The 57671-nt window shown below is 36.5% G+C and carries 47 protein-coding genes; 34 read left to right on the forward strand and 13 right to left on the reverse strand.

Going from position 1 to position 57671, the window contains the following annotated elements:
- From RTP52_RS00785 to RTP52_RS00815, 7 genes are all read left to right on the forward strand, one after another.
- Positions 1 to 499, forward strand: a 499-nt coding sequence (locus tag RTP52_RS00785; protein WP_312368584.1) for an RnfABCDGE type electron transport complex subunit D, incomplete at its 5' end; no start/stop codon positions are given.
- A complete protein-coding gene (locus RTP52_RS00790) occupies positions 489 to 1145 on the forward strand; it encodes an RnfABCDGE type electron transport complex subunit G (RefSeq protein WP_312368586.1) in 657 nt (218 codons plus the stop codon). The genes RTP52_RS00785 and RTP52_RS00790, both read left to right, overlap by 11 nt.
- The gene (locus RTP52_RS00795; RefSeq protein ID WP_312106444.1) at positions 1138 to 1920 is read left to right on the forward strand and encodes an electron transport complex subunit E; all 783 of its coding nucleotides are present in this window, start codon (positions 1138 to 1140) and stop codon (positions 1918 to 1920) included. The genes RTP52_RS00790 and RTP52_RS00795 overlap by 8 nt, the downstream gene beginning before the upstream one ends.
- A 14-nt stretch (positions 1921 to 1934) precedes the next feature.
- Entirely contained in the window at positions 1935 to 2510 is a 576-nt protein-coding gene (rsxA, locus tag RTP52_RS00800; protein ID WP_312106442.1) for an electron transport complex subunit RsxA, read from the forward strand.
- A 17-nt stretch (positions 2511 to 2527) separates the two neighbouring features.
- Entirely contained in the window at positions 2528 to 3376 is an 849-nt protein-coding gene (locus RTP52_RS00805) for an RnfABCDGE type electron transport complex subunit B (protein ID WP_312106440.1), read from the forward strand.
- Between the two features lie 305 nt (positions 3377 to 3681).
- Positions 3682 to 4254: a zinc ribbon domain-containing protein gene (locus RTP52_RS00810; protein ID WP_312106437.1), complete on the forward strand. Its 573-nt coding sequence runs from the start codon at positions 3682 to 3684 to the stop codon at positions 4252 to 4254.
- Positions 4255 to 4488: 234 nt separating this feature from the next.
- Positions 4489 to 4899, forward strand: a complete 411-nt coding sequence (locus tag RTP52_RS00815) for a helix-turn-helix transcriptional regulator (RefSeq protein ID WP_312106435.1) — start codon at positions 4489 to 4491, stop codon at positions 4897 to 4899.
- 225 nt (positions 4900 to 5124) lie between these two features.
- On the opposite strand, the gene RTP52_RS00820 is transcribed toward RTP52_RS00815, so the two are convergent.
- The 3 genes from RTP52_RS00820 to RTP52_RS00830 form a co-directional block, all read right to left on the reverse strand.
- The gene (locus tag RTP52_RS00820; RefSeq protein WP_312368589.1) at positions 5125 to 6345 is read right to left on the reverse strand and encodes a sensor histidine kinase; all 1221 of its coding nucleotides are present in this window, start codon (positions 6343 to 6345) and stop codon (positions 5125 to 5127) included.
- 12 nt (positions 6346 to 6357) lie between these two features.
- Positions 6358 to 7032: a response regulator transcription factor gene (locus tag RTP52_RS00825; protein ID WP_312368591.1), complete on the reverse strand. Its 675-nt coding sequence runs from the start codon at positions 7030 to 7032 to the stop codon at positions 6358 to 6360.
- Between the two features lie 80 nt (positions 7033 to 7112).
- A complete protein-coding gene (locus RTP52_RS00830) occupies positions 7113 to 7529 on the reverse strand; it encodes a hypothetical protein (protein WP_312368593.1) in 417 nt (138 codons plus the stop codon).
- Between the two features lie 760 nt (positions 7530 to 8289).
- On the opposite strand from RTP52_RS00830, the gene yicI reads away from it, so the two are divergent.
- The 4 genes from yicI to RTP52_RS00850 all read left to right on the forward strand — a co-directional run bounded on the left by yicI (position 8290) and on the right by RTP52_RS00850 (position 17456).
- A complete protein-coding gene (yicI, locus tag RTP52_RS00835) occupies positions 8290 to 10632 on the forward strand; it encodes an alpha-xylosidase (RefSeq protein WP_312368595.1) in 2343 nt (780 codons plus the stop codon).
- Between the two features lie 404 nt (positions 10633 to 11036).
- The gene (locus tag RTP52_RS00840) at positions 11037 to 13202 is read left to right on the forward strand and encodes a beta-glucosidase (RefSeq protein WP_331660605.1); all 2166 of its coding nucleotides are present in this window, start codon (positions 11037 to 11039) and stop codon (positions 13200 to 13202) included.
- Between the two features lie 292 nt (positions 13203 to 13494).
- Entirely contained in the window at positions 13495 to 14967 is a 1473-nt protein-coding gene (gltX, locus tag RTP52_RS00845) for a glutamate--tRNA ligase (protein WP_312368597.1), read from the forward strand.
- Positions 14968 to 15455: 488 nt separating this feature from the next.
- Positions 15456 to 17456 carry an ATP-dependent helicase gene (locus tag RTP52_RS00850; RefSeq protein ID WP_312368599.1) on the forward strand — a complete coding sequence of 667 codons (2001 nt, stop codon included), beginning with the start codon at positions 15456 to 15458 and terminating at the stop codon, positions 17454 to 17456.
- Positions 17457 to 17614: 158 nt separating this feature from the next.
- Here the strand turns inward: RTP52_RS00850 and RTP52_RS00855 are convergent, their stop codons facing one another.
- Positions 17615 to 17956, reverse strand: a complete 342-nt coding sequence (locus RTP52_RS00855; protein WP_312103602.1) for a DUF1292 domain-containing protein — start codon at positions 17954 to 17956, stop codon at positions 17615 to 17617.
- 313 nt (positions 17957 to 18269) lie between these two features.
- On the opposite strand from RTP52_RS00855, the gene RTP52_RS00860 reads away from it, so the two are divergent.
- A complete protein-coding gene (locus tag RTP52_RS00860) occupies positions 18270 to 20786 on the forward strand; it encodes an ATP-dependent DNA helicase (protein ID WP_312368601.1) in 2517 nt (838 codons plus the stop codon).
- 191 nt (positions 20787 to 20977) lie between these two features.
- Here the strand turns inward: RTP52_RS00860 and RTP52_RS00865 are convergent, their stop codons facing one another.
- Positions 20978 to 21895, reverse strand: a complete 918-nt coding sequence (locus RTP52_RS00865) for a diacylglycerol/lipid kinase family protein (protein WP_312103608.1) — start codon at positions 21893 to 21895, stop codon at positions 20978 to 20980.
- A 366-nt stretch (positions 21896 to 22261) separates the two neighbouring features.
- Here RTP52_RS00865 and RTP52_RS00870 point away from each other — a divergent pair, with 366 nt between their 5' ends.
- Positions 22262 to 24046 carry a DUF885 domain-containing protein gene (locus tag RTP52_RS00870; protein WP_312368602.1) on the forward strand — a complete coding sequence of 595 codons (1785 nt, stop codon included), beginning with the start codon at positions 22262 to 22264 and terminating at the stop codon, positions 24044 to 24046.
- 141 nt (positions 24047 to 24187) lie between these two features.
- Here the strand turns inward: RTP52_RS00870 and RTP52_RS00875 are convergent, their stop codons facing one another.
- The gene (locus RTP52_RS00875; RefSeq protein WP_312368604.1) at positions 24188 to 26116 is read right to left on the reverse strand and encodes a glycoside hydrolase family 127 protein; all 1929 of its coding nucleotides are present in this window, start codon (positions 26114 to 26116) and stop codon (positions 24188 to 24190) included.
- A 310-nt stretch (positions 26117 to 26426) separates the two neighbouring features.
- A complete protein-coding gene (locus RTP52_RS00880; RefSeq protein WP_312103617.1) occupies positions 26427 to 27461 on the reverse strand; it encodes a sugar kinase in 1035 nt (344 codons plus the stop codon).
- 508 nt (positions 27462 to 27969) lie between these two features.
- On the opposite strand from RTP52_RS00880, the gene RTP52_RS00885 reads away from it, so the two are divergent.
- The 5 genes from RTP52_RS00885 to RTP52_RS00905 all read left to right on the forward strand — a co-directional run bounded on the left by RTP52_RS00885 (position 27970) and on the right by RTP52_RS00905 (position 32804).
- On the forward strand, positions 27970 to 28626 hold the full coding sequence (locus RTP52_RS00885; RefSeq protein WP_312368607.1) for a DUF4358 domain-containing protein: 657 nt from the start codon (positions 27970 to 27972) through the stop codon (positions 28624 to 28626).
- A 245-nt stretch (positions 28627 to 28871) separates the two neighbouring features.
- Positions 28872 to 29504 carry an RNA polymerase sigma factor gene (locus RTP52_RS00890; RefSeq protein ID WP_312368609.1) on the forward strand — a complete coding sequence of 211 codons (633 nt, stop codon included), beginning with the start codon at positions 28872 to 28874 and terminating at the stop codon, positions 29502 to 29504.
- Positions 29491 to 30126, forward strand: coding sequence for a hypothetical protein (locus tag RTP52_RS00895; RefSeq protein WP_312107179.1), 636 nt, complete (start codon positions 29491 to 29493; stop codon positions 30124 to 30126). The genes RTP52_RS00890 and RTP52_RS00895 overlap by 14 nt, the downstream gene beginning before the upstream one ends.
- Before the next feature lie 48 nt (positions 30127 to 30174).
- Positions 30175 to 31593, forward strand: a complete 1419-nt coding sequence (locus RTP52_RS00900; RefSeq protein ID WP_312107177.1) for an MBOAT family O-acyltransferase — start codon at positions 30175 to 30177, stop codon at positions 31591 to 31593.
- 11 nt (positions 31594 to 31604) lie between these two features.
- The gene (locus RTP52_RS00905; RefSeq protein WP_312368612.1) at positions 31605 to 32804 is read left to right on the forward strand and encodes a DHHW family protein; all 1200 of its coding nucleotides are present in this window, start codon (positions 31605 to 31607) and stop codon (positions 32802 to 32804) included.
- Between the two features lie 199 nt (positions 32805 to 33003).
- On the opposite strand, the gene RTP52_RS00910 is transcribed toward RTP52_RS00905, so the two are convergent.
- On the reverse strand, positions 33004 to 33717 hold the full coding sequence (locus RTP52_RS00910) for a lysophospholipid acyltransferase family protein (RefSeq protein WP_312368614.1): 714 nt from the start codon (positions 33715 to 33717) through the stop codon (positions 33004 to 33006).
- A 28-nt stretch (positions 33718 to 33745) separates the two neighbouring features.
- Entirely contained in the window at positions 33746 to 34861 is a 1116-nt protein-coding gene (gene rpoD / locus RTP52_RS00915; protein ID WP_312107539.1) for an RNA polymerase sigma factor RpoD, read from the reverse strand.
- A 787-nt stretch (positions 34862 to 35648) separates the two neighbouring features.
- Here rpoD and rpsL point away from each other — a divergent pair.
- The 6 genes from rpsL (at position 35649) to RTP52_RS00945 (ending at position 43985) form a co-directional block, all read left to right on the forward strand.
- The gene (gene rpsL, locus RTP52_RS00920) at positions 35649 to 36071 is read left to right on the forward strand and encodes a 30S ribosomal protein S12 (RefSeq protein ID WP_312106160.1); all 423 of its coding nucleotides are present in this window, start codon (positions 35649 to 35651) and stop codon (positions 36069 to 36071) included.
- Between the two features lie 237 nt (positions 36072 to 36308).
- Entirely contained in the window at positions 36309 to 36779 is a 471-nt protein-coding gene (gene rpsG / locus RTP52_RS00925) for a 30S ribosomal protein S7 (protein WP_312106151.1), read from the forward strand.
- A gap of 265 nt (positions 36780 to 37044) precedes the next feature.
- Positions 37045 to 39162: an elongation factor G gene (fusA, locus tag RTP52_RS00930; RefSeq protein ID WP_312368617.1), complete on the forward strand. Its 2118-nt coding sequence runs from the start codon at positions 37045 to 37047 to the stop codon at positions 39160 to 39162.
- 236 nt (positions 39163 to 39398) lie between these two features.
- Positions 39399 to 40592, forward strand: a complete 1194-nt coding sequence (gene tuf / locus RTP52_RS00935) for an elongation factor Tu (RefSeq protein WP_312106153.1) — start codon at positions 39399 to 39401, stop codon at positions 40590 to 40592.
- A gap of 240 nt (positions 40593 to 40832) precedes the next feature.
- Positions 40833 to 41648 carry a hypothetical protein gene (locus RTP52_RS00940; RefSeq protein WP_312106155.1) on the forward strand — a complete coding sequence of 272 codons (816 nt, stop codon included), beginning with the start codon at positions 40833 to 40835 and terminating at the stop codon, positions 41646 to 41648.
- 366 nt (positions 41649 to 42014) lie between these two features.
- The gene (locus RTP52_RS00945) at positions 42015 to 43985 is read left to right on the forward strand and encodes a bifunctional diguanylate cyclase/phosphodiesterase (protein ID WP_312106157.1); all 1971 of its coding nucleotides are present in this window, start codon (positions 42015 to 42017) and stop codon (positions 43983 to 43985) included.
- On the opposite strand, the gene RTP52_RS00950 is transcribed toward RTP52_RS00945, so the two are convergent.
- The gene (locus RTP52_RS00950) at positions 43965 to 44561 is read right to left on the reverse strand and encodes a hypothetical protein (protein ID WP_312368620.1); all 597 of its coding nucleotides are present in this window, start codon (positions 44559 to 44561) and stop codon (positions 43965 to 43967) included. The two genes, RTP52_RS00945 and RTP52_RS00950, sit on opposite strands and share 21 nt — an antisense overlap.
- A 411-nt stretch (positions 44562 to 44972) precedes the next feature.
- Between RTP52_RS00950 and RTP52_RS00955 the strand changes: the two genes are divergently transcribed.
- From RTP52_RS00955 to RTP52_RS00990, 8 genes are all read left to right on the forward strand, one after another.
- Positions 44973 to 45965 carry a rod shape-determining protein gene (locus RTP52_RS00955; protein ID WP_312106678.1) on the forward strand — a complete coding sequence of 331 codons (993 nt, stop codon included), beginning with the start codon at positions 44973 to 44975 and terminating at the stop codon, positions 45963 to 45965.
- An 83-nt stretch (positions 45966 to 46048) separates the two neighbouring features.
- On the forward strand, positions 46049 to 46822 hold the full coding sequence (locus RTP52_RS00960) for a flagellar hook-basal body protein (protein ID WP_312368622.1): 774 nt from the start codon (positions 46049 to 46051) through the stop codon (positions 46820 to 46822).
- Between the two features lie 116 nt (positions 46823 to 46938).
- Entirely contained in the window at positions 46939 to 47754 is an 816-nt protein-coding gene (locus RTP52_RS00965) for a flagellar hook-basal body protein (protein WP_312106682.1), read from the forward strand.
- A gap of 112 nt (positions 47755 to 47866) precedes the next feature.
- Complete coding sequence (locus RTP52_RS00970; protein WP_312368624.1) at positions 47867 to 48211, forward strand: rod-binding protein; 345 nt, start codon at positions 47867 to 47869, stop codon at positions 48209 to 48211.
- 215 nt (positions 48212 to 48426) lie between these two features.
- A complete protein-coding gene (gene recD2, locus RTP52_RS00975) occupies positions 48427 to 50655 on the forward strand; it encodes an SF1B family DNA helicase RecD2 (protein WP_312368626.1) in 2229 nt (742 codons plus the stop codon).
- Positions 50656 to 50748: 93 nt separating this feature from the next.
- On the forward strand, positions 50749 to 51666 hold the full coding sequence (locus tag RTP52_RS00980) for a sugar phosphate nucleotidyltransferase (RefSeq protein ID WP_312368628.1): 918 nt from the start codon (positions 50749 to 50751) through the stop codon (positions 51664 to 51666).
- A 35-nt stretch (positions 51667 to 51701) separates the two neighbouring features.
- A complete protein-coding gene (locus RTP52_RS00985; protein WP_312368787.1) occupies positions 51702 to 52430 on the forward strand; it encodes a ComF family protein in 729 nt (242 codons plus the stop codon).
- A 93-nt stretch (positions 52431 to 52523) separates the two neighbouring features.
- Positions 52524 to 52922, forward strand: coding sequence for a flagellar protein (locus RTP52_RS00990; RefSeq protein ID WP_312102825.1), 399 nt, complete (start codon positions 52524 to 52526; stop codon positions 52920 to 52922).
- 82 nt (positions 52923 to 53004) lie between these two features.
- Here RTP52_RS00990 and RTP52_RS00995 read toward each other — a convergent pair whose 3' ends face one another.
- A complete protein-coding gene (locus tag RTP52_RS00995) occupies positions 53005 to 53847 on the reverse strand; it encodes a CvfB family protein (RefSeq protein WP_312368631.1) in 843 nt (280 codons plus the stop codon).
- Between the two features lie 12 nt (positions 53848 to 53859).
- Entirely contained in the window at positions 53860 to 54573 is a 714-nt protein-coding gene (locus RTP52_RS01000; protein ID WP_312368632.1) for an acyl-[acyl-carrier-protein] thioesterase, read from the reverse strand.
- A gap of 286 nt (positions 54574 to 54859) precedes the next feature.
- On the opposite strand from RTP52_RS01000, the gene RTP52_RS01005 reads away from it, so the two are divergent.
- On the forward strand, positions 54860 to 56020 hold the full coding sequence (locus RTP52_RS01005) for a CPBP family intramembrane glutamic endopeptidase (RefSeq protein WP_312368634.1): 1161 nt from the start codon (positions 54860 to 54862) through the stop codon (positions 56018 to 56020).
- Here the strand turns inward: RTP52_RS01005 and RTP52_RS01010 are convergent.
- Positions 56010 to 56186: a YjfB family protein gene (locus RTP52_RS01010; protein WP_312102817.1), complete on the reverse strand. Its 177-nt coding sequence runs from the start codon at positions 56184 to 56186 to the stop codon at positions 56010 to 56012. The genes RTP52_RS01005 and RTP52_RS01010 overlap by 11 nt on opposite strands.
- A gap of 103 nt (positions 56187 to 56289) precedes the next feature.
- Here RTP52_RS01010 and trxB point away from each other — a divergent pair, with 103 nt between their 5' ends.
- Complete coding sequence (gene trxB / locus RTP52_RS01015) at positions 56290 to 57216, forward strand: thioredoxin-disulfide reductase (protein ID WP_312368636.1); 927 nt, start codon at positions 56290 to 56292, stop codon at positions 57214 to 57216.
- Positions 57217 to 57671 lie beyond the last annotated feature (455 nt).

Raw genomic sequence — 57671 nt, forward strand, 5'->3', positions numbered from 1 at the left:
CGGTGCAACACCACTTGCAGCAATGAAGGAAGCTGGGGCTGCTCCAAGTTTACTTGATATGTTCTTTGGCTTCCATGGTGGTGTGATTGGTGAAACAAGTGCTATGATGCTTTTAATCGGTGCATGTTATTTATTATACCGTAAAGTTATTTCCTTAAGAATTCCTTTGACATATATTGCAACATTTGCGGTATTTATCATTTTGTTTGGCGGCAAAGGATTTGATGTAGAGTACGTATTAGCTCAGATTCTTGGTGGTGGATTAATATTAGGTGCTTTCTTTATGGCAACGGATTATGTAACCTGCCCAATTACGAAGTATGGTCAAATCATCTTTGGTGTCTGTCTTGGTGCGTTAACCGGATTATTCCGTGTATTTGGTGGCTCTGCAGAGGGTGTATCTTACGCTATTATCTTCTGTAACTTATTGGTACCGTTGATTGAGAAAATCACGATGCCAAGGGGCTTCGGAATGGGAGGTAAGAAACTTGCAAAATAAGAAAAAGTCAACAATAATAAAAGATGCGATTGCATTATTTGCGATTACCTTAGTAGCGGCTGTTGCACTTGGTTTTGTATATGAAATTACGAAGGGACCAATAGCGGAGGCAGAAGCAAAAGCAAAAGCAGAAGCATATAAGATGGTTTTTGCAGAGGCAAAATTAGTAGATGATAAGAATGAAGATGTGAATGCCAAAGTAGATTCTTCCAAAGAATTTTTATCTTCTCATGGATTTACTTCAAGTACAATTAACGAAGTATGTATTGCAAAGGATGAAGCTGGAAATGCACTTGGTTTTGTTATGACTTTAACTTCTTCAGCAGGATATGGCGGAGATATTAAGTTTACCATGGGTATAAAAGCTGACGGAACTTTAACTTCAATTGAAATTATTGGTATGAATGAAACAAAAGGTCTTGGTGAAAAAGCAAACGATGAGAGTTTTAAAGGCCAATATTCTGATAAAAATGTATACTCCTTTACAGTTATTAAGGCAACTGAGAGCAAGACTGGTGATGATCAAATTAATGCCATCAGTGGTGCAACAATCACAAGTTCTGCAGTAACAGGTACAGTGAATGCGGGTCTTGCCTTTGTAAATGACTTATTAGAAAACGGTGTAGGAGGTATGACTCATGAGTAAAGCGTTAGAACGTATTTATAACGGTGTAATTAAAGAGAATCCTACATTTGTCTTAATGCTTGGTATGTGTCCGACTCTTGCGGTTACAACTTCGGCAATCAATGGTGTAGGTATGGGACTTACGACAACGGCAGTTCTTATCATGTCGAACATGCTAATTTCTATGCTTCGTAAGGTTATTCCTGATAAGGTAAGAATGCCAGCGTTTATCGTAGTGGTAGCTTCCTTCGTTACTATAGTACAATTATTATTACAGGCATATATTCCAGTATTAAACGATTCTCTCGGTATTTATATTCCATTGATCGTTGTTAACTGTATTATCCTTGGTAGAGCAGAAGCTTATGCGTCAAAAAATCCTGTATTTCCATCCATCTTTGATGGTGTAGGTATGGGACTTGGATTTACCGTTGGTTTAACTTTAATAGGTTTATTCCGTGAAATACTTGGTGCAGGTACTGCGTTTGGTTTTTCTATAATGCCAGATAGCTATGAACCATTCTCTATCTTTGTATTAGCACCGGGTGCATTCTTTGTACTTGCGATGTTAACAGCTCTTCAAAATAAGTTAAAATTAAAATCTGCAACAAACGTTCCTATGGCTGAAAAGCTTGCATGTGGCGGTAACTGCAGCAGTTGTAGCGGTAGTGCATGCCATAGCAATCATGAGTTACTTGATTCCGTAAAGGAAGAAGCAGCGAAGAAGGCAGCAGCGTCAAAAAAAGCAGCAGCTGAGAAAGCAAAAGAAGTAGCTAATCAGACAGAGAAGGAATAGGAGGAGAGATTTAGATGAAGGAATTATTACTAGTGCTTATTGCAGCAGCGCTCGTGAATAACGTAGTTTTAAGTCGTTTCCTCGGCTTATGTCCGTTTCTCGGCGTTTCTAAAAAAATCAGTACAGCAGCAGGTATGGGCGGAGCAGTTATCTTCGTTATTACCATAGCCTCTGCATTATGTAGCGTAATCTATGATATGGTTTTGGTTCCACTTGATTTAAAATATATGAATACGATTGTATTTATTATTTTAATTGCAGCCTTAGTTCAATTTATTGAAATGTTCTTAAAAAAGTTCTCACCAGGTCTATACAATGCACTTGGCGTGTACCTTCCATTAATCACAACAAACTGTGCAGTTCTCGGTGTTGCTATCGATAACGTTCAGAAGGGTAATGACCTTGTAACTAGTATTGTTTATGGCGCTGGTACTGCGATTGGTTTCTTAATTGCTATTGTTATTATGGCAGGTGTAAGAGAGCGAATTGAAAATAACAATGTCACAAAATCCTTTCAAGGTTCACCGATTGTGTTGATTACAGCAGGATTGATGTCGATTGCCTTTATGGGATTTGCAGGCTTGTTATAAGATAGGGGGAAAAGAGCATGACGAATTTAGCATTATTTGACCTCTTATCTAATACCGGTGTACTTGCTATCAATGTGCAAGGACTTATTACAGCATCAGCTATTGTTGGTGGTATTGGTTTAATCATCGGTATTCTTCTTGGAATTGCAGCCAAGGTATTTGAGGTTGAAGTAGATGAACGTGAGTTAATAGTAAGAGATTTATTGCCTGGTAATAACTGTGGCGGTTGTGGATATGCAGGTTGTGATGCGTTAGCAAAAGCAATTGCGAGTGGTCAAGCACCAGTGAGTGGATGCCCTGTTGCAAGTGCCGAAATTCATGCTAAAATTGGTGGGGTAATGGGGACAGAAGCAACAGCTTCAGAACGTAAAGTTGCATTCGTAAAATGTAATGGTACTTGCGATAAAACAAATGTGAAGTATCACTATACCGGAATTGCAGATTGTAAGAAGCTTGCTATGGTACCTGGAAATGGTGAGAAGACTTGTAGCTATGGTTGTATGGGCTATGGCAGCTGTGTACGTGCTTGTGCTTTTGATGCAATTCATGTTGTGAATGGCATCGCTGTAGTAGATAAAGAAAAATGTGTCGCATGTGGAAAATGTATTACAGAGTGTCCAAACAACTTAATTGAATTTATTCCAGTAAGTTCTACTTGCAAGGTACAATGTAACTCCAAGGATAAGGGTAAAGATGTGAACGCTGCATGTAGCGTTGGATGTATTGGATGTATGATGTGTGTGAAGGTATGCGAAAGCGATGCAGTCACCGTAACCAATAATCTTGCTCACATTGATTACTCAAAGTGTACTCACTGTGGTAAGTGCGCGGAGAAGTGCCCAAAAAAGATCATTACCATTGCGTAATTATGAAATAAACAATTATTTAATAAAAATTCAGCAGAAGTTTATTTATCTTTTTTCAAAAAGATGTTATGATACATGAAAGACTTCTAGCAGAATAGGAACAACCAAAAGGATAAGAAGTACTTTTTACTTCTTATCCTTTTTTGATATTAAGAGATGTGAACTCACTTTGTGGATAGTTGCTACAAAGGGTCTTCATCCTCAAAATAAAGACATGAGAAAAGTGGTATAGTCACGTAGTTCTAAAGGCAGAAAGATTAAAAGAAAGAATCAATTTGCTAATAATTAATAAAGGCAGGTTTATTATGGTTTGTAAAAATTGTGGAAGAACGATACAAAATGAAGAAGCCAATTTTTGTGAGTATTGTGGTGCATCTTTTCGTCCAGGAATGGATAATCGGGTGTTAGAGGGTGAGCATAATTCGAGCCCTAGCGCCAATGGACAAGATATTACAATACAGCAAAATTTAGGCCAGGGGAGTGCTAGTCAGAATGGTCCTTGGCAAACAACTTATGAACAAAACACTTATGGAAGTAATCCTATGAAGGATCAAGTGCTGGGAAGATATTTTACTCAAAATACGAATACTTATGGTCAGGGGAATACGACAGTTCAAGAAAAGCCAATGACAGTTAGAAATTGGCTTACAGTAATGTTATTAGGTTTTGTACCTCTTATTGGACCTTATGCATTCCTGGCATTACTATTCTTTTGGTCTTTTAGTAAATCAGTAACCCCAACAAAGAAAAACTGGGCACGCGCTACACTTATTGTAGCTCTTATTCTTGTCGTAATTATCGCTATGTTGATAGGTGCGACTGGTGGTGAAATACTATCTGATCCAACCGCAATAATTAATAGTCTTTATGGTAAATAATGAGGTAGAGCTGGTAGCATAAGCGGATTGCGAATATCCGCTTTGACTGGGACTAGCTTCGCCATAACCTTCTTACCAGTTGTGAGATTCTAGTAGGGTACTATGTGCCATCAATGAAAAGATACAAAAGGAACAACTAAACTCCAGACAAAAAGATGTGGATTCAAAGTAAATGGATGGAAGGTACAACTGTAATCATTTAATTGCCAAGGCCATAAGGAGGTAAGAGTTGCCATGTATCAACTAATGATCATTGATGATGAACCAATTGTACGTAAGGGAATTAAAGATGATTATGCGGTTTCTACTTCGGATAATATAGCAAAGTGTGTCTATGCTTATATGGAAAAGAATTTTGATAAGGATTTGAAACTTGAAAATATAGCAAAAACCTTTAACTATAACAGTGCTTATCTAGGAAAATTATTTAAGAAAGAGATGGGAGAAGGCTTTAACAACATACTAGATTCCATACGAATTGAAAATGCGAAGAAGCTTCTAATGGAACAGGACTTAAAGGTGTATCAAGTATCAGAGAAAGTTGGATTTACTAACATTGATTACTTCTATAACAAATTTAAGAAACATGTTGGCTTAAGTCCAAAGGAATTTCAAAAGAAAAAACCTATGGGGAATGAGGGATAACGATGTCGAAAGGAGATTCTCCTTTTGTCAGATTATTAAGCTATGAATTAGTTAAGAAAAGGGATCAATGAGATGTTAGTCATTGTTGAAAACGAATTCTTGTAGCTAATTCGTAGCTTATTTATTTTTTGGGAAATAGTGCTGCAATAATTAGTTGTGTGATTACATTAACTAATAAATCTGCATGCAGATGTCATTTTTTAAGAAGGATCCTATATTCTTATATTAACGTATAATCGGAATAAGGATATCAAACTTTGTACCTTGTCCAAGCTTACTGGTGACATTGATTTCACCTGCGTGAATGGCTATGGCTGACTTTGTAAGCGCAAGCCCAAGCCCATATCCGTCTGTCATTTCTTTTTTTATGCGATATAACGGTTCAAATATATGTTGCAATTCTTCTGTAGCAATGCCGTTGCCTGTATCGTTTATATTAAGTTCGATTTGATGTTCGTGCTCACGTAAGGAAATAGATACGCTTCCGCCCTGCTGGTTGTATTTAATGGCGTTCTCTACAATATTATATATAGCCCGGTATAAAAGCACTTCATTGCCTTTGAATATTGGAACAGGTTTTATGTTACAAATAATTTCAACTTCTTTTTTCTTAGCGATCGGCTGTAAATCCTCAGCTACATCCGATACTACTTCTTTTAAATCCACGTCATCATCAAGGGATGCGTTTTCCTGCCGTGCGGTATCTAGTAAGGCTTCAATCATTGCATTCATTTTCATAGCGGTTTGTTCAACAATTGCTAGAGTATCATTGTAATCATTCGGAGTTTTTTCTTGCATTTCATTTAATACGTCTATATTAAGCTTCAGTACAGCCAATGGGGTTTTAAGTTCATGAGCAACATTTACATTAAAACGTTGTTGAGATGAAAAAGCGTTTTCAAGCTTTGATAGCATTGAATTAAAAGATAAGGTCAACTCTTTTATTTCATCATTAGGTCCTGCCATAGGCAAAGCCTCTGTAAGGTTATGGGAATTAACATCTTTTATTTTTCTGCTAAGCAAACGAACCGGGCGCAGTGCTCTTCCAACAATGAAATATGCAACGATGCCGCCAACTGAAATAGCAGCAAATAATATGATAAGCGACCACAAATACATATCATTTTTAGCTTTATGCATTGTATCGGTTATAATATTTGCTTGCGCACTTGCACTTTCGCCAGTAATATTATTAGGATTATATCCTGATAGGGGGTTAGAATCTAATGTCGCCGAGCCGCTACTGTAGAATGGTTCCGACTTGTTCTGGCTTGGACTCAGATTTGTTGAACCGCTTGTAACGACAATCAGAGTGTTTGTCACCTCCGGCATAATTCTGCTTATATTAATATTGATAAATATAACAATGGCAACACTTGAAATTAACATAACAAGTATTGTTATCAGTGTTACACGCCACCGTAATGTGAGTTTTAGTTTTTTCATATTCAGCCTCATTTAATCTAGATTAAGGGAATATCCCAATCCCTTTACATTGGTTATAATATCATCTCTGCCTGTTACGTTACTTAACTTTTTCCTAAGAGAATATATATGAACCCTCATCACGCTGGTGAAAGGGTTGGAATCCTCATTCCAGATATGATTGTATAGTTCTTCCGCACTGATGCTTTTTCCTTTGTTTTCAGCAAGGTATACCAGAATGCTGTATTCTTTCATTGTTAAAATTAATTCGCGGTTTTGATAGGAAACACGATGGGATGTGAGATCAATCTCCATCTCTTCGATTTTAATAATATTGGGCTTTACTACAAAATTCCTTCGTAGAAGTGCGCGGATTCGTGCTCGAAGCTCTTGAACATCAAAGGGTTTAACAATATAGTCGTTAGCACCTAAGTCGAGGCCTTTTATGCGGTCGTCGATTTCCCGGTTAGCGGATACAATTATTACTCTTACCGTTTCGGACACTTCACGCAACTTTGACAAAATTGTAAAGCCGTCGGTGTCTGGCAGGCGGATATCAAGTAAAATCAAATCATACTCATTTATTACCATTAAATCTTCTGCTTCACGACCAGTCAGCGCAACATCGACCGCATACCCGTCCTTTTTTAGTATTTTTTCCATTGCTGTGGCTATATTTAATTCATCTTCAACAACCAATAATCGCATCGTAAAATTTCCCTTTCTCCGTGAAAAGCATCAAAGCCATGGTAAATGGCTTTGATGTACAATTACATAATGAACTAATTTTAATTTGCGATGTCGGCAGATGCAGAAATATAACCGCTGGCATTCGCTGGATCGTTCAACTCATCCTTGGTTATAACGATATTGCCCTTGTCATCGATAACATTGCCGTTTTCATCGGTGTTTAATTGTGCGGAAGCTTCCGAACTGGTATTGTTACTGTCATCGACTTTTCCAATTAGGCTGGTAGAACCAGATGCAGATATATGACCGCTGGCATTCGCTGGATCGTTCAACTTATCCTTGGTTATAACGATATTACCTTTTTCGTCGATAGCATTTCCGCTTTTATCGGTATTGATTTTTGATGACGCGGTTGCCTGTGCCTGTTGATTTCCCGAAGCCGCAAAAGCTGTTGTTCCGCCAACTGTGAGAACTCCGACTAATGTAGCAATTGCAAAAATCTTTTTACTTTTCATTAGAATTACTCCTTTTCCAGTTTATTTTACCGGCTGCTAGCTTGCTGGTACAATCACACTATAACAAATCCAATGTTAAATGAACGTTAATTTTTAATATAAATTTCTCTTATTTTTCAACCTCATTAGGGAAGTCCTCCGCTTCTTGACTTCTTTCAATACCTTGGATTAAAGGGGTATGGACAAAAACCTGGTCCTGATTAATAATCAGGGGGTATTTCATGTACCCACTCGAATAACAATTGAAAGCTGTGGAACTTTACATCAAATATGCTACTTTTCCAAGATGAGTCTGCATTTCTTTAAATAAAAGCTTTTCTTCTTTTCCGTGATGATGTTTATCTATAAAACTAAGGACAAAATCAATCATCATACTAAATTCATTATAGTCAATTTTCTTACCTTTTAATATATTATTTTTTTATTGATTTTTTCTTAGTTATTTTTTTGTTGGAACGAAATTTTTAGAATGTTCCTGCGGACCAAAGGAGGTTATGGAAAGGCATCGTTTTAGTATTAAAGAATTATAACATAATACATCGAAGAAGAAAGAAAGCTTTATTTTTATCCTATTAACGATATGATATAATACTTGTAACAGATGTGAAACAATGGGTTTTTAGTATCAAGGTAACATTCACATTTCTTATTCATGGCAGTATACAATGGAGACTACTACAGGCATGTTATCAAGTGTGAGTAAGAGCGTCTTACACAGACATAGTTTGACGTGTGCTAAAGCACACAGATTGGAGTTGTTATGAAATTTAGTAATGGATGTTGGTTACAAAAGAAGGGTACAGAATGTTTTTCACCAGCGCAGGTTTACGATTATCAAATCAAAGAGAACGAGGTAAGAATACTTACCACAACACATCAGATTAAGCATCGCGGTGATACCTTAGGTGGTGTAAATCTTACGATATTTATTACTGCACCAGCACCGGAAGTTTTGCGTGTTAAGACTTATCACTACATGGGACTAAGAAAGAGAAGCCCTGAGTTTGAGTTAGACTTATCAGGGGCTTGTACACTAGAGTGTGAGGACACAGAAGATATTTTAATAATTAGAAATGGAAGTCTTCGTTTGGAAGTACAAAAATCGAATGCAGCGTTCACCTATTATCGTGGGAATGAAAAATTAACCTCAAGTGGGTGGCGTGATCTTGCCTATATGAAGACAGATTGGCAAGGGCTTGCGTATGATGATGGCGGTGAAGAGGATACTTACATGAGAGAGCAATTAACGCTTTCTGTAGGTGAACTCGTATATGGACTTGGCGAAAGATTTACGCCTTTTGTAAAAAATGGCCAGTCTCTTGATATTTGGAATGAAGATGGCGGTACCTCTACCGAACAATCTTATAAGAATATTCCATTTTACATAACAAACAAAGGCTATGGTGTCTTTGTAAATCATCCGGAGAAGGTTTCGTTTGAAATTGGCTCTGAGATGGTGGCAAAAGTAGGTTTTTCTGTTCCTGGAGAATGCCTCGATTACTTTATTATTAATGGTCCGGATATGAAGCAGGTATTAGCTCGCTATACCGACTTAACTGGAAAACCGGGACTTCCTGCCCCTTGGACTTTTGGTCTGTGGTTATCGACGTCCTTTACAACAAATTACGATGAAGAAACGGTAAATAGCTTTGTAGATGGCATGTTAGAACGCGGAATTCACCTAGGAGTATTTCATTTTGACTGTTTCTGGATGAAGGATTTTTGTTGGTCTGACTTTACCTGGGATAGCAGAGTATTTCCAGATCCAAAGAATATGTTAGCTAGATTAAAGGCAAAAGGACTAAAGATTTGTGTTTGGATTAATAGTTACATTGGTCAGGAATCGGTTCTTTTTGAAGAAGGTGTAAAAGGAGGCTATTTCCTAAAGAGAAAGAACGGGGATGTATGGCAATGGGATATGTGGCAACCTGGTATGGCGATTGTTGACTTTACAAACCCAGCGGCATGCAAGTGGTTTGGCGAGAAACTGAAAGAGTTACTCGATATGGGAGTGGATTGCTTTAAAACAGATTTTGGTGAGAGAATCCCTACCGATGTTGTTTACTACGATGGTTCCGATCCGATGAAGATGCATAATTACTATACTTATCTATACAATAAAGCAGTGTATGATGTTCTGGCAAGTTGTAGAGGAAAAGAGGAAGCAATTTTATTTGCCAGATCAGCTACCGTAGGCGGACAAAAATTTCCTGTTCATTGGGGTGGTGACTGTTGGTCTGATTATGAATCTATGGAAGAAAGTCTACGTGGAGGCTTATCCTTAACGATGTCCGGTTTTGGGTATTGGAGTCATGATATCGGTGGATTTGAAAGTACTTCGACTCCGGATGTTTACAAACGCTGGGCAGCATTTGGTCTATTATCTACTCATTCCAGACTTCATGGCAGTACCTCGTATCGTGTTCCTTGGGCGTACGATGAAGAGGCGGTTGATGTGGTTCGCTTCTTTACTGAGTTAAAGGGCTCTCTAATGCCATATCTTTATCGTAATGCTGTAGAAACCTCAAAATCTGGTTTTCCAATGATGAGGAGTATGGTGATGGAATATACCAAAGATCCAAACTGCTCTTACCTTGATAAGCAGTATTTTTTAGGCGACAGTTTATTAGTAGCTCCAATATTTAATGAGGATAGTATGGCTCATTATTACTTACCTGAGGGGAAATGGACCAATTATCTGACTGGTGAAGTAAGAGAGGGTGGAAAATGGTATGAAGAAAAGCATAGTTACCTAAGCATACCACTCTATGTAAAGCAAGGTAGCATCATTGCTACTGGTCCGAAGGGTCAAGGAGCAGTTTATGATTATACGAAGAATCTTGAGTTAAAAATATATGAGCTTCAAGAGGGAGCAGAAGCAACAACTACTGTTTATCAGGAAAATGGAGATAGGGCAGTTGTAATGAGTGCAGTTTTGCGTGATGGTAAGATAACGATAAATCTTTCATCGAAAGAACCAGTAAGCATTATCTTAAAGAATTATGTTGTTCATAGTGCAGAAGGAGTTTCGTTTAAGGTGGATGGAAACGATACGGTTATTTTGGCGCAGGAATCTTTGGTTGCTACAGTCACACTTTCATAATATTACGACAAATTATATAATGATTAAGATAAGCCCTTACATCACCTAGGTTGTGGTGCAAGGGAAGATAAAGAAAATAATGAAGATAAAGAAAATAATGAAGATAAAGAAAATAAAGAAGATTAAGAAAAAATAAAGATAAAGAGAATCGTGAAGATAAAGAAAATCGTGTAGATTAAGAAAATCATGCAGATAAAGAAAATCGTGTAGATAAAGAAAATCAAGCAGATAAAGGAAATCGAATCGATAAGAGAATTCGTGCAGATAAGGATGTTCGTGTAGATAAGGGAATACAATATAATTAAGAAGATAAAAATTTCATATAATCTGAAAGAAACAACACAAATGAGTATAAGTAAGAAAAAACAGTGCAAACAAATAAAATAGAAAAGGATTGTGATGTTTTGAAGAAGGTAAATGAAGCAGTAATCGAAGAATTATTAAGTCAGATGACCTTAGAAGAAAAGGTAGGATTAATTCATGGTAATGGCATCTTTCGTAGTGGTGGGGTGGAACGCCTTGGTATTCCTTCGTTGAAGATGTCGGATGGCCCAATGGGTGTTCGTAGAGAGTTTGAAGATCAAAGGTGGTTTCTTGCCTGCAAAACGGACGATTACGTATCTTATCTTCCGAGCAACAGTGCAATAGCAGCTACATGGAACAAAGAACTTGCGTATACTTCAGGACAGGTTCTTGGTAGCGAAGCGAGGGGAAGAGGGAAAGATGTTATCTTAGCACCAGGCATTAATATTAAAAGAAGCCCTCTCTGTGGTAGGAATTTTGAATACATGAGCGAGGATCCAAATCTAATTGAAGAGTTAGCAAGTTCTATGATTAGGGGGATACAAGAGAATGATGTAGCAGCATGTGTAAAACATTTTGCTGTAAATAATCAAGAGACTGACCGTTTGGCAGTGGATACAGATTTAGAGGATAGGGCATTATTTGAAATTTACCTGCCTGGTTTTAAGGCTGCAATTAAGAAGGGTGAAAGTTATTCCATCATGGGAGCATACAATAAGTTCCGAGGTGCTCAATGTTGTGAAAATACTTATCTGCTCAAATCAATTTTAAGAGAAGAATGGGAATATGATGGAACCATTATATCGGATTGGGGTGGTGTTCATGATACAAAGGCAGCAGCGAATTCACCACTCGATATTGAGATGGATGTAAAATCTAATTTCGATGAATATAAGATGGCAAACCCACTTCTTGAAGCTGTAAAGAGGAAAGAGATCTCAGAAGATGAGATAGATAAGAAAGTTAGAAATATTCTTCGACTTATGCTTCGATTAAAGATGATTGGAGAAGAGTCAGAAGAAAGAGAATCAGGCACTTATAATACGATTTCACATCAACAAGAGATACTTAAGGTAGCGAGGGAATCTATTATATTATTAAAGAATGAAGAGAATAGATTACCTTTAAAGAAAAATATTAAGAAATTAGCTGTCATTGGGCAAAATGCGAATATCTTGCATTCCGCTGGTGGTGGAAGTGCAGAAGTCAAAGCACTTTATGAAATCTCACCGTTATTAGGAATTCGTATGGAACTTGGTGGGAATACGGAAGTTACCTATCGCCCAGGTTACTATGTATCATATCAAAAAGTCTTTGACATAATTGGATATCAAGAAACAAGCACTGACGTTATGACGGAGAGGGCAAAGAGAAAAAAAGTTTGGCTTGAGCTAGAAAAAGAAGGGAAAGAAAAAAGAAAGGAAGAAGAGAGACGTCTTCGGGAAGAAGCCGTTTTACTTGCAAGAGAAACGGAGGATGTTATTCTTGTTGTAGGATTGGATCATCATCAAGATATGGAAGGTCGTGACCGTAAAAGCTATGAATTACCTTATGCTCAGGAACAACTAATCGAAGAAGTACTGGATGCGAATCCTAATACAATCTTGGTTGTTTTTGCAGGATCACCGGTTTCTATGCAGAAATTCATAGGTAAAGCTAAGGCAATCGTTTGGAGCTATTATAATGGAATGCAAGGTGGTAAAGCCTTATCAGATGTATTGTTTGGAATTATAAATCCTTCTGGTAAATTACCTGAATCGATGCCAAAGACATTAAGTGATTGCCCAGCACATAAATTTGGGGAATTTGGTACAAAAGGAAGTGTTTATTATAACGAAGGCATTATGGTAGGATATCGATATTATGATACTGAAGATATCACACCAGAATTTTGTTTTGGTCATGGACTTTCTTATACAAATTTCACTTATAAAGATTTAGTAACAAGGGTAAATAAGGGAAAAGGTGTATTCTTAAGTTTTAGTGTTAGAAATACAGGGAAAGTAGCTGGAGCTGAGACAATTCAAGTATATGTTTCTGATCCAGTTTGTAGTGTAAAGCGCCCTATTCATGAATTAAAAGGGTTTACAAAAATATTTTTACAGCCTGGCGAAGAGAAAGAAATAATGATGGAATTAAAACCATCTGCTTTTACTTATTATTGTACCAAAAGTAAGAAGTTTGTATTAGAGGGTGGAGAGTTTATCATTGAAGTTGGAAGTTCTTCTAGAGATATACGATTGAACCAGACGGTAAGGGTTGAGTAGTAAATCATTTTCTATTAAGAACATAAGAACTTGATAATTTGAATGGAAAGCAGGGCAAAATAAGTAATAGCTTATTTTGCCCTTTTCTAGCTATGAAAAAGTGATGATTTCTACATAGAAAGAAAGGTGAATAACGATTGGGTAAAATGCATGAAAAGGATGTATCTTAATACCTTGACAGGACATTTTGGATGGATTATAGTAATACATATTGAATCTTAGGATTTTAGTAAAAGTACGAGTTTCGTATAGCTAGAATGCAAAGAAAATTTTAGAAAAGGTGGGATTACAGATGGCTAAAGTTAGAACCAGATTTGCACCTAGTCCTACAGGGCGTATGCATGTTGGTAATCTAAGAACTGCACTTTATGAGTATTTGATTGCTAAGCATGAAGGTGGAGACTTTATATTAAGAATAGAGGACACAGATCAGGAACGTTTGGTAGAAGGTGCTACTGAAATTATTTACCGCACCATAGCAAAGACAGGGTTAATTCATGACGAAGGTCCAGATAAGGATAAAGGATTTGGTCCATACGTTCAAAGTGAGCGTCAGGCTACCGGAATCTATTTTAAATATGCAAAAGAATTAATTGAAAAAGGGGAAGCTTATTATTGCTTCTGTACTAAGGAGCGCTTAGAAACGTTAAAGAGTGCTGTTGGTGAGGAAGATGGAGAAAGTAAAGAAATAACCAAATATGATAAGCACTGCCTTCATTTAAGTAAAGAAGAAATTGAAGCAAATTTAGCAGCTGGTATGCCATATGTAATCCGTCAGAATATGCCTACCGAAGGAACTACATCGTTTACGGATGCTATTTATGGAACGATTACTGTTGAAAACTCTGAATTAGATGATATGATTTTAATAAAATCAGATGGATTCCCAACTTATAATTTTGCTAACGTAATTGACGATCATTTAATGGAAATCACTCATGTAGTGCGTGGAAATGAGTATCTTTCAAGTACACCAAAGTATACTAGATTATATAAAGCATTTGGTTGGGAAGAGCCAGTTTATATCCACTGTCCATTAATTACAAATGAGGAGCATCAAAAATTAAGTAAGAGAAGCGGACACTCCTCTTTTGAAGATTTAATTGAGCAAGGATTCGTTACAGAAGCAATCGTTAACTTTATTGCTCTTCTTGGTTGGAGTTCCACTACAAATGAAGAAATCTTCTCATTAGAAGAATTAGTACGTGATTTTGATTATACTCATATCAATAAATCTCCTTCGGTTTTCGATATGAATAAGCTTCGTTGGATGAACGGGGAATATATTAAGAGAATGGACAGTGAGAAATACTATGAGTATGCACTTCCATATATTAAGAAAGTAGTTACGAAAGACTACGATTTGAAATTTATAGCTGATTTAGTAAAGACTAGAATAGAGACCTTCCTTGATATTGCGGAGATGATTGATTTCTTCGAGGAGCTTCCTGAGTATGATATCGCTATGTATACTCATAAGAAGATGAAGACGGACTCTGAGAATTCTTTAAAGGTATTACAAGATGTTCTTCCAAGATTTGAGGAATTAAACGATTACTCAGTTTCCTCTATTGAAAGTGTATTAATGGGTTATATTGCAGAAAATGGAATTAAGAATGGTCAGGGGCTATGGCCAGTTCGTACCGCAGTATCCGGTAAGCAGTCGACACCAGGTGGAGCATATGAAGTTATGAGTATCCTTGGAAAAGAGGAAAGTCTTAGAAGAATGCGTATCGCAATTGATAAGTTAAGCAGCTCCCTATAAGAAAGGAATTTCCCTCTAGAAGAGGGAATGCACTCTAAAAGAGGGAATACACTCTTTAAGTGAAAATTTACTCACTTAGAAGGAATGCCCACTCTGAAAGATTATAATGATAGAAAACAGTATTTTCCATGTTCAATATGCACAAGGAAGATACTGTTTTTTTTCTGTACGATCTACTAGGAGCACGCTTTTTTCTATGGTATGATAGGAGTAGTTAGTATCTGTTATATGAGAGTTAAAGGTTCAAATGTTTAAGGAGAATCAAAGCATGCTTGCGAGTTAAGTTGGAGTCTCTTGCGAGCTGAGGTAAGGCCTGGTTATTCCAAGCCTACTAATGAAAAGCTTTGTTACCAACTCTTATAACACATGATAGAAGTACAAAGATATAGTACAAGAGTAAAATAGAGTGCTATTTCAATGTAATATGTAGGTATAATCCTTACATAAATTAAGATGCACAAGTGTTAGTGTAGAAATAGAGGTCAGTTATGAAAACAGTGAATGAAGCACAGGAGAGAGCAATTAAACATCATAAAGGCCCCATGCTTGTTCTAGCGGGACCCGGTTCCGGGAAGACCTTAGTAATCATAAGAAGAACGCAGTATCTTATAGAACAGTATGGTATTTCACCAAATAATATCCTAGTAATCACGTTTACCAAGGCTGCTGCTATGGAGATGCAGGAACGCTTCGATCGATTAATGGGACAAGGGAAATTTGGTGTTAATTTTGGAACCTTCCATGCAATCTTTTTTAAGATATTACGATATGCTTATAACTACAGCGTTTCTAATATTATAACGGAAGAAGAAAGATACCGCCTTTTACGCGATATCATACAATCAATGGAACTTGAAATAGAAGATGAGAAAGAATTTTTAGAAGGGATTGGATCGGAAATCAGTTTAGTTAAGGGAGAGAATATGGATATCTCGAATTACTACTCGATGAATTGTTCCGAAGAGACGTTTGGGGAAATATACAAAGAATACGAAAAGAAGTTACGCCATCAAAATAAGATTGATTTTGATGACATGTTGCTTCTTTGTTACGAGCTATTAATAGAAAGACCTGACATATTGTCCTTATGGCAACAGAAATACCAATACATCCTAATTGATGAGTTTCAAGATATCAATCGTATTCAATATGAAATTATCAAGATGCTTGCGAAACCTAAAAACAATCTATTTATCGTGGGTGATGATGATCAGAGTATCTACCGGTTTCGAGGTGCAAAGCCAGAAATCATGTTATCCTTTGAAGAAGAATATAAGGGAGTAAAGAAGGTTGTTCTAAATAAAAATTATCGTTCCAAAGGGAATATTATTACAGGTGCACTGAAAGTCGTTGGTAATAACAAAAAGAGATTTCCAAAAGAGATACAATCGATACATGAGCCGGGAAACGAGATTGATGTAAAGTCATTCACTGATTTACAAGCGCAAAATCAAGCCATTCTTGAGGGGATTGATCATTATCGTAAGATGGGGATGCGATATTCTCAAATTGCCGTTCTTTATCGAACGAACACGCAACCAGGATCACTCGTTACAAAATTTATGGAGTATAACATACCATTTAAGATGAGAGATAGTTTACCAAACATCTATGAGCACTGGATTGCCAAGGATTTAATTTGCTATATTAAGTTATCCTTGGGAATTCGGGAGAGGGGACTTTTTTTACAGGTAATGAATCGACCAAAACGGTATATTAGTAGAGAGGCTTTAGAGCAGGCAGATGTAGATTTTAATACAATAAGGGAATTTTATATGGAAAAACCTTATGTTGTAGAACGAATTGATAAATTAGTTTATGATTTAACACTAATTCGCAGAACAAATCCATATGCAGCGATCAACTATATTCGTAGGGCAGTTGGTTATGATGAATACTTAAAGGAATATGCGACCTTTCGTAGAATAAAGGTAGAAGAACTTTATGACGTTCTATCAGAGCTTCAAGAAGAGTCAAGAGAATATAAAACGCATGAGGAATGGTTAAATCACATTGATGAGTACAAAGATGGACTAAAGGAACAGGCATTAAAACAGAATCAAAAAAATGTAGATGGTGTGATATTAACTACGTTTCATGCATCCAAGGGATTGGAATTTGATGTGGTTATCCTTATGGATGCAAATGAAGGAATAACACCCCATAAAAAAGCAGTGGTACCAGAGGATATGGAGGAAGAGAGAAGGATGTTCTATGTAGCGATGACGAGAGCAAAGAGTTATCTTCATATCTTTTATGTAAAACAGCGGTATAATAAAGAATTAGCTGCCTCCAGATTTGTCGGTGAATTACTTATCAGTCCAATGGAATTAAGAGAAGGGATGAGGATCCTTCATTCCATCTATGGAGAGGGAAGCATTAAGAAGATGGAAGAGAATAAGCTAACAATTCAATTTGATAAGATATTTCTTCCAAAGGTGCTTGATATGGAATTTTGTATACGTAATCAAATGATAAAAGTAGTTTAAGTTAGTCAGTATTGAAAAAAGTGAGAGCAATGAATCCTTGGAAGTTACCACACTTCCTGATGGTTTTATCGCGACTCTCACTTTATAATTCATGATTAGAAAAAAGCACGCGAAGCGTGCTTTTTTGTTAGGGATCTGCTTACGCAATGTCCTTTTATTTATTCTTCATCCTCTGCTTCTTCTTCGCCAAATAATTCGTCGAATTCTTCAGAATCTAAGAACTCATCAAATGCTTCAGAAACAGCTTCAAATTCAGCATCATCTTCGATGGATTCTAATTCGATTTCATCACCATTTTGGATGAATTCATATAAGAATACCTCGCCTTCTTCTCCAGCATCTTCTGGAAGTAATGCAATGTATTGTTTCTCGCCGCATGGAAATACAGCTATAATATCACAAACAACTTCGGTATCGTCCTCTAATGTTAATGTTACTTGGTCATGAAAAAATTCATCACTGCTGCAGTTACAGTCATCGCCATGTTCATGTTTATCCATTTTCTATACCTCACTTCTCAAAATTGTGGAAGTTAAATTCCACCATTTGACTATAACAGATTCAATAGAAAAATGCAAGGCTCTACTTTGTATTAGAACCCCAAAACACTTGTTCTTTATTTTTTTGAATGTTATAATAAAAAGCATAGTTTCCATGACTTAAGAAAGAATAAGAAAAGAACGTTTTAAGAGGGTCAAAGCGGATATTCTCATTACAAACCTTACTCCTTGCTTAAAGAAGCGGAGGACTTCCCTGATGAGGTTAAATTAGCTATTTGATCATTACATAGAACTAAGAGATGGGAGAAACCAAATGTCTTATACTGATTTAAAATCGATAAAGATATCTGTTCGTAATCTAGTAGAATTTATAATGAAATCTGGGGACTTAGATAATTCCGTTGGAAAAAGGGACCCTGATGCTATGCAGGAAGGTAGCAGGCTACATCGAAAAATTCAACGAAGAATGGGCTCAGAGTATCAGCCAGAAGTGGCACTTCGTGTTACGGTTCCGGTGTCGCGAGAAGATATCGATTTTGAGCTAATTATTGAAGGTAGAGCGGATGGTATTATCACGAATATAGAGCCTCCTAAGAAGAAAAACCCTCCTTCAGAGGAACATCCTTCTTTAGAAGAAAACCATCCTTTAGAGGAACATTATCAGGAGGAGGAAAACCATCCTTTGGAAGAACATCCTACAAAGGAGGAACATCCTCCGTTGGAGGATGAAACAGAAGGTAACATCCATGTTGTCATTGATGAGATAAAATGTGTTTATGCTGATATCAGTCAGATTACTGAGATGATTCCAGTTCATCGTGCGCAAGCATTATGCTATGCCTATATTTATGCTAAGGAACGAGGACTGGATTCGATAGGTATTCAGATTACTTATTGTCACATTGAAACAGAGGCAGTGAGGATTCTATCGGAAGAACTGAAATTTGAGGAAGTATCGAACTGGTTCCAGAATTTGATCAATGAGTATTGTAAATGGGCAGCATGGCAGATTAAGTGGATGGAGAGTAGAAATGAATCCATTAAACAGATTGATTTTCCTTTTGAGTATCGCCCTGGTCAAAGAGATTTAGTGACGGGGGTTTATCGAACGATAATAAGGGATAAAAAGTTATATATAGAAGCCCCAACTGGAGTTGGAAAAACGATTTCAACAGTATTTCCGGCAGTGAAGGCGATGGGAGAAGGTTTTGTTTCAAAAATCTTTTATTTGACTGCCAAGACGATTACACGTACCGTTGCAGAGGATACTTATCAGCTGCTTTTGGAGCGGGGATTATCGATGAAACTTGTTACGATAACAGCAAAAGATAAAATTTGTATCTTAGATAAGCCTAACTGTAATCCAGCGGCATGCGAACGGGCAAAAGGACATTATGACAGAGTTAACGATGCCGTTTTTGAATTATTAACGAGTGAATCACGAATATCAAGAGAACTGATTGAACAGTATGCTAAGAAGCATTGTGTATGCCCGTTTGAGATGTGTCTTGATGTGACCTTATGGGCAGATGGAATTATATGCGATTATAACTATGCTTTTGATCCCAATGTGTATTTAAGAAGATTCTTTGAGAATGATAAGAAACAAGATTATGTATTCCTGATTGATGAGGCTCATAATTTAGTAGACAGAGCAAGAGAAATGTACAGCGCCACGTTGTATAAACAGGATTTTTTAACCGTAAAAGGTATTATAAAAGAAAAGTCTAAGGCAATGGTGAAGAGGCTAGAAGCCTGTAATGAGGTAATGCTTCGATTAAAGCGTGGCTGTGATGAAATAGAAGTATTGCAAGATGTCAATGATTTGGTACTACCTCTTTTAAGACTTATGTCAGAATATGAAGAGTTTTTTAAGGAAAATGGTGACTTTGAAGGCAGAGAGGTCGTTTCACAGTTATTTTTTGATTTGCGAAATTTTCTTGCTATTCACGATATATTAGGAGAGGACTATCTAATCTACTCCGACTATGACGAGAGAGGGGAATTTCGTGTAAAGCTTCTTTGTATGGATCCTGCAAGAAACTTATTGACTTGTTTAAACAAAGGAAGGAGTGCCATCCTTTTCTCTGCAACGTTATTACCAATTACGTATTATAAGGAACAGCTTGGGGGTTCTGAGGAGGATTATGCTATTTATGCACCTTCTCCATTTGATATTTCAAAAAGGCTACTCATGATAGCAAAAGATGTCAGTACAAAATATACAAGGCGGGGGCAAGAAGAGTATGAGAGGATTGTTTCCTATATCGAAGGCTTTGTAAATGCGAAGGTTGGTAATTATTTTGTATTCTTTCCTTCTTATCAGATGTTGCAGCAAATTGCATTATTAAGTGAGGGTAGAGTTCCAAATATTTTATTACAAAAGACTAGTATGGGGGAACTTGAAAAAGAGGAGTTTTTAGCTGCGTTTGAGGAAAATCCTACGAGCACTAAGGTTGGTTACTGTGTAATGGGGGGAATCTTTTCTGAAGGAATAGACTTAAAGAATGATCGTTTGATTGGTGCGGTGATTGTAGGAACGGGATTACCTCAGGTAGGTAACGAGAGGGAATTATTCCGTGGATATTATGATGATCGAAGCGGAACAGGCTTTGATCATGCGTACCTATATCCAGGGATTAATAAAGTACTTCAATCTGCTGGTAGAGTGATTCGTACAGTCGAAGATAAAGGAGCAATTTTGTTGCTTGATGAACGTTTTTTAAATTCTCAGTATAAAAATCTATTCCCAAGAGAATGGGAGCAGTATGATATCGTTAATCAAGAGAGAATGCAGGAACTATTAGAGGATTTTTGGAGTAAAGACTAAATGGATGAGATAAAGAAAGAAATATACAAAAGAAAGATGTAAAGTAAAGAGAATTTTATTTTAGTGAAAAAGTATTCGAGAAAAAAGTGATTCGGGAAAAACAAAACATAGAAAAACGAATAACCAGAAAAAACTTACGTTTTCTAAAGGTTATTCGTTTGTATATAATTTTTTTATTGTGATATTGATTTTTAGGTTATTATGCTAACTTGATCACTGGTACAACTAAGTGTTATATCCGTATGTCGACCATGTGTTTCGCCATCTGTATGAACATATAATGGGGAATGGGTGTGAATGGATACAGAGCTACAAGTAATCATCTGAACACCTTTAATCTTGGTATGCTTACCAAAAAAAATGGTTGGCATTACAAACAATATTTTTAATTTTGATATGTTTGATACCAAACAAATAGAAAGTTTTCGATCATTATCACTGGCATCGGGGGCCATTAATAGTCCACCACCCTCGCATTTTTGGATGAGGGATGCCATGAATATTAAGTTTTTAATGGGATAAGTGATACCATCTGCTATTACAGTAGCATCACATGGTATAGATGCGAAGATTTCTTTGATTCCGATTAGGAGGTAAGTTAATTTACCTACTCCAATTTTATTTAAAAAACTTTTAATCTTAGATGTTAGAGCAACTTGACAGATTGCAGCATCGTAGCCAATTCCTGAGCTAACTGAAAATCTTCTAGAGAATCCATCCTGGAATGTTACTTGTCCATGATCAACGGCACGTATCTTTTTTGGATTTAGCACTCTATCTAGGGCCTCCGCTGGATTTTTTGGTAATAATAATCCACGTGCTAAATCATTACTAGAGCCCATTGGTATGTATCCAAGTAGGACGTTTTCATAATTGTCAATACCGTTAATGACTTCATTTGCAGTTCCGTCTCCACCAACAATAACAATTGTTTTTTTTTCGTTGTCTATCGCACAGATTTCTTTTGAAATTTGGGTAGCATGACCACGTCCGGTCGTAAAGTATTCTTTGTAGTCTATGCCTTCGTTTTCTAAACGTTTTCTTAACCCTTGCCATAAATCTTTGGCTTTTCCAGTTTTGGAATGTGGGTTTATGATAAAGTGATACATTAGCGCTCCTTTTCATGCTAAGTTTCATTGTAAAACTATAGCAAATGGGAAAATATATATACTTATATTATCCAATTTAAATCGGGATGTCAACAGAACATTCCGACAGTTATGGTAGAAATATGTATGACAAGAAAAAGTTCGCAAGAGCCATTTTCTTGTTACAAAATAATAATAAGAGGTGGAAGACATTGTAATTTTTATAATTTGCGGTATAATTACAAAAATAGAATGGATATAACTTTACAGAAGATGTCCCCCGCTTCTAAGCGAAGCGGATTCCAAGTATAAGCTTTTGTATTACTATCGTTAGGGTGCATAGTATAAAAGACATTACACTAACAGCAGACAATCAAGGAGGAGTATATGAAAAAAGATTTGAAAAAAAGAGGTAAGCAAAGTATAGTTGCTATTGCGTTAAGCTTATCGATTTTGGTAACAGGATGTACAAACAAGACGCAACCCAAAGAACTAACGTTTGAAGAATACAGCAATCAGATGTTTCGGGAGATAGTTTCATCAAATGCTCTAACATATTCTCAATTTATAGAAGATCCAGAGAATTTCGGTATAACAGAGTATGATCACGTTCTGACAACATTAAGTAAGAAAGAGTATGATAAATCAATCCAACAGTGTGAGGAAGATTTAGCACAACTGCTTAAGTATGACTATAATACTTTAACAGCAGCCCAAAAAATTGATTATGACCTTACGAAAGGAATGTTAGAACGAAGTATCGCCTCAAAAGATACTTATTATTATAGTGAGCCTCTTTCAACGCTTGATGGAGATCACATTACACTTTCAGGGATTGTCAGTTTGTATGGTAATCGTTATTTTCAAACCTTAGCCGAAAAAGGGAAGGAAAATAAGGATGAGGTAGAAAAATTTTTTGAAATCTATGAGATGATCGGAAAATACTTTAATGAGGTCGCGCAGTTCGAACAGGAAAAAGCAAAAGCAGGGCTATTTATGAACGAGACACGAGCGGAAGTAGTCCGAAAAGCTTGTCTTAGTGTAGTGAATAACAATGCTGTAGATTACAAAAAGACATTTTGGGACGAGGTGACTAAGTTAAGTTTTCTAAGTGATAGTGAAAAGCGAGAACTCATGAAACAAAGCGATTCTCTAGTTGAAAAGCATATTGTACCTGCGTACCAGAAGCTAGTTGATACGATGAATGAATTAAAAGATCAGGGTGGTAAATCAAAAGGATTCTATGAAACAGAAGCTGGAAAAACCTATTATGAGAATTTATTGAAATCAACTTGTAGTGTGAATGCATCACCAGAAGAATTAATGAAGTTGTTGGAGGATAATCTTGCTGTATTTGTTAAAGAAAGAGAGCAGATTTTAGCTAAGTATCCGAATATTGAAAATGAAATAGTAATAAGTGCAAGACAGTGGTCTGATGCAGAAAGTATCACAAAGATGTTACCAGAGAAAGCAAAAGAAGATTTCCCTGATGCAGATTTAGCTTGGGGAGTCAAAGATATGCCGACTTGTATGAATAGTTTTGCTGGTGGATTATTCTATCCATTTGCAATCGATTCGACGTTAAAGGAAGAGTATATCTATCTTGGAACTATGAATGCTCCTGGGACTTTATCATTCCTACAAGTATTGGCACATGAAGGAGTACCAGGACATCTTTATCACTATAATTATTTAAATAATATTGGAACGACAGATTATCGCAAGATCTTAGCATGGGCAGGCACAGGGCTGGTTGGATATCTAGAAGGTTGGACGACATATGTTGAGGAAATAGGATACTCCTACGGCGGTTTGTCAGATGTCCAAGCAAGAGAAGCTCATCTGAATCGTTTAGTAGAAATTACATTAGTCACTATGATTGATATCGGTGTGAATTATTATGGTTGGGAAAATGATAAAGTCTCTGAAGTAATCAGCCAATATGCACCACAGTACCTAATTATGAGCACTTACCTTAAAAATATCGTTGAAGAATCACCAGCTTTATATAGTTCTTATGCGGTGGGGTATATTTATACAAAGAAAATTATAGATGCAATCTATGAACAATCAGGCGGTACAATGAGTAAGAAGGAAGTTCATGAGAAATACTTAAGTGTTGGACCGGCGACCTATGATATTTTAATGAGAGAGTTAGGGGTAGAGCAGTAATTCATGACAAGGAGCTCGTGGAGCGTGCTTTTTCTTGTTCCCTCTGTAAGGAAGCAATACAGATAAAGTATGAATACAGGTTTTATAAGAAAAGAAGGAACGAATGCGTTCCCTCTTTTCTTTTTAATGGCATTGTTTATCTTAACTTCTCTCCGGTATCCAAACACGCATTTGCGTTATACCTCGATTACCCCAAGCATAATAAGGGATTGCAGTAATGTTGCAAGGGACTGTATCAGGTTTATGGTAAGTATAAAGTGTATCAACTTCTCTTGTTCGAATTCCAGTAAAGGTGAGTGAAGTCACACCGCCTAGAAGATCTTTTATAACGGGCTGAACTGTAATCAAAGAATGTTCCGTTAGGCTTAAGGAAAGAATATCATTTTGATTGTCGATTCCTTCTACGCAATAGACAAGAGGTCCTCGTTGTAAGGCTACCATTCCGGTGTTATTAGCAACTTTTGAGTTTGTATATACTTTATGAACACTCATATCGAGAGTTAGTTCGATTTCATCACCCTCTTGGTATTCCTTTGTTAGAGATACATAACCATTCTTTAGAAATTCTGAAAAAGATTCACTCTTATGATTGTATGTAATCGTTGTATGGGTACTCCAATCCGGAATGCGAAGGGCTAGTGTGAAAGTACCGTTTGATTTTAATCGGTATACTATAGTTCCATTGAATGGATAGTCACTGATACATTCTACCGTTAAGCCAGAGCTGGTTTTAATTTCACCAGCAACATACAGATGGCAGTAAAGAGTAGATTCCTCTTCGGCATAAGCATAACTTCCGATAGAAGTTAGGAGTCTTGCTACATTCGGAGGACAACAGGCACAGGCATACCACTCCGGCCGTTCTGGCAAGACATGACGATGAGTGACTGCTTCGCCCGAGATTCCAGGGAGCACTTCTAGAGGATTGACATAAAAAAACTTCTTGCCGTCTAATTGCATGCCTGCTAGTACGGTATTATATAAAGCTCGTTCTAAAACATCTGCGTAATGACTATGTTTATGAAGCTTTAGCATCTTTTGAGCAAAGAAAATAAGTCCAATAGAAGCGCAAGTCTCTCCGTAAACAGTATCATTTGGAAGATGATACTCTTTGGTAAAAGCCTCACCGAGTACAGTAGAGCCGATGGCACCAGTAATATACATCTGGCGATTGGTGATATTATCCCAAAGCGCATCACAAGCAAGTTTTAATTCTTCATCATCTATATAGGAAGAGAGGTCAGCCATTGCAGTATAAAGATATACAGCACGAACCGCATGGCCAGTTGCAATAGTCTGCTCTCTTACGGGCTTTGAACACTGCATATAGTCGGTATCTTCTGCATTCATTCCCCAAACCTTCCAGTTCCGCTTCTTTACTTCCTCTTTAAAGTAATTTGGTTTTTCACCGCGTACATCGATAAAATGTTTGCATAGAGTAAGATAACGCTCTTCGCCTGTTACTTGGTACAAGCGAAGTAACGCAAGCTCTATCTCCGGATGACCAGAATAACCGTGAGGATTTATCGTCATAAAATGCTCGTATAAGTGATCTGCATTTCGCTTCATAACTTGGAGCAATTTATCTTTACCAGTAGCCTCGTAATAAGCGACAGCTGCTTCTATCATATGCCCGGAACAATATAATTCATGAGCCTCTTGAAGATTTGTAAACCGTTTCTCCCTATCCTTTATTGTGAAATAGGTATTTAAATACCCATCATTATCCTGAGCATTTGAAATCAAATCAATCACAGAGTCTGCAAGTTCCTCCAGGGATGAATCGGGAAATACAACAAGAGAATAGGCAACTGCTTCTAGCCACTTAGCTACATCGCTGTCTTGAAACACCATTCCGTAAAATTCATCTGAAATTGGTTCACCTCTTAAAACTTTACCTGCGAGCCGGAAATTTTCTATCGCATGACTTTTTGCGACTCCTTCGATTTCATCGTTTAATATCTTGTATTGATAAGGTAATACCGTATTCGTGATTAGCTTCTGGTAATGATGAAAAAATCCATGATTAGAACGAAAGTTTGAAAGTTTTAAGTGTTGATAAGTATTCATATATAAACTCCTTTCATTTCTAAATTCCTCCATGTAGTCTTTGTTTATCCAGAAAGGAACAGCATATCCTTTCAAATGATTTTATTTTGATGGAACTATCCTCATTATAAGCATCAAGAGTTGAAAAAACAATGGATTAAAGAATGCAATACATTTCTTAAATTTTTAATTAAATCAAAAGTGGTACAAAAAAAGCAGGATTACAAAGTATTCCGAGAAGCTTACGCTTTCATAAGATTACGAAGTTATCCTGCTTAATTTATGACAAAGAAAAGTTTGTCTAGGGATTAGGTAAACTTGCTAATAAGTTCTAACGATTCATCTCGCTCTGAGGTCCAATGTTTTGGTGGGAAGCGATGATTTTTTGTATTTCTTTTAAATCTGTGGATGGTAAATCTCCAGGAATGGTATTCTTCACTGCACTTGCAGCATTACCGATTTCAAGAGCCTTTTGGCAGTCGTTATATGCCAACAATCCATAAAGAACACCGGATACGTAAGCATCTCCGCTTCCGATGCGGTCAATGACTTCAATATTTTGATATGGTGCCTCTTCGTAGAATTTATCTTCGACAGCATTATAAATTGTGGAACCAAATGTATGCTTCTTCGGACTAATTACGATACGTTCCGTTGTCGCTACAATCTTCACATTAAAATCCTTTGTATAGGATTTCATGATTTCTTTAATTGTACCGGTTTTACCAAATGTTCGGCGAGAAGTCTCTTCGGATACAAATAAGATATCGACATATGGGAGAATTCGCTCTATGTATTGCTTTGCAGTTGCTTCATCCCAAAGGTTTGCGCGGTAATTCACATCAAAGGAGATAAGCGCTCCTTGTTCTTTAAATTTTTTAATGCACTCCTCAGCAACTTCTCTCGATTGAGGGGATAGTGCTAAGGTAATACCACATGTATGGAATAATTTCGTGGATGAGAACGTGCTTTCTGGAATTTCCTCCATGGAAATTGTGTTGATGGAAGAGTTTTGTCTGTCATAAACTACAGAAGATTTTCTAGGATATGCACCATTCTCATAAAAATAGATTCCTAGCCTAGCGTCTTTGCTTTCATCGAAGACAAGGCAGTCATCACTAACGCCACAGAAACGAAGGTGATTCTTAACATAAGTACCGATGTCGTTTTGTGGAACCTTTGAAATAATACCAGTACGTAGTCCCATCATAGAGATTCCGGATACAACATTTAATTCCGCGCCACCAGCGCATTTTTCAAATGTATCTCCACGTACAATACGCTCATTGGAGGGAGCAGAAAGTCTTAATAAGATCTCTCCTAAAGCAAGTGCGTCAAATTCGCGATTTTCATTAACCGTCAGCATACAATTACCTCCATTCGTTCAAAATGTAAACGCTTACATTCAGATAAATCAATTATACTTTAAATAAGTTAGATGTCAAGATAATAAGACAGGATTCGAGTTTTTAAGCCAGGTTATCGAGTTTTTTAAGACAGTATTTCGAGTTTTTTAAGACAAAATTAGATTTTTTAAATTATTTTGAAACTTTTCTTTAGAAAAGATAATCTAACTATTGTTATTAATGTAATATGAATCGATTTAACATTCATGAAAAAATAACAGAATTGGCTTTTTCACACTTTCTACTTATAGGATGGCAACAAGGAGCATATTGCAAGATTGAAAGTCCATATAATAATTTTGAAAAAAATTTAAAATTAGGTGTAACTTTTTTTGTTACTAGCCGAATAACAGGTGTCGACACAAAAAAAGAATATAAAATGGAAGAAAAAGTTGTGATTTAGTCACACAAAATTTACAGAAGAAAAAGAAAAAGAAAATATTTGAGGGATTAAAGGAGAGAGAAAAAATGAGACATAAAAGATTAATGGCATTATCTTTAGTAGTAGTATTAGCATTCACAGCATGTGGTAAGAAAAATACAGACGAACCAACACCTACACCAACAGTTGCACCAACAGAGACACCAGCAAAACCAACAGAGACACCAACAGAGACACCAGAAGAACCTGGAAAAGATGGTTCTGGAGAGGAAGTAGGAGCAACAGAGCTTACAAGCAATGAGACTCTTGATAAGATTCATGAGGAAGTAAAGGCAGCATATGGTGAGAATTATCTTCCGAATATGACATTTACTGCTGAAAACTTAGAAGAAATGTTTGGTATAAAGGCTGATTGGTATGATGCAGCGATTGCAGAAGGTCCTATGATGAGTGCTCACGTTGATAAATTAATCGGTATCCATGTAACAGAAGGTAATTTAGAGAATGTACAGAAAGCATTAAATGAATATCATGATGCTATAGCTAAAGATCACCAATATCCAATGAATTTATTAAAGGTTCAAGCTTCTGTAGTTGAGACAGTTGGAGACTATGTATTCTTCGTAATGCTTGGTACTATTGATGAGATGAAATACACAGAAGAAAGCGATATGATTAAAGCATTTGGTGAGCAGAATCAGATTGCAGTAGATATTATTAAGAAAAATATTGAAGCAAAGTAGGAACTGAATCTGAATGAAGAATATAGCTTAAGTGTAAGCATTGTCGACATCTGCAATTTGTAACACTACCGTTGCAAACGCATTCATTCATAAAAGTATATAGTTTTGAAATACTATCAATGGAGCGTCGCAGTATTGCCAATGAGTGTTAAGGCATTCCTTTGGTCTACTGTGGCGCTTTGTTAATTTCTATGCTATACTGGTGGATGCGAAACGATGCAAAGGCAGAGAGGATGAGATGCACGATGAATAATGCGGACAATTTCTCCTCAGTGGAAAAGGATATGGATGTATTACACCATCCACCTTTCAAAGAGGAAGTTCAATCAGAACAAGATAAGATTTGCTATCAAAAATTTTTAGATGGCGATATGGAACCGTTTGAAGAACTGGTTATCAAACATAAAGATCGTTTGATCTATTTCATACATCGCTTGGTAAATAATTTGACAATAGCAGAAGATTTGGCACAAGATGCTTTTGTAGAAGTATTAATTCATAAAGAACGGTATCATTTTCAGGTGAGTTTTAAAACATATTTGTTTACAATCGGGCGAAATAAGGCTATCGATTATATACGAAAGAATAAACGGATGATGTTGGTGGAGGAATATCCGGAAAGTTATGATGAAGAAAATCAAATGGAAGAAAATCTAATACGAAAAGAAGAGAGTGAACTTTTATATCATGCAATGAAAAAATTAAAACCAGATTATAAAGCAGCTATTTCACTCATTGATATAGAGCAAATGACGTATGCAGAGGCTGCCAAGGTTTTAAAGAAAAATGATGCACAGATGAAAGTTTTAATCCATAGAGCTAGAAAAAGTCTTGCAAAGTTAATGGAAAAGGAGGGCTACTCCTATGAAAACAAATAGGGAATTTATCGAAGGAATCTATAATAAAGCGGAATTATTAAGACAACAGAATGAAAATGTTAAGTCAGAGTCTTGGTATTTAAGATTACTTCGTTTTAATCGGGAGAAGAAAAGAGTTCCAGCATTTGCTGCAAGTTTGGCAACATTTGCATTGTTTGCATTGGTTATATTCACTGGTTCACAAGCTGGTAAGAGCCCAAATATTAATAACGCCGAACACATGAATACACGAACAATAGAGGGACAAAATCCTATAGCTAATATTTCGTCATATGGTATAGGAGATGAAGTCTCAATGGACGATATAAATACTGTCCTTGGCGAAATTACGGATGTTGTTGATATGAACAATCAAAAATGTATTAGTATTCAGGTTTCCAGACTACTTTGTGGGGAAGGAACACCAGATTATATTACGATAACGGAGGGTCTACCGCTAACGCTTACAACAGAAATCACAAATGGAATGAATGTGATTGTATCTGTAAAGCCAATTCTTGAACAAGAGGGTTATGCGCTAATTGATGAAAACAGCATTTACTTCTATACAAAAGAAGAAAATAATCAGAAATATTACCAAGCTATTGACGGAACAATTGTCTCAGAAGATAGTTTTGAATAATGATTTTGCTGTTAGACCCTGATAAATAATTATTATCGGAGGGGAACAATGGTTTTTAGTAGTTTACCATTTTTATTTCGGTATTTACCGATCGTTTTAATTTTATATTTTATTGCGCCTAGAAAGTATAGGAATGCAGTACTTTTCTTTACGAGTTTAGTATTTTATGCATGGGGAGAACCAATTTATTTTCTAATCATGCTTTTCTCCACACTTGTTGACTACACCCATGGTATGTTAGTGCATTATTTTAAACAAAAGGGTGAAATTAAAAAAGCGAAGCTTGCAGTAGCGTCTTCGATGATTATTAATTTAGCGATACTTGGATTTTTTAAATACTCTGATTTTGTAATTGCAAATATAAATGCATTAACCGGTAGTGATATTGCTTTATTAAAATTGGCTTTGCCAATTGGTATCTCTTTTTATACTTTTCAAACAATGTCTTATACCATTGATGTATTTCGTGGTGAAGCAGAGGTTCAGAAGGATATTATTTCCTTCGGTGCATATGTAGTACTATTTCCACAATTAATTGCTGGTCCGATTGTACAGTATAAGACAATTGCGACCCAGCTTAAGGAGCGTAGAGAGAACTTTGATCAGTTTTCTTATGGAGTACTTCGTTTTATCAATGGTTTAGGTAAAAAAGTTTTACTTGCTAATAATATTGGGATATTGTGGGATAGGATATCAGCAACACCGAATGGTGAATTAACAGTAGTAACTGCTTGGTTAGGTATTACTGCATTTGCATTTCAAATTTATTTTGACTTCTCAGGTTATTCTGATATGGCAATCGGTCTTGGAAATATGCTAGGTTTTAGGTTTCTTGAAAACTTTAACTATCCTTATATGTCAAAAAGTATCACTGAATTTTGGCGTAGATGGCATATCTCCTTAGGAACTTGGTTCCGTGATTATGTTTATATTCCTCTAGGCGGTAATCGCTGTGGATTAGGAAAACAAGTTCGTAACATTGCTATTGTGTGGTTTTTGACAGGTTTTTGGCATGGGGCGAGTTGGAACTTTGTCATGTGGGGTGTCTACTTTGGAGTAATACTTATTATTGAGAAATTCGTATTGCTTAAGGTTTTAAATAAACTCCCTTCATTTCTCTCTCATATCTATGCAATTATTTTAGTCTGGATTGGTTGGGTTATCTTTGCATTTGATGATTTATCGAGAGGAATTAATTATATTAAGGCTATGTTTGGTGTAAATACCATTGGATTTATCAATGATAATTCATTATATCTTCTTATGAACTATGCACTTATTCTTATTGTTCTTATTTTAGGAAGTACAGATTTGCCAAAACGAACTGCGATTCGTTTAGTAGGTGAACATGGTGAGAATAAGATAACAGCAGTAGTACAAGGCTTATTTATTGTGGGAATATTTATTGTCTCCGTTGCATATCTTGTGGATGCTTCCTACAATCCATTCTTGTACTTTAGATTCTAGGAGGTGAGTGTATGTCAGAAGGGAATAAAAACTTAGAAGCAATACCTAATCCTCCTACCATCAAGAAAGGTAAGGAGAAAGGGCAACGTGGAAAATATAGCAATGTAATTATTTTTTTAGTCTTAATCTACGGTTTAACAATAGCTAGTATGATAAAACCTGTAAAAGGATTTTCTGAAAGTGAAAACAGAGTACTAGAAGAACGCCCAAAATTTTCATGGGAATCCTTGTTTAACGGTACTTTTATTAGTAAATATGAAACGTTTGTAACAGACCAGTTTGTATTTCGAGATACTTGGATAGGAATTAAGACTAGAGCTGAACTGGCAATGTTAAAAAAAGATATGAATGGGGTATATATAGGAAAAGATGGCTACTTAATTGAAAAGGTGGAAGATTCAGACCTTGATATGGAACAACTTAGCCGTAATGAGAAGAGATTGTATGCTTTTATTAGTAAGTATAAAGAACAACTTGGTGAAGAGCATGTATTTGCTATGATTGCACCAACTGCGTTTGAGGTATTAAAAGATAAGTTACCACCTTACGCATCTGGTTTTGATCAAGGAGCATTTCTTGATCGATTGGACAAAACATTAGGAAACCAGTTTATTGATCTAAGAAAAACTCTCACAGAGCATAATAAGGAATATATATACTATCGAACCGACCATCATTGGACTACCTTAGGAGCTTATTATGCCTATGTAGAGTGGGCAAATAAAATCGGTGAGACACCAATGAGTCAAGAAGAATTTGAGATTAAGAAAATAGCAGATGATTTCTTAGGAACCATCTATTCTAAAATTAATCTTAAACTATCCTCAGATGATATGTATCTATATGATTCCGGTAAAAACTATACGGTAGAATATAATATGGATGGCGTACTAAAGAATAGTCTTTATGAAATGAGCCATTTGGATACCAAAGACAAATATTCTGTTTATTTAAATGGTAATAATCCAATTGTAAAGATTAATTCTGAAAATCATAACGGTAAAAAGTTATTGATCATTAAGGATTCTTATGCACATAGTTTTGCTCCATTTGCAGTAAACCATTTTGAAATAACTTATATGGTAGATTTACGTTATTTTAATATGCCAATGTCTCGCTTTATTGAGGAGAATGGAATTACGGACGTATTAGTTTTATATAATGTAAATACTTATGTGAAAGAGAAAAGTCTTGATACTATGGTAAGATAATTTATGCACCGTTCAATAATTATCGGAACATGTTTTTCGTTCCGATAATAAAACTCATGAGAAATTGCGCAGTTATTTCTCATAAAAGGTGCGTTTTATGCACCGTTCATCTTGATTATCGGAACATGTTTTTTGTTTCGATAATATGGAATAAAATAAAAAAACAGAAAGCGCCTCGCTTTCTGTTTTTTTATTCTTCTTATTCTTGTGCAAACTTTGCAATCGTTTCCTTAATCATATTTTCAACCAGCTCAGCGATTTCAGTGGATTTCATTCCCTTATAATCTTCATAATAAAGTGGTTTTAAATAATGAATCTGAACCGTAATTTTCTTAATAGAACTCGTATCAAAGGCTTTGAAGGAGTCAATCAGTGCAACCGGTACAATTGGGCAACGAGCGTTCATTGCACTTTTAAAGCTACCGCCTTTAAATTCTCCAATTTGATTTCCTTTTTTACTTCTAGTACCTTCTGCGAAGATAATGAAATTTTCACCATCCTTTACACGAATGGTCATATTTTTAATTACAGTCATAGACTGACGAATATCTTCACGATCGATAATCTCTGCCTGTAACAATTTGATTACGTCACGAAGGAAAAAGATGTCTTTCACTTCTTTTTTCATTACAGTAACAAAAGGACGTTCATGAGTCTCCAAAAATGCAAGTGCATCAAAAAGACCCTGGTGGTTTGGGAATAGGATATATCCGTTTTCCTTTGGAAGGTTCTCTAACCCGTGGCAATCTATTGTTACTCGGCCTCTACGGTTAGCAACCGGTGCATTTTTATGAAGCCATGCATAACGTTCAAAACGGTCATGCTGTTCTATGTTACACAATCGTTTTAATTGATAAAACCAGACGGGTAAACTGAAAAAGCTACGTAAAAGCATGAGAAGAATTCTCTTCATACGATTGCTCCCTTCATATTCTGATAACTTAGTTTAGTTCATAACCCTTTAACATCCGTGCACGACTTGGATGTCTCAATTTACGAAGTGCTTTTGCTTCAATCTGACGGATACGTTCTCTGGTAACGTTAAATTCTTTTCCGACTTCTTCCAAAGTACGGCTTCTTCCGTCTTGTAAACCAAAGCGTAGTATTAAAACTCGTTGTTCACGCTCGGTTAACGTATCTAGCAGTTTTGATATCTGATCTTGCAATACAGCATAGGAGGCAGCATCTTCTGGTCCCATAATCGTATCATCTTTGATGAAGTCACCAAGATGGCTATCGTCCTCTTCACCGATTGGTGTATCAAGGGAGATTGGGTCTGCAGATACTTTAAGAATTTCACGTACCTTTTCGATAGGGAGGTTCATTGCATCTGCAAGTTCCTGCTCGCTAGGTTCGCGTCCTAATTCTTGGAGAAGATTTCTTGATACTCGATATGTCTTATTGATAACTTCTGACATATGTACCGGTATACGTATGGTACGGGATTGGTCGGCAATGGATCTTGTGATTGCCTGTCGAATCCACCAGGTTGCGTAGGTACTAAATTTATATCCTTTGTTATAATCGAATTTATCAACTGCCTTGATAAGTCCTAAATTTCCTTCTTGAATTAAATCAAGGAAAGAAAGTCCTCTTCCTACATATCGTTTTGCGATGCTGACTACCAATCGAAGGTTTGATTCGGCAAGAATTTGTTTTGCCATATTATCTCCAGCTTCAATTTTTTTCGCAAGCTCAATTTCTTCTGCAACAGAGAGAAGAGGGTAGCTGCCGATTTCTTTAAGATACTGCTTTACTGGGTCATCAGAAATAGTTGACGCCATAGAAGATAGATCTTCTGCATCACCTAAGATATCAGAATCATCTTCTAATTCGAGTAGGGCATCCTCGTTAGGCTCATCCTCATCGGTAGGATTAAGCACAACAATATTGTTTGCCTCAAGGTACTCATATATTTTATCAATCTGTCGTACATTCAGATTTAATTCTTTAAAGAAATCATTCACTTTATCAACTTCAATGACACCTTTATTATCATTCGCAAATGCTATTAATTCTTTCAGGCGTGCTTCAAAGGTATTTACTTGTTCTTCCATGAGAAGGACCTCCAGTATTTTCGTCTTGGGCGAAAAAAGTCACCAAACAACATTATATCACAGAGTATGTCTGTTGGGAATAAAATCTTTTCAAAAGGATTTATAAAAATCTGGAAATGACCTGTTTCCTTTTCATAAATTATGGTAAAACACAATATATAGTAGTAAATAATGGAATCAACTCCAATATGTTGACTAGTATATGAGGATGAGGTATAATTTTTAATGTCGATATGACATGTCGAACAAATACACGAAAGAGAAACCATCATCTGGTAAAGTTACATAGGATGCTTGTGAAAACGACAAACCATATTGTACTTTTTGGATATGATAAAATACAAAGGTTAAAATAGGAGTAGACGGTATATAACGTTTTTCCAAAAAATACGAAAGAGAAATAACAAACGTTACAAAGTACTTTAATAAGGAAGAATTCGAGAATTCACTAAACTAGAAACACCAACCACGAGGGGCTGCCACTGAAAAGTGGCAGTTTCTTTTATTTGTGATAAGGAAAAATTTGCAAAACGTGCTCTTTCATGTTAACAATAGTTTTGAGAGCTTTTGCAGAGTTCTTTCTATAATATATGTTTTATTTACTAGAATACCAATTTTAATTCAAATTGGCATGAAAAAGCAGTAGGTTACGGTAAAATTACCTTGACAACAAAGTCAGATGGAAGTATAATCTACTCTGCGTGCATTAGATGCATGCAAAATTACGCAGATCAGTCTGCATAAGCAACCACGAATTTTCGAATACTTATCAGGAGGTGAAAAATTAATGCCAACATTCAACCAGTTAGTAAGAAAAGGCAGAAAGACAATGGAGAAGAATTCTCAGGCTCCAGCGTTACAAAAAGGATTTAACTCCTTAAGAAAGAAAGCGACAGACGCATCCGCTCCACAAAAGAGAGGTGTGTGTACTGCAGTTAGAACAGCTACACCTAAGAAGCCTAACTCAGCGCTTAGAAAGATTGCCAGAGTTCGTTTAAGTAACGGAATCGAAGTAACAAGCTATATCCCAGGTGAAGGACACAACCTTCAGGAGCATAGTGTTGTTCTGATCAGAGGTGGTAGAGTAAAGGACCTTCCAGGTACAAGATATCATATCGTCAGAGGTACACTTGATACAGCAGGTGTTGCAAAGAGAAGACAGGCTCGTTCCAAATACGGAGCTAAGAGACCTAAAGAAGCAAAGAAATAATTTCTCATTACTAATTTGTTGCAACAAGTTTAGCTTGTATGAAGTAAAACTGTTGTTTCGTAGCGTAAGCTACATTGGAATGCCGGGTTAATTTTTTTTTCGAAGACAAACAACTCCCCTGTGGTTGCGGTATGTTGGATTTGAAAATAGATATTAAACTGAGCATGAACACAGTAATGTGAGTACCGTAGAATTAATGACTGTTATTTAACAGTCGATATTAAGGAGGGAAGCAACGTGCCACGTAAAGGACATATACAGAAAAGAGATGTATTAGCAGATCCTATTTACAACAATAAGGTCGTTACCAAGCTGATTAACAACATCATGCTTGATGGTAAGAAGGGAACTGCACAAAAAATTGTATACGGTGCATTCGAGAAAGTTGCAGAGAAATCCGGTAAAGACGCGACTGAAGTTTTTGAAGAGGCAATGAACAATGTTATGCCTGTTCTTGAAGTTAAAGCTCGTCGTATCGGTGGTGCAACATATCAGGTACCTATCGAAGTTAGACCAGATAGAAGACAGGCACTCGGTCTTCGTTGGTTGACAATGTTCTCTCGTAAGAGAGGCGAGAAGACTATGGTTGATCGTCTTGCTGGAGAGATCTTAGACGCAGCAGCTAACACAGGTTCTGCAGTTAAGAGAAAAGAAGATATGCACAAGATGGCAGATGCAAACAAGGCGTTCGCACACTATCGCTGGTAAGATACAAAGCGTATGTAGAACGCCTCGGCGTTCGCACATTATCACTGGTAAGATTCAGAGTTATGTGGAACTCCTCGTCGTTCGCTTACTATCGCTAACAATATGTTAGTATGCCATGGTATACGCTCGTTATCGCTGGTAAAAACTGGATGATAATGAGCGAATCGGCATTTTTGTGTGAATTTTGTTTAACTTGAAGTTTATATTTAAAATTGACCCTGTGAAATATAGGGTTCAATTGCTAAGAATTAAGGAGGAATTATCCTTGGCTGGAAGAGAATACCCATTAGAGAGAACAAGAAACATTGGTATTATGGCTCATATTGATGCTGGTAAGACAACTCTATCAGAGCGTATCTTATACTATACTGGTGTTAACTACAAAATCGGTGATACTCATGAAGGTACTGCTACCATGGACTGGATGGAGCAGGAACAAGAAAGAGGTATCACAATTACTTCAGCCGCTACAACATGTCACTGGACATTGGAGCTTGAGCATAAAAAAGCGCCAGGTGCATTAGAGCACCGTATCAACCTTATTGATACTCCAGGACACGTTGACTTTACTGTCGAAGTAGAGCGTTCCTTACGTGTACTTGATAGTGCGGTTGGTGTATTTTGTGCTAAGGGTGGTGTAGAGCCACAGTCTGAAACCGTATGGCGTCAGGCAGATAAATACAACGTACCAAGAATGGCTTTCGTTAATAAGATGGACATTTCTGGTGCAAACTTTTTTAACGTTGTAGACATGATTAAGAGCAGATTAGGTAAGAATGCAGTACCAATTCAGTTACCAATCGGCAAAGAAGACACATTTAAAGGAGTTATCGATCTTTTCGAGATGAAAGCTTATTATTATCTTGATGATAAGGGTGAGCAAATCGAAATCAAAGAGATTCCAGATGATATGAAAGATGAGGCTGAAGAGTACAGAGCAGCAATGATTGAGTCCATCTGTGAAACAGATGACGATTTAATTGAAGCGTTCTTAGAAGGAAATGAGCCTTCCAATGAAGAGCTTAAGAAAGCTTTAAGAAATGCTACACTTAGCGTTCAAATCATTCCTGTACTTTGCGGTTCCGCATATAGAAACAAAGGTGTTCAGAAGTTACTTGATGCTATTATTGAATTCATGCCAGCTCCTACTGATGTTGAAGATATCAAAGGGTTTGATGAAGAAGGTAATGAAGTTCACAGAATTTCTTCTGACGAGGAACCTTTTGCAGCTTTAGCATTCAAGATTATGGCTGACCCATTCGTTGGTAAGCTCGCATTCTTCCGTGTATATTCAGGTACATTAAACTCCGGTTCTTATGTACTCAATGCTACAAAGAATAAGAAAGAGCGTGTTGGTCGTATCCTTCAGATGCATGCAAACAAGAGAGAAGACCTTGAAAAGGTTTACTCCGGTGATATCGCAGCTGCTGTTGGTTTTAAGTTCACTTCAACAGGTGATACTATTTGTGATGAGAAACATCCAGTAATCCTTGAGGCTATGGAGTTCCCAGAACCAGTTATCGACGTTGCTATTGAGCCTAAGACAAAAGCAGGTCAGGATAAGATGGGTGAAGCTTTAGCAAAACTTGCTGAAGAAGATCCTACATTCCGTGTTCGTACGAATGAAGAAACAGGACAGACAATTATCGCAGGTATGGGCGAGCTTCACCTTGAGATCATTGTTGACCGTCTTCTTCGTGAATTTAAAGTAGAAGCTAACGTTGGTGCACCTCAGGTTGCTTACAAGGAAGGCTTCACTAAAGAAGTTGATATTGATAGTAAGTATGCTAAACAGTCTGGTGGTCGTGGTCAGTATGGTCACTGTAAAGTTAAGTTTAGCCCAATGGACGTTAACGGTGAGAAGGTTTTCGAATTTGTATCTACTGTAGTTGGTGGTGCTATTCCTAAGGAATATATCCCAGCTGTTCAGGCAGGTATTGAAGATGCTATGAAGTGCGGTGTACTTGGTGGTTACCCAGTACTCGGTGTTCGTGCTAACTGTTACGATGGTTCTTACCATGAAGTAGACTCTAACGAAATGGCATTCAAGATTGCTGGTTCTATGGCATTTAAAGATGCTATGCATAAAGCAGGTCCAATTCTTTTAGAGCCTATCATGAGAGTTGAAGTTACTGTACCAGATGATTACATGGGTGATGTTATTGGTGATATCAGCTCCCGTCGTGGTCGTATCGAAGGTACAGAAGATAACAACGGATCTAAGGTTATTCGCGGATTTGTGCCATTGTCCGAAATGTTTGGTTACTCCACAACACTTCGTTCTAAGACACAGGGTCGTGGTGCTTACTCCATGTTCTTCTCCACTTATGAGCCAGTTCCAAAGAACGTTCAGGAAAAGGTTCTCAGCAATAAAACTAAGTAATTAAGGTTCGATGGAGGATGTACTTTTTAGTACATTCTTCCATTGATATAAATATAAGCCAAGCGTATTTTTTTATACTTGAAAATATTTTACTTTTGAAATATAATTAGGCTTATAAGGGCTTTTTCTGCCAGTGCAGAGAGCATATATATCATTTGACAATTGTCAGGCGATATAACGATCATAAAATATTTTACACCCAATGATGGGGTGAAATTAAAGGAGGACGTTTTAAAATGGCTAAAGCTAAGTTTGAAAGAAACAAACCACATTGTAATATCGGAACCATCGGTCACGTAGATCATGGTAAAACAACATTAACAGCTGCTATCACAAAGACACTTCATGACAGATTAGGTACTGGTGAAGCTGTAGCATTTGATAAGATTGATAAGGCTCCAGAAGAAAGAGAAAGAGGTATCACAATTTCTACTTCTCACGTTGAGTATGAGTCAAAAGCTCGTCACTACGCACACGTTGACTGTCCAGGCCATGCTGACTATGTAAAGAACATGATCACTGGTGCTGCTCAGATGGACGGCGCTATCCTTGTAGTTGCTGCTACTGATGGTGTTATGGCTCAGACTAAAGAGCATATCTTACTTTCCCGTCAGGTTGGTGTTCCTTACATCGTTGTATTCATGAACAAGTGTGATATGGTTGATGATCCAGAATTACTTGAATTAGTAGAGATGGAAATCAGAGAATTATTATCTGAGTATGAGTTCCCAGGAGATGATACTCCAATCATCCAGGGTTCTGCTCTTAGAGCTCTTGAAGATCCAAACAGCCCATGGGGTGATAAGATTCTTGAGTTATTCGACGCTGTTGATACATGGATTCCAGATCCACAGAGAGCAACAGACAAGCCTTTCTTAATGCCAATTGAGGACGTATTCTCCATTACTGGACGTGGTACTGTTGCTACAGGTCGTGTTGAGCGTGGTGTTCTTCATGTATCTGAAGAAGTTGAAATCGTTGGTGTTAAGGAAGAGACTCGTAAAGTTGTTGTAACTGGTATCGAGATGTTCCGTAAGCTTCTTGATGAGGCTCAGGCTGGTGATAACATCGGTGCACTTTTACGTGGTGTTCAGAGAACAGATATCGAAAGAGGTCAGGTTCTTTGTAAACCAGGTACGATCAAGTGCTACAAGAAATTCACAGCTCAGGTTTACGTATTAACAAAAGACGAAGGTGGACGTCATACTCCTTTCTTCAATAACTATAGACCACAGTTCTACTTCAGAACAACTGACGTTACTGGTGTTTGTAACTTACCAGAAGGCGTAGAGATGTGTATGCCTGGAGATAACATCGAAATGAACATCGAATTAATTCACCCAATCGCTATGGAGCAGGGTCTTGGATTCGCTATTCGTGAAGGTGGACGTACTGTAGGATCAGGTAAGGTTGCTACAATTATCGGCTAATCGATATTTCGTACAATATAATTACTGAATCTATTTCCCGTAAATCCTAATTATTAGGGTTTACGGGATTTTTTTACTCATTTGCTTTTTGGGCGGAACTATGTTATACTATTGCTATAATAAAATAAGTAAAAGAACCGTCGATTAAAAGAAGGGCTTTTAATATTCTACTGTAAAGTAGCTGTATGAAAAAGCATCTTCTTTTTTTTTATATCGAGGGTGGAAAGGTGGTTACAGATTATGAATATGCAGAATAAAACAGTATTTCATAGGAAGTTTGGAAAAGGTATTATCGTCGATCTAAATCAAAACAAATTATCCGTACAATTTGATGCAGGGAAGAAGATATTTTTATATCCAGATGCCTTCCGTCAGTTTTTGGTTCTCATGGAGAAGGATAGTAAGAGTTATGTTGACGGTATGCTAAAGGAAATGGATAGAAAAGAAGAGATTAGTAATCGTATTGCTAGAAAGATGGAACGACATAATCAACTAATTGATAAACTAAAACTCCACCCAAGCTCCCAGATTGTGATACGTTTTTTTGAAAATGATAAAACAGAGTTTCTACAAGACAATGTAATAAACACTGGATTAATACAAACGGGAAAAACAAAAGGAAGTCCAGTCAGACCATCAAGATTACATCAAAACTCCGCATGTATCTTAACGGAACGAAAGGAAGAAGACGACGAGTCAAGCCGTACTATTTTTGGTATTGCAATGCTTGAAGAGGATTTCTTAGGGACAGAGTGTCAAGATGGTAAGATTACACTTCATTCAAAGTATGTTTTACTACTACCAGATCATTTATCAAAATTAAAATTCTGGAATTACTACGCTGACGAAAGATATCCAGATAAAATGGTCTGGAAGTCAGGAGAATTTAGGTATTGTTCTAATCTTATATCTGCTCAAATCTTAAAGGATATTATGAGTCTACCAAATGAAAATGATACTGCTGCACTAGCAGAGGAATTCTATCATTATTTCTGTGAAATTAATCAGATAGAGGAAAGTACCCTTCCATTACCATCAGGTAAATTATTAGAATAGATACTAAAGAGGTGTGACCGACGAATAAAATTTCATATCAGGAGGTGTTATATATCTTCCCAATAACAAGCGGAGATAGCACTGAATTCCTATGAGTAGCAAAGCTGCCTTTTATGGAATTTAGGGTTATCTCCGCATTTATCATTCAATAAACTTCCATGGATTGGGTTGCATGGAAAATTATCACATGTTATAATTAATTATCAAATAATATGACATAATGTCGTATTTTGCAGCCGTACGAAGTTTGTATTTTGATATAAAGAATAATGAAAATATAGTCGATTTATAAATAGAGGTCAGAGATTGGAAATATTAAATTTGTGAAAGTTGGAGTATAAAAATTAGGTGCAGGGGGAGCATTCTATGAAACTTGGGGGGCTATCAAGCCGCAGAGGCTATTACGATGTATATGATACTCGAAACAAAAGAAAGATTCGTTTCTTTGTAATAATAGGAATAGGAATTCTATCGATAGTTACATTTTTATTATCACTAAATGGGATGCTTCATTCGGAGGCTGAAAAAAAGTTATTAGAATATACATGGCTTAGCGCCGATTATATTAAAAAAAGCGAAGCAGGCAAACAGTTTATGGAAGAAAAGTGGACATCAGGTAATTTCGCGATAATCCCTGGTTCTAAAAATCCAACTTACTTTCACGGAAATGCACATAGCTATGTTGTTACAATTAACGGAGAGGTAATAGGTGCTCTCTCAGAGTCTGGTAAGGATGCATTATCAACTTATGGAAACAATGTGATTGATAGTTTAGAATCTTTCGGAGATATAAAGTCATATCAAGAGGTAATAGATAAAAAAGGTTTGGTTAAACTCACAAAGCTTAATAATGGGGAAAAGTACTATATTGCATTATCATCACCAAGTTGGTTAGCGGATGGTCACATCATAAGTATTGTTTCCTATCAAGAAATCAATCGAGAAATTCAATCAGTTTTAAAGATGGCAATGGTGATTGTTCTATTTTCACTCCTCGCAATTATTATGGCTTTTCTCTATAGCATTCTACATAAGAATAGAATAAGGAGAAAACGAATGGATATGGGAGACGTGGACAAAATTACAGGCCTTCCTAACCCACTTCACCATAAAAGGAAGATAAAAGAAAAATTAATAAAGGGAAAAGAAAGTTATGCATATGTAACTTATAGTATAGATAATTTTGAACTTATTTATGAATTATCCGGTAAGCAATACTGTGAAAAACTATTAAAGCAGATAGCAAGTAAGATCCAATTCATGTTAACAGAAGGTGAGCTTCTTACGAGATACCAAAATGATGAATTTGGAATGCTGCTTGAATATAATGGAGAACTAAATCTTCGAAAGCGTTTGGTTGAGTTGTTTAAGTATGCGGGAGACTTACCACAAGAGGATAATAATTTTTGTTCTATTACGTTCCAGTGCGGCGTATGTGAGATAAAAAGGGATATGGATGTAAAAGATCTCATTCAACATGCTAGGCAGGTTAGGTATAATGGATCAAATGGCTATACACCAAATATTGAATTTTATAATCAGAAAGAAAAGAAGGCCAAACAGCCTAAGATAGAGGATATCTCAAATGCTTTCATTCATAATGAGTTTTTGGTATTTCTACAGCCAATTCTTCAACTGGATACGAATAAAATAGCTGGAGCAGAAGCTTTAGTACGTTGGAATCATAAGGTGAATGGAATATTACCTCCCAATGTATTTCTTCCTATGTTAGAAGAAAATGATTCAATTGTTAGGCTTGACATGTACGTATTAGAGGAGGTTTGCGAGTATCTAAAAGACTGGATGGATAAGGGGAAAAGGGCTGTACCGATATCAGTGAACCTTTCTGGTAAGCACCTTGGTCATCCCGAATTTCTGACAGAGATTGTAGAGATTGTCGACTATTATCAGATACCACATGAACTATTGGAGTTTGAATTTTCGGAAGTCGACCTTTATGAATCTAAGGAGTTAATGAAATGCGTAATACAAAAATTAAGAGAATTAGGCTTTTTAATTGCAATTGATCAATTTGGTGCTGGATTTTCTTCTTTACAATTATTAAAGGAATTACCGATTCACGTACTTAAGATTGACAAAAAACTTATAATGAACTTAGAAGACTCGGAATTTTCGAATCAAGAAAAAACTATCGTTATGCATATCCTCTCCTTTGCAAAGGAAAGAAATCTTACCGTGGTTGCGGAAGGAGTGGAGACAAAAGAACAGCAAGATGTACTTATCGATCAACAGTGTGATATGATGCAGGGGTTTTATTATCAAAAACCTATGCCATCAGAGGAATTTGAGCAATTGTTAGACTCCTCCGAAGCGTAAGCTATTGTGAATATAGCATTCATAAAAAATAATACAAATAAATCGAGTTAATACGATAACTGCTAAAATTACAACTGGTGCATACTGATAAAGATAAAAGCCGTTTTGAATTAAATCCTGTTGTTGCCACAAGTATAAAAAGAAGCAAGTCAATAAAAAAGAAATTGAGTTACTTTGGTACTTTAGTCTTGAATATTGATATTTTTTCTTAAGTTGTGGGAGTATAGGAGTATCTGCTTCCATTTCTTTGGCAAAAATAAAAGATAAGGTATGCGTTTTTTTAGGCTCTTCCTTTACTTCATCATATGCAGAAGGTTTTAGTATTCTCGGGTTTTTCGTATGTGATTTACTATTATTAGTAAATAATAAATAAAACACTGCTGGTAAAATATTGTGAAGTAAAAGTATATATAATGCAGGACTTTCATCAAATCCAGTAATGGCAGCAGGCACAAAGTATAATATAAGCAGGAGGGTACCAATATGTTTTGCTATTAGTAGCGCTCGGTAATTACTTACTAGATGAATTTCATGATTAATTTTTTTTCGTTCCATTTTTGTTTCATTAGTATTCATAGACACCTCAGAATTTATCCATTTTTCCTATCATATCATTAATAGGACAAAATTCATAGAAAAAGTAGTCAGCTTTTTAAAAAAATTGCCGATATATTAAACATGTTGCAAAAAAAATGATTACCCAAGGTATACTCCTATGAAAGAACTAATCGAGAACGAGGTATATAACACTAAAATCATGAAAAAATAATAAAAAGTACCGAGTAAGATTTTAGAATACCTTTACTATACATTTAAAAATGTTAAAAATTATCGTAATTTGATGATTTTAGGAAAAGTATTGAAAATTTCCTTTGAAAATTTTCTGAAACATGTTTATAATATAATAGTATACGTTTAGATTTGAATTAATCGATAGAGAATAAGATAGAATATCTATTTTGGTGGATTTTTGAAAGGAGAATTACAATGTTGGGTTGCGACATCGGAATCGATTTAGGAACAGCTAGTGTTCTGGTATATATTAAAGGCAAAGGCGTTGTATTAAAGGAGCCTTCCGTAGTTGCCTTTGACAGAGATACAAATAAAATAAAAGCAATTGGTGAAGAAGCTAGGCTAATGCTTGGAAGAACACCTGGAAATATCGTTGCGGTACGTCCATTACGTCAGGGTGTTATCTCCGATTATACAGTTACAGAAAAAATGTTAAAATACTTCATACAGAAAGCTGTTGGTAAGCAACGTTTCCGTAAACCAATTATTAGCGTTTGTGTACCAAGTGGAGTTACAGAAGTAGAAAAGAAGGCAGTAGAAGATGCAACTTATCAAGCAGGAGCTAGAGATGTTGCTATTATAGAAGAGCCTATCGCAGCAGCAATTGGAGCTGGTATTGATATCTCAAGACCATGCGGTAATATGATTGTAGATATTGGTGGTGGAACAAGTGATATCGCAGTTATTTCCTTAGGAGGAACAGTAGTTTCTACCTCAATTAAGATTGCAGGCGATGACTTTGATGAAGCAATTGTTCGTTATATGCGTAAAAAGCATAATTTATTAATTGGTGAAAGAACAGCGGAAGATATTAAGATTAAGATTGGTTCTGCTTACCGCAGACCAGAAGTTGTAGCCATGGATGTTAGAGGACGTAACCTTGTTACAGGTCTTCCAAAAACAATCTCTGTTACTTCAGAAGAAACAGAGGAAGCACTAAAAGAAACTACTTCTCAGATTGTAGAAGCGGTTCATAGTGTACTTGAAAAAACTCCACCGGAATTAGCTGCAGATATCGCAGATCGCGGTATTGTATTAACAGGTGGCGGTTGTTTATTATATGGGCTAGAAGAATTAATCGAAGAAAAAACTGGTATTACAACAATGACTGCGGAAGATCCAATGACAGCAGTTGCAATTGGTACTGGTAAATACGTTGAATTTTTAAGTGGTAGTAAAAAAGACTGATTATAAGTATAACTAACTTAGCTTCACAAAAATACAAGGAATGGATAAATTCATAGACAGCTATGTCATGAGAGGAGAATGGAATGGTTAGAGGTCTATATACTGGTTGGACCGGTATGGAAAATGAACAAAAGCGTCTAGATATCATATCAAACAATTTAGCGAATTCTGCTACTGTTGGATATAAAAAGGAAGGCGTAACAAATCAATCCTTTGATGATGTTCTAACGTTAAAAATTCGAGATGAGTCCGAGAATTTTACTGATAAGAGAATTGGTAAAATGACGCTTGGAGTGAAGCTTGGTGAAGTTTATACTGATTATGCACAGGGCTCTTTAAGAGAAACTGGTAATACATTTGATTTAGCAATCGAAGGTTCTGGATTTTTCAAAATGCAAGTTTTAGATAAAGATGGAAACGCTAAGGAGCGTTATACCAGAGCCGGACAGTTTTTAATGGATAAAGAGGGTTATATTGTTGATGTGAATGGAAATCACCTCATGAGTGAGGGAGGTAACCTTCAGGTGCCAACAGACGCCAGCCAAATCGTCATTGATTTACAGGGTAATGTTTTTGCAGACGGCGTACAAGTAGACAAGCTAGTCGTAACAGATTTTGAGGATTATGATTATCTAAAAAAATTCGGTGAGGCTATGTATGAAGCAGTAGACGGTTCTAGAGAGAAAGATACAACTTCTGGTATTCGTCAAGGATACACAGAGCAGTCCAATGTCAATGTTGTTAGTGAAATGGTAAATATGATTGCTATTACAAGAGCTTATGAAGCAAATCAGAAAGTACTTCAGTCCATTGACGGTACGTTAGAATTAGCTGCAAATTCAGTAGGTAAAATCTAATTTTAGAAATTCTTATATCAATTATGTTACGATAAGATAATACTTGCACGAGAGAAGATACACAACTTTTGTGCATTCGCCCAAATTGCACATTTGGGGCAGAATGGAGGATTTTTATGATGAGAGCACTTTGGACTGGGGCATCGGGTATGATTTCTCAGCAAACAACTTTGGATACCATATCAAATAACTTTTCAAATATTAATACAGCCGGATATAAGAAGGAGACCGCACAATTTTCCTCCTTGTTATATTCTAAAATACAAAGTAAAGTAACGGATAGTGAAGGAAATCAAAAACCTGTGATAGGACAGGTTGGTTCTGGTGTCAGAGTAACTGGTATCGTTTCTTCCTTTACTCAGGGAACCTTACAAGAAAGCAGTAATGATTGGGATCTTGCAATTGAAGGTAAAGGATTATTTTCTGTTCGTGATGCTGATGGTAATACTGCTTATACAAGAAATGGATCATTTCGTACCGCGATTGGTACGGAAGGGGTAACCTTAGCATCCGCTGATGGATACCCTGTACTTAATACAAAGGGACAGCCAGTTGTATTCAATAAGGATTGGGATCTCTCGAAAGTAACCATGGATGAGTACGGAAATGTAATGTACCCTGATGCGAATAATATTGCACAGCGTACTGGAATACAAATCGGTCTTACTCAGTTTGTTAATCCTGCTGGGTTAGAGAAAGCTGGTGGAAGTTTATTTTATGAGACGGAAGCCTCTGGTGCTCCTCTTAAGGAAGCGGAGAATAAGAGTCTTAAACAAAGTAAGATTCATACTGGATATCTTGAAGCTTCCAATGTACAGACAGCGGATGAAATTGTGAATTTGATTGTAGCACAAAGAGCCTATGAGATGAATTCCAAAGCAATTACAGCTGCAGATGAGATGCTACAGCAAGCGAATAACTTACGTCGTTAAATGGTTTATAACCATTAGGTAGAATGTCAGTCTATTCATAAAATTTCTGCCATTCGATAGAATTACAGTTATTCAGCAGAATTTCAGCTATCTAGTAGAAAGGAAGAAACAGATGAGTATTTCCGTAGGAAGTGATGCAATGTTTCAGACATTGACTCAAACTGCACAAAGTACATCAAAGACAGCGAAGTTAGAAAACAACCTTGGTAAAGATATTAAGTCTGCCACTGACGAGGAACTAATGGAGTCCTGTAAGAGCTTTGAAACTTACTTAGTAGAACAAGTTATGAAACAAGTAAAGAATACCATTGCAAATAGTGATGAGGATGAAAATGAGTATATGTCCTACTTTGGTGATATGTTATACCAAAGCTATGCAAAGGACATTACAGAAACCGGTCAATTAGGAATTGCAAAGCAGCTTTATGAGGCAATGAAGAGAGATCAGAATACTTGATATAAGTTAAAAATTATCAGGATTTAAATAAGATAAAAAGATAAGCCTCATTGGCAAAGACATCAATGTTACTTGATGTTTGTGCTAATGAGGCTATTTACACACTTAAGACGCACAATATAGTGTGAAGATAAAAGACTAGTTTCACACGTTCTATTTTAGCATATCGAATCTGTAAACTGATTCGATATGCACTGGGTGTAGAAAGGAAGAGTATGGCGGAAGAATTAAAAGGATATGTAGAGAGAATTGTATATCGAAATGGTGAAAATGGTTATACTGTACTAAGTCTCTCCGCAGAGGAAGATGAAGTGACCTGCGTTGGAACATTTTCTTTTGTCAATGAAGGAGAATATCTTGCTTTAACCGGTAGCTATACTGCACATCCATTGTACGGCGAGCAATTCCAGGTGAGCTCCTATGAGATGAAGGAGCCAGAGGACTTACTGTCAATCGAACGTTATTTAGGGTCCGGTGCAATCAAAGGGATCGGGACCGCATTGGCAGCACGTATTGTTCGTAAATTTAAAGAAAAAACATTTGTGATAATAGAAGAAGAACCAGAACGTCTTGCTGAAGTGAAGGGGATCAGCGATAAGTTAGCAAGAGAGATTTATCGACAGTTTTCCGAAAAGAGAGAGATGAGAAGTGCCATGCTATTTCTTCAGCAATATGGCATCTCTTTAAATCTTGCAGTTAAAATCTATAAGCAGTATGGGGAGCGAATGTATGAGATAATAAAAGAAAATCCATACCGCCTTGCAGAAGATATCAGTGGTGTAGGTTTTAAGATTGCGGATGAAATTGCCTCTAGGATAGGAATTCGAACTGACGCTGATTATCGCGTAAAAGCAGGTATCCTTTATACCTTGTTGCTTGCGACTGGTAACGGACATGTATACCTTCCGATGCATAGCTTGGTTGGTAAAACATGTGAGATGCTTATGGTAGAAGCAGATACAGTTAAGCGGCACATTACCTCACTCGCTCTTGAAAAAAAGCTGGTGATTAAAGAGTCAGAGGAAGAGCAGCATGTTTACAGTACAACTTTTTATTATATGGAGTTAAATGTTGCGAATATGCTTTCAGACCTTAGCATATCCTATGATATCTCTCCAGCACAAGTCGAAACGAGACTTGTAAAAATAGAACAGGAAACAAATCTAGAGCTGGATGAAATGCAGCGCTATGCTGTGATGGATGCGGTTCGTAGCGGTTTACTAATTATAACTGGTGGCCCTGGTACTGGTAAAACTACAACTATTAATACAATACTTCGCTTTTTTGAAGCAGAAGGTATGGATATGCTTCTTGCAGCTCCTACTGGACGAGCTGCAAAGCGTATGAAAGAAACGACTGGTTATGAGGCAAGTACAATTCATCGTTTATTGGAGCTTACCAAAGGAATGGATGATAAGGATGGTAGGATGAGCTTTGAACGTAACGAGCTAAATCCCCTTGAGGCAGATGTAATTATCATCGACGAGATGTCGATGGTTGACATCTCTTTAATGCATTCCTTATTAAAAGCGATTACGGTTGGTACCAGAGTAATCTTAGTTGGTGACGTCAATCAGTTACCAAGCGTTGGACCGGGAAATGTACTGCGAGATATGATTGAATCGAAGGCATTTCCAGTTGTTATGTTAAAAAAGATTTTTAGACAAGCATCCGAAAGTGATATTATCGTAAATGCTCATAAGATCAATTCCGGAGAACATATTACCTTGGATAATAAGAGCAAGGATTTCTTTTTGCTAAAAAGAGATGATGTTAATGTAATTATTAGCGTCATTATCTCTCTAGTCCGTGATAAGATGCCAAAGTACGTAAATGCTTCTGTTTACGATATACAAGTGCTTACGCCAATGAGAAAAGGAGAACTTGGAGTAGAAAGGCTGAATCAAGTATTACAACAGTATCTAAACCCTTCCTCCCAGGAGAAAAAGGAAAAGGAACATTCCGGGGGAATCTTTCGTGAGGGTGACAAGGTAATGCAGGTGAAGAACAATTATCAGATTACTTGGGAGACCAAAAGCCGTTATGGTATTACGATTGATAGTGGAACAGGCGTATTTAATGGTGATACAGGAGTAATCAAAGAAATTAATCTATTTGCAGAGGAATTAACGGTAGAATTTGATGAAGGACGTTTGGTTACCTATCCATTTAGTCAACTAGAGGAGTTAGAACTGGCTTATGCAGTGACAATTCACAAGTCACAGGGTAGTGAATACCCAGCGGTTGTTCTTCCGATATATAGTGGACCAAGGATGTTATTTAATCGAAATCTTTTATATACAGCAGTTACAAGGGCAAAGCAATGTGTTACCATCGTAGGCAGTGAGAATATGGTACAGACAATGATTGACAACGAAAGTGAGTTAAAGCGTTACTCAGGTTTAAAATCCAGAATTATGGAAAGAAAGCAAATATTAGGTTAGTTTGCAAAAAGGTGGTGCATCTGGAGGTTTCATAGTGTATAATAATTCTAATGATGATAGAAAATTGAAATAAAATATCAGGAGGAGTCCCTTATGAATAAGACCACATTAGTAATTATGGCAGCAGGTATTGGTAGCCGTTACGGAGGAGGAATCAAGCAGCTTGAAAAAGTCGGACCAAGCGGCGAGATAATTATGGATTACTCTATTTATGATGCGATAGAAGCGGGATTTAGTAAAGTTGTATTTATTATCCGACATGACCTTGAGAAGGATTTTAAAGAAATCATCGGAAGTCGTATTGAGAAACAAATCGAGGTAGAGTATGTATATCAGGAGCTTGATAAATTACCAGCAGGTTTTACAAAGCCAGAAGACCGTACAAAACCATGGGGTACCGGTCAAGCTGTATTGTGTTGCAAAGGTGTAGTAAATGAACCTTTTGCAGTTATTAATGCGGATGACTACTATGGAAAAGAAGCGTTTGTAAAGGTTCAGGATTTCTTAAAAAATGTCGATACGTATAACAAAGAGAATGAATTCTGTATGGCAGGTTTTGTTCTTGGTAACACCTTAAGCGACAATGGTATTGTAACAAGAGGTGTATGTAATGTAGTTGAATCTGGATACTTATCCCATGTAGAGGAAACCTTTGGGATTGAGAGACAGGGTGATGTAGCAGTTGGTAAGGATGGCAATGGTAATCCTGTAACGATCACATTAGACAGTTCGGTATCTATGAATATGTGGGGATTTATTCCAAACTTCCTACAAGAGCTAGAAGCTGGATTTGTTGACTTTTTACAAGGTCTAGATGAAAATAATACAAAGGCAGAATACCTATTACCAAATGTAGTTGGCAAAATGGTGTCAGAAGACAGAGCAAAAGTAAAGGTATTAAGAACAGACGATAAATGGTTTGGAGTAACTTATAAAGAAGATAAACAATTAGTAGTGGACTCCATTCTAGATTTAATTGCACAGGGTAAGTATCCAAATAAATTATTTTAAGCGTTTAGATAGAAGGTGAAAACCTCGTGTGGAGAATGGTTTGGAAAGAAATGTTGGATGCTGTTTATCCGAAACGATGTCCGATTTGCAGTGAGATTTTAGTTCCGAAGAATCAAAAAGTATGCAGTATTTGCAGTGAGGTGCTTCCTGTACTTATGGAACCTCGCTGCAAAAAATGCAGCAAACCTGTATTAGTAGAAGAACAAGAATATTGTTTTGACTGTGTTAAGAAGCAACATCATTACACCAGAGGATTTGCTTGTTTTCTTTACAATGAGAAATTAAAGAAATCGCTAAGTGATTTTAAGTATCATGCAAAGAAAGAATACGCAGACTTTTATGTAGACTACATGGTTTCAAACCTTGGAGATTGGATATATAAAACGAAGGCAGAAGTGCTAATACCAGTTCCGTTACATAAAAACAAATATAAGCAAAGAGGATTTAATCAAGCTCAGTTGTTGGCGGAAGGATTATCAAAAGCACTTTCTATTCCTGTGGATAACAAACTTCTAGTACGAACTATGGATACAAAACCACAAAAAAAGCTAGATAACAAAGAACGAATGAAAAATCTGGAGAGGGCATTCTCTATTTCAACAAATAGCAAAAAGTCAGAGGAATTGTTCCCATACAAACGAGTGATATTAGTTGATGATATTTACACAACAGGAAGTACAATCGAAGCGTGTACGAATGTATTACAAAAGGCTGGATGCCTTGAAGTATTCTTTGTTACGGTTTGTATAGGAAGCGGATTCTGAGAAATGGGGGTCAGTGTGAAAAATCTTGATTTTCACACAGTAAATTTGTGCTGTCGCCCAAATTCGCAGAATTTCGACAGAATGGAGGTTTAAATGGACGTAAGAAATTGCAGAAGTTGCGGAAAATTATTTAATTATCTCAGTGGGGTTCAACTTTGTCCATCTTGTATGCGTGAATTAGATAAAAAGTTCGAAGTTGTAAAAAACTACATATACGACAATCCTAAAGCAAATATTCAGGAAGTGGCGGAAGAAAATGAAGTAACAGTACCTCAGCTTAAACAATGGGTTCGTGAGGAGAGACTTGCCTTTTCGGATGATTCACTGGTAGGCTTAGAGTGCGAAAATTGTGGTACTATGATCCGCACTGGACGTTTTTGCAACTTGTGCAAAGAAAAGTTAGTAAACACAATTGGAAGCGCATATAAAAGTGACGATCCAAAGGAAAAAGATTATCGAGACCGCGCAAAGATGCGTTTCTTGGATAACTAACCCTTCCAAGGGGACATTAAGAAGCAGTTAGAATAAGGTGAGAAAGTAAATCTCGTAACCTATTCTAACTGCTATTTTTGAATTACATTTTCTGAATTCCGTTCTCTAAAATCTTAATTTTATTATCCTTCATCAGACGTCCAATGGCACGTTTGAATGCATTTTTGCTTAGATTAAATTCGTTCTTGATGGTATCTGGTTCTGATTTATCATGGAATGGAAGGAAACCACCTGCAGCAGTTAACTTCTCATAGATTAGCTCAGCATCGGAATCAAGCTGTAAGTAAGTCTTTTCACGTAGGCTTAGGTCAAGTTTACCGTCTGCTTGAACCATAGTAACGCGTGCGGTAATTGATTCGCCAGGATTTAATTTCGTGTGAAGCTCCTTGTTTGGGATAAGTGCGGAATATTTATTATCTACGGCAACAAATGCACCAAACGCAGGAATGATTTCATAAATAATACCAGTGACCTTATCATCCTTTCCATAAGGAGAGTCTGTCTGCAACATATCGTAAATCTTCATGGTTGCACAAAGACGCTTACTCTTATCAATATAAAGGCTTACAAGAACCTCTTCTTCCGATATAACAGGATGAGTCTGTTCTTTAAATGGTAAGAATAAATCTTTTGCAATTCCCCAATCTAAGAAGGCTCCAATCGAGGTAACCTCTTTTACTTTTAATACGGCAATTTCTTTTAATGTTAGCTTTGGAGTGGTTGATGTTGCGATTGGGCGGTCTTCCGAGTCCTTATATACAAAGACGGAAAGTTGGTCGTCTATCTTTGTTCCTGCTGGGACTTGGCTTTTTGGTAGCAGTATGGTATCTTCTTTTCTAGTATTATTATCCTTGTCTGCTAGATAAACACCAAAATCCGTCGTTTTAGCAACGGTAAGTGTTTGAATTTTTCCTAATTGAATCATAGTAATTCCTTTCTATACTGTAGTGCCATAAAAGGCAACGGTTACATAGGGTTGTCCTTCCTTATCGGAGAGAACTACGGTAATACAATCGTTTGTTTTTGAAATTTTGGGATAGATGATATCTCCCAAAAGGGCTGATTTTCGATAATCAGCTCTCATTTGTGTAATTTGAAAATTTTCATCGACATAATCGGTTGCCATTCGGATATACTGTGCATTGTTCACATGATTTAATACATCAATAAAGGAAGGCATTACAGCAAATGAAGGTAGGGAAATTAATTCTTTTGGAACCCTAATTTTACGGTCGGCATACTCCATAGGATAAGCAGGTTCATTTTTATAAGCTTGATAATCCTCATCTGTAATCTTAACCGGACGATTTAGATTCGTATCCAAGAGCACCCAAATTGAATTTGCTACGGCAGCAACTTCTTTTTTCTCATCATAAAGAATAAAATTACGGTATCCATATATTCCGTTATATTCATATGGCCATGTCCCAATGGTGATTTGTTCACCTAGTGTAGGATAGCGGTTTATCACTAGTTGCCAAGAGCTCATAATCCATACGCGAGATCGCTTTGTTAATTCTTCAATACCGACACCTAAAGAATCCGATTGAAAATTAGAGCAATCTTGAAAATAGTTGATAATAGTCGACGCCGTCATAACTTTATTATGGTCAACCTCACTGTATCTTACTCTGCTGTCAAAACTATACATAAGAAAAGCCTCCACTGAACACGATTATTCACATTATATCACGTTTCTTCCAAAAATAACAAGAGTAGAGAAATCAACTTCCGATAAGAATAAAAATGTGGTATAATATTAACAAGTTTAGGTAATGGCATAAGAATATATACCAGTGCTAAATGGAGTGAGAGCATATGAACGGCATAAATTCCGCATATCATTTGAGCTTGCGAATATGGTATAATAAAAAAGAAGTACATTCAAAATTTATGAACAAACCCGTTAAAAAGAAACGAAACACAGGAGGCCTGGGATGAATTACGTTAGAAAAATAAATATAGTATTTTTGTGTACCCTAGCTATTAGATTATTTATGCCATACTTTATACCTTTTGGATACTTCGTATCAAATGAAGCATTTTTACTGTTAATAACTCAGGCAATCATAGCAGGTCCTTCTATTGTATTTTTAATTATAGAAAGTAGAAGACAAAAGAGAATTTCGGGTGGGCTAGAGATAAATTATCCTTCTATGGGATATGAAACCCGAGAAGGTAAAAAAAGCATTCGCGAGCAACTTTGTTTTCACAAGGTATCGATATCAAATGTTTTTTGGCTTATATTATTTACAATCTGTATTACACCAGCTATCAACTTTGTGAATGCCATCTCACGTATGTTCTCAGTGGCAGCAATTAATGATACGATGTTCAATATTACTCATAAAAATTCGTATCTGATTGCACTATTTTGTGTCGCTTTCGTACCTTGTGTAATGGAAGAAATCGTGTATCGAGGTTTATTTTATCAGGGATATCGAAGAGTAAATCCTCTTGGAGCTGCATTTCTATCAGCCTTCTTATTTGGTATCTTGCATGGTAATTTGAATCAGTTCTGCTATGCTTTTATTATGGGAATTGTCTTTGCATTTGTAATAGAAGCAACGGATTCCATTGTTTCGACGATGATTATTCACTTTATCATGAACGGCTGGTCGATTACCTTACTTTATGCCATTCCAAGACTATTTAAATATTTAAATAATATGGCAAATGAGGCGATAGCACGTGGTGACCAAGAGTTAGCAAATTCGATTACAAAATTGATAGGTACGGATGTTGATTTTGACCAAGTATTTCAAGCGAGTGGTAATGCAGTGTTATCGGATATGAATTTTATTGATATCTTAGGAACTTATGGACTTACCGCTTTATTAGGTGGAATATTAGCATTTTTAATTTATCGTAAGATTGCGAAAAATACAGGAAGATATGAATATATTAAGAGTCTATTTTCAAAGAATAAAGAGAATAGGATAGAAAGTAATCATTCTGTTTCTGGTGATGGGTATAAAGGCGAAGGGAAAGTAAAAGCTAGTGCCTTATTTACTCTCCCTCTTTGGATTGCAATTGCAATCTGTGTCTTTAACTTAGTGATAAATGAACTTGTCCTTCAAGGCATCATTAGCATGTAACATCAATGGTTTGCCCAAGGTTTGGAGTTACGGATTGCTCCATTAACTTAGTGATGTTTTCACCCATCTCTTTTATGGAGCTTAGATTCATCGCTAACACAGCAGTGTTAACCTGAGTCATAAGATTTGCTTGGCTACTTGCCATGGATAAAGCAGCAATATCCATAGATATACCACCTTTCTGTGTTTAAACACAAAGGTTACATCGACATAAGAATAAGGAAACTTTAGCAATAAATTGCTTATTATATAGTAAAGGAGTGTTGTTTATGAATAAAATAATTCATGACCTGGCCATCATTGGTTCGGGACCAGCAGGTTTAACTGCAAGTATTTATGCTTCAAGAGCAGAGTTAAATACTATAGTGATTGAAAAAGAACCAATGAGTGGAGGTCAAATCATCAATACGTATGAAGTGGATAACTATCCAGGAATCCCGGGTATCGGCGGATTTGATTTGGCAGTTAAATTTAGAGAACACAGCGATAAACTGGGTGCTACCCATGTTTATGGTGAAGTGAAAGCATTTGAAGTAGAGGATGGGATTAAGAAAATCGTCTTAGATAATGGAGAGGGATATTACGCTAAATCACTTATTATTGCAACTGGGGCTGCGTCTCGTAAATTAAATGTTAAGGGAGAAGAAGAATTACAAGGTATGGGAGTATCTTACTGTGCAACTTGTGACGGTGCTTTCTTCCGAGGAAAGACTGTTGCAGTTGTGGGCGGTGGAGATGTAGCCGTAGAAGATGCTATCTTTCTTTCGAGAATTTGTAAGGAAGTACATGTAATTCATCGTAGAGATGAGTTTCGAGCTGCGAAAACATTTATTACAAAGTTATTATCCCTTGAGAATGTGATAGTTCATTGGGACAGTGTTGTGGATGAAATTATTGGGACAGATGCTGTTAACGCAGTTAAGATTCGCAATATCGCTACGGAAGAAGCATCCGAACTTTATGTGGACGGTGTATTTATTGCAGTTGGTAATGTACCGAATTCTGAAGTATATACACCTGCAGTTGCTGTTGACAGGGGAGGTTATATTATTGCAGATGAAAGTTGCGAAACAAATGTTCCAGGTATATTCGCAGCAGGAGATATTCGTACAAAGGAACTTAGACAGGTTATTACGGCAGCATCCGATGGAGCGGTTGCGGTAACTGGCGTAGAGCGTTATTTGAATAACTTATAGAAAACAGCTATAAGGGATAAGAAATAAAAAAACAGAAATAAGCATTAGTACTATAATTGGAGAATGATGTAGGGTATAGTAATACCCTATGTTATTCTCCAATTTTTATTTTTAAAGTGTAATAATGCGAAGTGTAGATTATTATAAGTCAAATTGTCAGTGGCAATGACGCGATTTTGACAATAGAAAACGAGAAGGTTTGACATTAGATAACAGAAAAATTCTGATAATTGTCAGAATACAAAGAAAATATAGAAATAAAATAATCTTTAAAAATCCTATTGACAAGGAAGTGGTTATACAAACTGCACAAACCAATAAACTAAAATGTCAATAAATTACAAATAAAAAAAGACAATAAAAAATATTTCCAAAAGATATCCACAAAAAAAATATGGAAAATGACGTACTTTGAAAGTTATACACCGAGTTATCCACATTATCCACAATTAGTA

Origin of the sequence: Lachnoclostridium sp., assembly GCF_031997925.1 — a bacterium.
GTDB lineage: Bacteria > Bacillota > Clostridia > Lachnospirales > Lachnospiraceae > Lachnoclostridium.

Excerpts from the sequence above, each read along its gene's own strand:
- RTP52_RS00805 (WP_312106440.1), top strand. The coding sequence starts at position 2,528 with ATGACGAATTTAGCATTATTTGACCTCTTATCTAATACCGGTGTACTT.
- RTP52_RS00880 (WP_312103617.1), bottom strand. The coding sequence starts at position 27,461 with ATGCTGACGGTTAATGAAAATCGCGAATTTGACGCACTTGCTTTAGGA.
- RTP52_RS00860 (WP_312368601.1), top strand. The coding sequence starts at position 18,270 with ATGTCTTATACTGATTTAAAATCGATAAAGATATCTGTTCGTAATCTA.
- RTP52_RS00870 (WP_312368602.1), top strand. The coding sequence starts at position 22,262 with ATGAAAAAAGATTTGAAAAAAAGAGGTAAGCAAAGTATAGTTGCTATT.
- RTP52_RS00855 (WP_312103602.1), bottom strand. The coding sequence starts at position 17,956 with ATGGATAAACATGAACATGGCGATGACTGTAACTGCAGCAGTGATGAA.
- RTP52_RS01010 (WP_312102817.1), bottom strand. The coding sequence starts at position 56,186 with ATGGATATTGCTGCTTTATCCATGGCAAGTAGCCAAGCAAATCTTATG.
- rpoD (WP_312107539.1), bottom strand. The coding sequence starts at position 34,861 with ATGGAAGAACAAGTAAATACCTTTGAAGCACGCCTGAAAGAATTAATA.
- RTP52_RS00895 (WP_312107179.1), top strand. The coding sequence starts at position 29,491 with ATGAAAACAAATAGGGAATTTATCGAAGGAATCTATAATAAAGCGGAA.
- recD2 (WP_312368626.1), top strand. The coding sequence starts at position 48,427 with ATGGCGGAAGAATTAAAAGGATATGTAGAGAGAATTGTATATCGAAAT.
- RTP52_RS00885 (WP_312368607.1), top strand. The coding sequence starts at position 27,970 with ATGAGACATAAAAGATTAATGGCATTATCTTTAGTAGTAGTATTAGCA.
- RTP52_RS00960 (WP_312368622.1), top strand. The coding sequence starts at position 46,049 with ATGGTTAGAGGTCTATATACTGGTTGGACCGGTATGGAAAATGAACAA.
- RTP52_RS00795 (WP_312106444.1), top strand. The coding sequence starts at position 1,138 with ATGAGTAAAGCGTTAGAACGTATTTATAACGGTGTAATTAAAGAGAAT.
- RTP52_RS00955 (WP_312106678.1), top strand. The coding sequence starts at position 44,973 with ATGTTGGGTTGCGACATCGGAATCGATTTAGGAACAGCTAGTGTTCTG.
- RTP52_RS00990 (WP_312102825.1), top strand. The coding sequence starts at position 52,524 with ATGGACGTAAGAAATTGCAGAAGTTGCGGAAAATTATTTAATTATCTC.
- tuf (WP_312106153.1), top strand. The coding sequence starts at position 39,399 with ATGGCTAAAGCTAAGTTTGAAAGAAACAAACCACATTGTAATATCGGA.
- RTP52_RS00875 (WP_312368604.1), bottom strand. The coding sequence starts at position 26,116 with ATGAATACTTATCAACACTTAAAACTTTCAAACTTTCGTTCTAATCAT.
- RTP52_RS00815 (WP_312106435.1), top strand. The coding sequence starts at position 4,489 with ATGTATCAACTAATGATCATTGATGATGAACCAATTGTACGTAAGGGA.
- RTP52_RS00945 (WP_312106157.1), top strand. The coding sequence starts at position 42,015 with ATGAAACTTGGGGGGCTATCAAGCCGCAGAGGCTATTACGATGTATAT.
- RTP52_RS00850 (WP_312368599.1), top strand. The coding sequence starts at position 15,456 with ATGAAAACAGTGAATGAAGCACAGGAGAGAGCAATTAAACATCATAAA.
- RTP52_RS00985 (WP_312368787.1), top strand. The coding sequence starts at position 51,702 with ATGGTTTGGAAAGAAATGTTGGATGCTGTTTATCCGAAACGATGTCCG.
- RTP52_RS01000 (WP_312368632.1), bottom strand. The coding sequence starts at position 54,573 with ATGTATAGTTTTGACAGCAGAGTAAGATACAGTGAGGTTGACCATAAT.
- RTP52_RS00820 (WP_312368589.1), bottom strand. The coding sequence starts at position 6,345 with ATGAAAAAACTAAAACTCACATTACGGTGGCGTGTAACACTGATAACA.
- RTP52_RS00965 (WP_312106682.1), top strand. The coding sequence starts at position 46,939 with ATGATGAGAGCACTTTGGACTGGGGCATCGGGTATGATTTCTCAGCAA.
- yicI (WP_312368595.1), top strand. The coding sequence starts at position 8,290 with ATGAAATTTAGTAATGGATGTTGGTTACAAAAGAAGGGTACAGAATGT.
- rsxA (WP_312106442.1), top strand. The coding sequence starts at position 1,935 with ATGAAGGAATTATTACTAGTGCTTATTGCAGCAGCGCTCGTGAATAAC.
- RTP52_RS00995 (WP_312368631.1), bottom strand. The coding sequence starts at position 53,847 with ATGATTCAATTAGGAAAAATTCAAACACTTACCGTTGCTAAAACGACG.
- trxB (WP_312368636.1), top strand. The coding sequence starts at position 56,290 with ATGAATAAAATAATTCATGACCTGGCCATCATTGGTTCGGGACCAGCA.
- RTP52_RS00825 (WP_312368591.1), bottom strand. The coding sequence starts at position 7,032 with ATGCGATTATTGGTTGTTGAAGATGAATTAAATATAGCCACAGCAATG.
- RTP52_RS00940 (WP_312106155.1), top strand. The coding sequence starts at position 40,833 with ATGAATATGCAGAATAAAACAGTATTTCATAGGAAGTTTGGAAAAGGT.
- gltX (WP_312368597.1), top strand. The coding sequence starts at position 13,495 with ATGGCTAAAGTTAGAACCAGATTTGCACCTAGTCCTACAGGGCGTATG.
- rpsL (WP_312106160.1), top strand. The coding sequence starts at position 35,649 with ATGCCAACATTCAACCAGTTAGTAAGAAAAGGCAGAAAGACAATGGAG.
- RTP52_RS00810 (WP_312106437.1), top strand. The coding sequence starts at position 3,682 with ATGGTTTGTAAAAATTGTGGAAGAACGATACAAAATGAAGAAGCCAAT.
- RTP52_RS00890 (WP_312368609.1), top strand. The coding sequence starts at position 28,872 with ATGAATAATGCGGACAATTTCTCCTCAGTGGAAAAGGATATGGATGTA.
- RTP52_RS00905 (WP_312368612.1), top strand. The coding sequence starts at position 31,605 with ATGTCAGAAGGGAATAAAAACTTAGAAGCAATACCTAATCCTCCTACC.
- RTP52_RS00900 (WP_312107177.1), top strand. The coding sequence starts at position 30,175 with ATGGTTTTTAGTAGTTTACCATTTTTATTTCGGTATTTACCGATCGTT.
- RTP52_RS00970 (WP_312368624.1), top strand. The coding sequence starts at position 47,867 with ATGAGTATTTCCGTAGGAAGTGATGCAATGTTTCAGACATTGACTCAA.
- RTP52_RS00830 (WP_312368593.1), bottom strand. The coding sequence starts at position 7,529 with ATGAAAAGTAAAAAGATTTTTGCAATTGCTACATTAGTCGGAGTTCTC.
- RTP52_RS00910 (WP_312368614.1), bottom strand. The coding sequence starts at position 33,717 with ATGAAGAGAATTCTTCTCATGCTTTTACGTAGCTTTTTCAGTTTACCC.
- RTP52_RS01005 (WP_312368634.1), top strand. The coding sequence starts at position 54,860 with ATGAATTACGTTAGAAAAATAAATATAGTATTTTTGTGTACCCTAGCT.
- RTP52_RS00950 (WP_312368620.1), bottom strand. The coding sequence starts at position 44,561 with ATGAATACTAATGAAACAAAAATGGAACGAAAAAAAATTAATCATGAA.
- RTP52_RS00980 (WP_312368628.1), top strand. The coding sequence starts at position 50,749 with ATGAATAAGACCACATTAGTAATTATGGCAGCAGGTATTGGTAGCCGT.
- RTP52_RS00865 (WP_312103608.1), bottom strand. The coding sequence starts at position 21,895 with ATGTATCACTTTATCATAAACCCACATTCCAAAACTGGAAAAGCCAAA.